Raw genomic sequence first — 54402 nt, 5'->3', positions numbered from 1 at the left:
GAGCCGCGCGCAGCCACCACCACCATGGCCGGGCGCACGACCCGGCCGAACAGGGCGTAGCCCGCCTGCATGGTCTGGATGACCTGGCCGGCGGCCACGGTGTCCGACGGCTGCTCCATCATGGCCTGATGCAGGTTGGGGTCGAACGCCTCGCCGGCCTCCGGGGCCACGCGGGTCAGGCCGTTGGTCTCGAAGGCCGACAGCAGCGACTTTTCGGTCATTTCCAGCCCGGTGACGAGACCACCCACGGCGGCGTCGGTGTTATCCCTGGGCGCCGCCTGCAGCGCGCGGGACAGATTGTCGGCCACGCCCAGCAGATCGCGGGCGAAGCGGGTGATGGCGTAGGCGCGCGCGTCATTCATCTCGCGCTCGGCGCGGCGCTTGACGTTGTCGGCCTCGGCCACCGCGCGCAGGGCGCGGTCCTTCCACTCGTCGCGTTCGGCGATCAGGGCGTCGATGGGCCCCAGATCGTCCTCCTGTTCGAACGCGTGGGCGGGATCGGCGTCCAGCCCCGCCTCGGCGTTCAGGTCGGCTTCGTCGCGCGCTTCGGCGTCGTTTCGGTCGTTATAGGTGTCGCTCACGTTTCCTGTCCGTCCAGCATCCGGCCCAGCACCCGGGCGGTATAGTCCACCAACGGTATGACACGGGCGTAGTTCAGTCTTGCGGGGCCGATCACGCCGATGGCGCCCAGAACCCGCTGTCGCCCCGACATATAGGGCGCCGCGATCACGGCGGAACCGGAAAGTGAAAACAGTCTCGTTTCGGCGCCGATGAAGATGCGCACGCCCTGGGCGTTGGTGACCCCGTCCAGCAGGCCGATCAACTGCTCCTTCTGCTCCAGGTCGTCGAACAGGACGCGCACCCGCTCCAGATCCTCCAGCGCCTCGCGGTCCTGCAGCAGATTGGCGCGGCCGCGCACGATCAGGGCGCGCTCGCGGTCCGGTCCGCCGGACCAGGCGGCCATGCCGTCCTCCACCAGCCGGGCGGCGGCCTCGTTCAGATCGCGCCGGGCGGCCTGAAGCTCGGCGCTCATCTCGCTGCGCGCCTCCTGCAGGGGGCGGCCCTTGAGGCGGGCGTTGAGGAAGTTGGAGGCTTCCTGAAGGGTCGAGGCCGTGACCCCGGCGGCCAGAGGCATCAGGCGATTCTCCACCGTGCCGTCCTCGGCCACCAGAACCGCCAGGGCCTGACCCTCGCCCAGGGCCACGAACTCCACGTGCCGCACGCCGGTCTCGCGCACCGGGCTGGCCACCACGCCCGCGCCGCCCGCAAGGCCGGACAACAGGGACGAGGCCGCGTCCAGCGCCTCCTCGAAGCCGCCCCGGCCCGCCGCGCCCTTGTGGACGGCCAGACGCGCGTCGATCTCTCGGCGCTCCTCCTGGCTGACGTCGCCGATCTCCAGCAGGCCGTCCACGAACAGGCGCAGGCCCGCGTGGGTGGGCGCCCGTCCGGCCGAGGTGTGGGGGGCGTGCAGCAGGCCCGCCAGGGTCAAATCCTGCATGGTGTTGCGTATGGAGGCCGGCGACAGGGACACCCCGCTCAGGGACAGGGTGCGCGAGCCCACCGGCTCGCCTGTCTCCAGATAGGTCTCGACGATGCGGCGGAAGATATCGCGCGCCCGGTCGTCCAGCACGGTCAGCGGGGCGGAGGGGGCGAACAGGCTCATGACCGTGCCTTCCCTGCAGGGGGCTGCGGACAAATGGATTTCATGGCTTCGGGGCGGGACAGGCTCACCCTTTCAGGATAAGCCTCCGGGCGATCACTTCCAATACGATTAAGCGAGACCCATGCGCCCGTCTGACCGCACGCCCGAACAGCTTCGTCCCGTCACCCTCGAGACCGGGGTCAACCGCTACGCAGAGGGCTCGTGCCTGGTCAGCTTCGGCCACACGAAGGTTCTGGTGACCGCCTCGGTGGAGGAAAGCCTGCCGCCGTGGCTGCGCGGCAAGGGGCAGGGCTGGGTCACGGCGGAGTACGGCATGCTGCCGCGCGCCACCCACACCCGGGGCCGGCGAGAGGCGGCGGCGGGCAAGCAATCGGGCCGGACGCAGGAAATCCAGCGCCTGATCGGCCGCTCCCTGCGGGCGGTGGTGGACATGAAGGCGCTGGGCGAGCGGCAGGTGCTGATCGACTGCGACGTGATCCAGGCCGACGGCGGCACCCGCACCGCCGCCATCACCGGCGCCTGGGTCGCCATGGCCTCGGCCCTGAATTATCTGAAGGACGAGGGCGTGCTGAAGACCGATCCCATTCTGGACCAGGTGGCGGCGGTGTCCTGCGGCGTGTTCAAGGATACGCCGGTGCTGGACCTTGATTATGAGGAGGATTCCAACGCCGAGGCGGATTCCAACTTCGTCCTGACCGGATCGGGCGACATCGTGGAAATCCAGGCCACGGGCGAGAAGCGCGGCTTCAGCCGGGCGGAGTTCGATCGCCTGTTCGTTCTGGCCGAAAGCGGCTGCGCCGAACTGTTCGCCCTGCAGCGGGCCGCGCTGGGGCGGTAAGGCTCAGGCGGCGAAGCGGGCGAAGGCGGCGACCACCTGTTCGTAGGCCGGGCGCTTGAACGGCACGATGAGGCCGCAGACTTCGTCCAGCCGGCCCCAACGCCAGCTCTCGAACTCGATGGGCGGATGGGCCTCAAGGTCGATCTCGGCCTCGTCGCCGGTGAAGCGCAGGGCGAACCACTTCTGTTTCTGGCCTTTCCAGCCCCGGGCGATCTTCGCGCCGGAGGCCTCGGGCGGGAAGTCGTAGGTGATCCAGTCGTCGGTGGCGGCCAGCAGGTCGGCGGAGCGGACCCCGGTCTCTTCGAGCAATTCGCGGCGGGCGGCGGCTTCCCAGTCGCTGCGCTCGACCTCGTCGGCGTCGACGCCGCCCTGCGGAAACTGCCAGCACCAGGGCTCGGGGGTCTTTGCGCGGCGGCCCAGCCAGACGCGGCCGTCCGGATGAAACAGCACCACCCCGACATTGGGCCGGTAGAGCGACAGGTCGGCCACTAGCGGCCGGGCCGGCGGGTCATGGCCGAGGCAGGGGCCAGTTGCAGCCCCCGGTCCGACAGGCCGTCAGCCCAGCGGGCGGCCGCCTCCACCGTCACCGGATAGGAGAAGCCGGTCCCAAGAGCATCGCCGTTCTCGCGGGCTGAAGCTTCAAGGGCGTTGAGTTGGGCCACGATGGCGGCGGGGCTCTGGACCTCGTCGATGATGCGGTCGGCGCTGGCGCGGGCGTAGGCGCCGGGGCGGCGGCGGGCGGAGCCGTCGTCCACGAAGGCCAGGCCCCGGCTGCGCATGACGCCCAGGAAGGCGGCCATGCCGCCGTCGGAGGCGACGAAGCGCTCACCCAGATAGTTGGTGACGCCGAAATAGCCGCTGGCCCGGCCCAGCAGCCAGTCGAGCCTTTGCCGGATGTCGTCGGGCCCGGCGTTGGCCAGCAGGGTGTAGGGGCCCGGATCGTTGTCAGGATAGCCCTGGGGCTCCATGGGAATCTCGATCAGCACCTCGTGGCCGTGGGCGCGGGCCAGGTCGATCCAGCCCTGAAGGCCCTCGGCGTAGGGCACGAAGGACAGGGTGACCTCGGCGGGCAGGCGCTCGATGGCGGCGCGGGTGGTGACGGCGTTCAGGCCCAGACCACCCACGATCAGGGCCACCCGCGGCTGGCCGTTGGGACGGAAGGGGCGGGCGTAGGCCTGGGCCGGGGTGCGGCCATCGGCGTTGATGACGGGCAGCGGTCCGTTAGGGCCGGGCTGGCTGAGCCCGGCGATTGGAGCGGCGGGCAGCGGGTCGGCAGGCGGGCGGCGCGGGGCGGTGATGGCCGCGCCCCCGGCGGCGGTGGCGCCGTCCGGCAGGGTGATCAGCGCCTCGCCGGTGATCGGCGCGCCCTCGTCATCCAGGGCGAAGCCCGGGGCGGTCAGATCCTGGTACAGGCCCAGTGTATCGAGTGTGAAGGCCTCCATGCCCGTGGGCGGGGCGGTCGCGACGGTCTCGGGACGGTCGAGGGAGGCGCGCGCGGAGGGCGTGCCCGCCGTCGGATCGCCCAGAACCGCGATGAACAGGGCTCCTGCCCCCACCATCAGGATCAGGGCGCCGATCACGGCCACGACCGGGCTACGCACAAAAGTCAGCGCGGCGGACCGGTTCAGGCCCGCACGGCGGCGGGGAGCCGTTCCGGCTGTAGCGGCCAGGGCGGACTGACGTTTTGCGAACATGCGCGGGCCTGCGGACTCGGCTTGGCGAACTCTGGAGCTCCATGGTCGCAGACCCCCGGTTAAGAAAGCCTAACGGGCCGTTCACCATGACGAGGAGATCAGTCCAGCTTCAACGCCTCGGCCAGCATGCGCGCTTCGGCCGCCCGGCTGGAGCCGGCGCGCCAGGCCACCACGATCTCGCGGCGGGGCGCGGGTCCGTCGCCGGGCGCCGACATGGGCCGGGTGACCACGCCCGACCCCTCGGTCAGGCCGGCGCGAACCGCCATGCCGGGCAGGAAGCTGACGCCCAGACCGGCGTCGATCATCTGCACCAGGGTGTGCAGTGAGCTGGCGGCGAAGACATCGGCGCCGCGCGGGGCGTCGATGTCGAAGGCGGCCAGGGCCTGATCTCGCAGACAGTGGCCGTCCTCCAGCAGGATCAGGTCGGACTGTTTCAGGTCGCTGGCCTGAAGGGTCTCGGCGCTGGCGACCGGGTGGCCGGCGGGGGCGGCGGCGAGAATCTCGTCAAAGCCGATGCGCGCGTGGTCGATGCCTCCCGCCTCATAAGGCAGGGCGATTACGGCGGCGTCCAGCTGGCCGGCCTTCAGCTGGGCCACCAGACGCGGGGTCAGATCCTCGCGCAGGAACAGGCGCAGGGCCGGGTGCCGGGCTTTCAACCGCGGAAGGGTGGCGGGCAGAAGGAACGGCGCGATCGTCGGGATCACCCCAAGCCGGAAGCGTCCGGAGAGCGGCTTGCCGGCGTTGCGGGCGGCCTCGACCAGATCCTCGGTGCGGGCCAGCACGTCCTCGGCGCGCTTGACGGCCTCCGCGCCCACGGCGGTGAGCTGGACCGCGCCCCGCGTGCGTTCGACCACAGGGGCTCCCAGCACCTTCTCCAGTTCCTGCACGCCGGCGGACAGGGCGGGCTGGCTGACATGCGCCGCCTCGGCCGCGCGGCTGAACGAGCCATGCTCGGCGAGAAGTTTCAGATACTGGAGCTGGCGCAGGGTGGGGAGCATCGCTGCGGCATAGGCCCTTTCTATGAGAAGAGCAAAAGTCATCGCGCCTGTTTATGTCGAAGGCGGGTCCGCTCTTATGCCGCCTATAGATAAATCTTATGGGGATGCGTCGTCATGACAGTTTGACTTTGTGCGCCGCACAGGTCACTTCGCAACTGCGGTCGTCACCTCCCCCGACGATCAATCGAAACAAAAGCAACGGAGAAACCTGATGCTCGGCGTCGGTGCAAAACTGCCTGAATTCAAACTGGTCGGCGTGAAGCCCGGCTTCAACAACCACGAAGAGAACGGCGTGTCGGCCTTCGAGCCGATCACCCAGGACAGCTTCGAGGGCAAGTGGAAGGTGATCTTCTTCTATCCCAAGGACTTCACCTTCGTGTGCCCGACCGAGATCGCGGAATTCGCCAAGCTGGCCCGCGATTTCGAGGACCGTGACACGGTGGTTCTGGGCGGCTCGACCGACAACGAGTTCGTCAAGCTGGCCTGGCGCCGCGACCACGCCGACCTGGACAAACTGCCGATCTGGTCCTTCGCGGACAACGGCGGCAAGTTCGCCCGCGACTTGGGCGTGCTGAACGAGGACGAGGGCGTGGCCCTGCGCGCCACCTTCGTGGTGGACCCGCACAACGTCGTGCAACACGTCTATGTCACCAACCTGAACGTGGGTCGCGCCCCGGCCGACACCCTGCGTGTGGTGGACGCCCTGCAGACCGACGAGCTGTGCGCCTGCAACCGCCCGGTCGGCGGCGAAACGCTCGCCGCGTAAAGACGGCGAACTGAGCGTGTGGAGGCGGCGGCGCGATGTCGCCGCCTTTACGCTGCTTGTTTTTTAAGGGCGCTACCGCTCGACGCGCGGCGTCTCGCTGCTTGAGCGCGTTCATGCGCTGCGGCTCAAGTAGCGAGCGCCCGCGGCGCGAGCGGTAGCCGCACAAACCATGGGGCTCAAGCAGCGAGCGGCCGCGCCGCGAGCGGTAGCCCCCAACGGAGAATTTCATGTCCATCGACGCCCTGCGCGACCTGATGCCGTCCTACGCCAAGGACATCTCGCTGAACCTCAGCTCACTGGCCAACGAGACCCTGCTGAACGACCAGCAGAAGTGGGGCACGTTCCTGGCCTGCGCCCATGCGGTGGGGTCGGCGCCGGTGGTCCGGGCGACCGAGGCGCTGGTGGCCGACAAGCTGACTCCCGAGGCCGCAGACGCGGCCCGCGCGGCCGCCGCGATCATGGGCATGAACAACATCTACTACCGCTCGCTGCACCTGATGAAAAACAGCGAGTATCAGACCCTGCCGGCGCGCCTGCGCATGAACATCATCGCCAACCCGGGCGTGGAGAAGCTCGACTTCGAGCTGTGGTCCGCGGCGGTGTCGGCCATCAACGGCTGCGGCGCCTGTCTGGACGCCCACGAGGGCGAGCTGAAGAAGCACGGCGTGGCCAACACCCAGGTCCAGGCCGCCCTGCGCATCGCCTCGCTGATGAACGCGGCCGGGCGGGTGGCCACCGCCGAGGCCGCGCGCGCCTGATCCGGTCCCTGGCGGAGACGGGTCGCCCGTCTCCGCCGCCGGCCGTCAGGCCGCGTCGAAGGTCAGGGGCGCGCCCCAGAACTGGCTGACGAGCGCCGACTGGGGGCCGGGAATGCCGGTGGTCAGGAAGGTGCGGCGGCCCGTGTTCCCGATGTCATAGTCCGGGTGGCGGGCGAAATACCGCTCCAGCGAGTCGGCCACGGCGGTGGGCTGGTGGATCAGCTCCACCCCTTCGGGCAGGGCGCCCTTGAACACCTCGGCCACGATTTCATAGTGGGTGCAGCCCAGCACGGCCTTGTCCGGATGGCGGCCGATGCGGCGGCGCAGGGCGTCCACGTGGTCGCGGACCACCACTTCCAGCTCCTCGGCCGGCGCGCCCAGCTCGATCAGGCCGGCCAGGCCGGGACAGGGCTCGGTGAAGACGGCGATGTCCTCGCGGCGCTTGTCGATCTCGATCTCGTAGACCCGGCTCATGGCCGTGGCGGCGGTGCAGAACACCCCGGTGACGGCGATGGCCTCGATCTTTTCTTCCCGGGGCTCGGCCTCGTAGCTCCAGGGCAGACCGGTGGCCGCCTCGATGGTGGGCACGATGATCCCCAGCACATTGATCGGGCGGCCCAGACGCTCACGCTCCTGGGGTATCCATGTCTGCTGAAGGCGGCGCAGGGCGATGGCCGAGGCGGTGTTGCAAGCCAGAATGACCACCGACGCCCCCGCATCGAAAAGGCGCCGGCATCCCTCGCGGGTCAGGTCGACGATCTCCTCGCCGCCGCGCCCCCCGTAGGGGGCGTGGGCCTGATCGGCCAGATAGATGAAATCGGCGCTCGCAAACCGGTTCACCAGTTCGCGGTGAACGGTCAGCCCGCCGACGCCTGAATCGAAAACACCAATGGCCATGGCCGGGCTTTAGCCGGATTTCCCCAGACCGAACAGGCTTGCGGCGGTGGCGACGGGCCTTCATTAGATCATGTTCAGGTGACGGTCAGGCGCAGGCTGATAATGTGCCGGTCACGAAAGGCCCTGAACGGCGCGCATGTCTTGCGCCGGGCGGCCTGAAATAACGGGAGTTCTCATGAACAGACGGCAGATGATCCTCACCAGCGCGGGCGTGCTCGCGGTCACGGCCTGCGCCACCACGCCTTACGCAGCCGCCGGTCCGGAAATCCGCACCGGCAACGTGCTGGCTGACCCGTGGCCGGGGCCGTACCAGGGCGTGCCGCCGTGGGATCAGGTGACACCGGACCTGCTGCGCGACGCCCTGAACAAGGGCATCGAACAGATGCGCGCCGAGGTGGCCGCCGTGGTCAATAACCCCGAGCCCGCAACCTTCGACAACACCATCCTGCCGATGGAGCGGGGCGGCCAGCATATCCAGCGCGCCTCCTCGATTTTCGGCGTGATGATCGGCAACATCGGCTCGTCCGATTATCAGGCCCTGAACCGCGAGATGTCGCCGATCCTGTCGGCCGCCAGCGACGAGATCACCTTCAACGAGGCGCTTTTCCAGCGCATCCGCACCGTTCATCAGAACGCCGCATCCGCCGGCCTGACGGCTGAGCAGGCCCGTGTGGTCGAACGCCGTCACGACGCCCTGGTGCGCAACGGCGCCGCCCTGGACGCCGCGGGCAAGGCTGAACTGGGTCGCATCAACCAGGCCCTGTCCACCGCCTTCACCGACTTCCAGCAGAAGGTGGTGGCCGACGAGCAGCTCTTTACACATATCACTGCAGAATCCAGCGTGGCGGGTCTGCCGGACTCCAACAAGTCTGCGGCGGCGGAGGCTGCGCGCACCCGCGACCTGCCCGGATGGGTCATCGTCAACACGCGCTCGGCGGTCGATCCTTTCCTGTCCTTCGGCGACGACCGGGCCATGCGCGAGCAGATCTGGCGCAAGTTCGTCAACCGGGGCGACAACGGCGACGCCAACGACACCAAGGCGACGATCGCGGAAATTCTGCGCCTGCGCGCCGAGCGCGCCCGCCTGCTGGGCTTCGAGACCCATGCCCACTGGCGCATGCAGGACACCATGGCGGGCACCCCCGAAGCGGCCATGGAACTGATGAACCGGGTCTGGCCGCCGGCCGTCGCCCGCGTCGGCGAGGAAGTGGCCGAGATGACCCGCATGGCCGGCCACGAGATCGAGCCGTGGGACTACCTGTACTACCTCGAGAAGGTCCGCAAGGAACGCTACGATCTGGATCAGAACGACCTGAAGCCGTACTTCGAGCTGAACGCCATGAAGCGCGGCATGTTCTACATGGCCGAGCGACTGTACGGCATGGTCTTCACCGCCCTGCCCGCCGGGACGGTGCCGGTATTCCATCCGGACGTGGAGGTGTTCGAGGTCACCGATCGCGACTCCGGTCGCCATATCGGCCTGTTCTATTCGGATGACTTCGCCCGGTCCGGCAAACGGTCCGGCGCCTGGATGACCACCTACCGCAGCCACTCGACCATCGACGGCGAGCGCAATGTGCTGGCCTCCAACAACAACAACTTCATCAAGGCGCCGGCGGGCGAGCCGCTGCTGATCTCGCTGGACGACACCGAGACCCTGTTCCACGAGTTCGGCCACGGCATCCACTATCTGTTGTCGACGGTGAACTATCCCAGCCTCGGCGGCACGCCCCGCGATTTCGTGGAGTATCCTTCCCAGGTGCACGAAAAATGGGTTCTGACCCGCCCGATCCTGGATCAGTTCGCCCGCCACCACGAGACCGGCGAGGCCATGCCCCAGTCGCTTCTGGACCGGATCGAGGAGTCCTCGACCTTCGCCCAAGGCTATCACACGGTCAGCTATCTCTCCTCGGCCCTGGTGGACATGGACCTGCACAACCGCGCCGAGCCGGTCACCGATCCGGCCGCCTTCGAGCGGGAAAGTCTGGCCCGCATCGGCATGCCGCGCCAGATCGTGATGCGGCACCGCCTGCCGCAGTTCAATCACCTGTTCACCTCGGACGCCTATTCGGCCGGGTACTATTCGTACCTCTGGTCGGAAGTGATGGACGCCGACACCTGGGCGGCGTTCGAGGAGACGGGGGACCCGTTCGATCCGGCAACGGCGCGCCGCTTCAAGGAAATCATCCTTGCGCCGGGCAACACCACCGACCGGGGCGAGGCGTACCGTCAGTTCCGGGGGCGGGATCCGGATGTGACGGCGCTGCTGCGCACCCGTGGTTTCCCCACGAACTAGACGTGCAGCACGCGTGAAATCAGGCCCGTCGGAGTGATCCGGCGGGCCTTTTTTCTTCGTACACGCCCTTCTGTCGGGCTCCAGACAGACAGCTTGGCAGGAACCACCTATGGGTGAGTTTAAGTGCGCAAGGGGCTGTGCAAGGGGCGTCAGTGAGTATCTACACATTCATGTTTATGGACGCGGCCGGCGTTTCAGCCATGCTGGACTTCAACGACTGCGCCGACGATCATGCCGCGCGCCGTCACGCCCTCGACTTGCTGGCTGCGGCCCCGCATCGCGGGGGCGTCGAGTTCTGGGCCGAGGGGGGCCAGCCGATGCAGGTCACCGCCGACGATCTCAAAGTCCCGGACTAGGCCGCCCGACATGCTGACGAACCAGACACTCACGGCCAACCGCCTGCTGGGAGCGCTAAGCGAGTCCGATCGCATGGCCATCTCCCCTTTCCTGACCCGCGAAGCCATGGTCAGCGGGTACCTGTTCTACGACCCCGGCGACACCATCCAGCACCTGTATTTCGTCGAGAGCGGCGTGATCTCGCTCATCACCCTGCTCCGCGAGGGCGATGCGGTGGAATGCGGCATGGTGGGGCGTGAGGGGGTGCTCGGCGCCGGACCGGCTCTCGCGGGCCTGCCGATCTATACGCGGGCCATCTGCCAGGTGTCCGGCTCGACCCTGAAGATCGCCGTGGATGACTTCCTCGGCATCGTGGACGCGCGCCCTGCGTTCGGGCGCGCCCTGATCCAGTATCTGGAAGGTCTGGCCAATCAGGCCCAGCAATCGGTGGCCTGCCGCGCCTGGCACCGGGCCGAGGCGCGGTTCTGCCGCTGGCTGGTGGCGGCCTGCGATCAGGCGGGCCGCGACGAGATCGACCTGACCCAGGAGTTCCTGGCCCAGATGCTGGCGGTCCAGCGCACCACTGTCAGCCAGATCGCCGGCGAGATGCAGGCTCTTGGCCTGATCCAGCAGAAGCGCGGCCGCGTCGCCATTCTCGACCGGCCGGGCGTCGAGGCGCGCGCCTGCGAATGCCTGGACGCCAGCCGCGCTCGCTGGAACGACGTCTGGCCGTTGCCGCGAAGCTAACTCAGCCGCTGTTCCGCAGGCCCGCTGCCACGCCGTTGATGGTCAGCAGGATGCCTTCGCGCACGCGGGGATCGTCGTCGCCGGCGCGGCGGCGGCGGATCAGCTCGATCTGCACGTGGTTCAGCGGCTCCACATAGGGCATGCGCAGGCTGATCAGGCGGTCCAGCTCGGGCTGGCCGCCCAGCAGGTCGTCATGGCCGGTGATGGCCAGCACGGCGTCGCGCGTGCGGTCATGCTCGGACTGGATGGCGCCGAAGACGCGCATGGCCAGGGCCTTGTCGGGCACCAGCGAGGCGTAGCGGCGGGCGATGGACATGTCGGCCTTGGCCAGCACCATCTCCAGGTTCTGGACCAGGGTTTTGAAGAAGGGCCAGTCCGCCGCCATGGCGCGCAGTTCCTCCATGTCCGCCGACTTCACCGCCGAGCCGAACCCGAACCAGCCGGGCAGCATGACCCTCGACTGGGACCAGCTGAACACCCAGGGAATGGCGCGCAGATCCTCGATGGCGGCGGAGGTTGAGCGGGAGGCCGGGCGCGAGCCGATCTTGAGGTCGGCGATCTCGGCGATGGGGGTCGCGGCGCGGAAATAGTCCACGAAGCCGGGCGCATCATAGACCACGGCCCGGTAGGCGGCCATGGAGGCGCGCGACAGGGTCTGCATGGTCTCGCCGTGGCGTCCGGTCAGGCTGTCGTCGGCGGGCGGCCGCAGGGAGTTCAGCAGCACGCCGCATGTCAGGGCGTCCAGATTGCGGGCCGCCACCTCGGGCTCGCCGTACTTGTTGGCGATGACCTCGCCCTGTTCGGTGATGCGGATGCGGCCGGCCACGGTGCCTTGGGGCTGGGCCAGCACGCCCGCGAAGGACGAGCCGCCGCCCCGGCCGACGGTGCCGCCCCGGCCATGGAACAGCTGCAGTTTGAGCCCCGCCGCCCGGGTCACGTCCAGCAGGGCGCGGGAGGCCTCGTGCAACTCCCAGGTGGAGGTCAGGTAGGAGCCGTCCTTGTTGGAGTCGGAATAGCCGATCATCACTTCCTGAACGCCCCGCGCCCGGGCGACGGCGCGGGCGGACGGCTCGGCCAGAAGGCGCTCCAGCGTCGGCTGGGAGGCGCGCAGATCCTCGATGGTCTCGAACAGGGGGGCGGCCTGGATGGGGCACTGTTCCGGCGCCTTGGGGCGGTACAGGCCGACCTCCTTGAGCAGCAGATAGACCTCCAGCATGTCCGAAGCCGAGGTGGTCTTGGACACGATGTGGGTGCGCACGGCGTCGGGGCCGTAGAGCCGCAGGGCCTCGCCCGCCGCGGCCAGGATGGCCCGCTCCTTGAGGGTTTCCTCGTCATAGTCCGCATAGGGAGAGAACAGCGGGCGGGAGGATGTCAGCTCGGCGGCCAGCAGGGCCAGCCGGCCCTCCTCGTCGAGCGCCAGATAGTCGCCCGTGACCCCGGCCACCTTGAGCAGGTCGGCCACCACACGCTCGTGCACGTCGGAGTTCTGGCGCAGGTCCACCGTGGCCATGTGGAAGCCGAACACGTCCACGGTGGTGATGAGGCGGTTGAGGGAGTCGTCGGCGAACACCGCGCCGTGGTTCTCGGTCAGGGAGGCGTGCAGCACCTGAAGATCGGCGCGGAAACCGGCGGGGCCCTCATAGGGCGGGGCCTCGAAGCGGGCGGGACGGGGGGCCGGAACCCGGGTCAGCAGCGGGAAGGTGGCCGACAGCCGGGCGTAGATGTGGCTGAGCGCCTTGCGATAAGGCTCGTCGGCGCGGTGGTCGGAGGTGTCGCCGGACCCCTCGGCCAGGGCCTTCATCTCGGGGCTGATGCGGGCCAGGGCGCCGGACAGGCTGAGCTCCGCGCCCAAGGCGTGCACCTGATCCATGTAGTGGGCGAGCACGGCGCGGGACTGGGTGCGGAAGGCGGCGCTGAGCACCTCGGCGTTGACGTTGGGATTGCCGTCCCGGTCGCCGCCGACCCAGCTGCCGATCTTCAGGAAGGGCTTGAGGTCGGGGGCCTCCAGCAGGTCGCGCCAGGCGTGCAGCCGCTCCGGGGCCACGTTCAGGAACACCCGTTCCAGGAAGGACACCACGGTGTTGATCTCGTCCTGCACCACCAGCCGGCTCTGGCGCACCAGACGGGTGGCCCACAGGATGACGATCTGGCGGCGCAGGCCCGCGTTGCGCTGTTCGATGTCGCAGGCGGCCCCGCCCTTGTCGCAGGCGTCCAGCAGATCGCTGACCCCGGCGATGCGGTCGATGACGCTCTTGCGGCGCACCTCCGACGGGTGGGCGGTCAGGACCGGCGAGATCAGGGCGTGTGACAGCAACTCGCGGATCTCGCCCATGCCCACGCCTTGATCGGACAGGCGCTTGAGAGCCCCGGCGGGGGTGTCGGGCCGGGCGGCGGCCTCGGCCTGATCCAGGGCGCGGCGCTTGCCGGCCCGGTCCTCGGCGATGTTGGCCAGCAGCGAGAAGGCCGCGAAGCCGTGGGCCAGACCCACCGCCTGATCCAGATCGATATCCTTGAGCAGGGCCTCCAGCGCCTCGGCGTCGCCGTCGTCGTCGCGGTGATAAGCGACGGAGGCTTGGCGCACCGCCTCGATGCGGTCGTAAAGCGCCTGCCCGCCCTCGCTCTTTATGACCTCGCCGAGCATCGCGCCCAGAAGGCGGATTTCGTCACGCAAGGTCTCGTCGGCGGCGGCGGTGGGCGTCATGGTGTGTCCTGAAAGCGCGGGAAGGCGCACAGTCTGACCCCAACGGGGGGCCGGTGGCGATAGAACCAGCGCGTTTTTTGCGCGACTGAAACGGTTTGTGCGCCGGATCGATCCGGATTCGACAAACGGCGGGAAATCGCGCATAAGCCGCCGCTTCCGGCGCAAGTGAACCTTCGCGTCTCCACCATCACGACCCCGATCCCGCGCTCAAGCAGCGAGGCTCCGCGAGCCGAGCGATAGCGCAAAAGGATGTGGACGAGGATGGCGAGAACCCTCTGCCGACGTGATCGTCGCCAGAGGCCGTTTCTCTATGGGGCCTGGTTCATCGCCAAACGAGGTTTGTGAATGTTCGAGGCTCTGAACGAGCGACTGACAGGCGTCTTCGACCGGATCACCGGTCGCGGCGCCCTGTCCGAAAAGGACATCGCCGAGGCCATGCGCGAGGTGCGCGTGGCCCTGCTCGAGGCCGACGTGGCCCTGCCCGTGGTCAAGGACTTCATCGCCTTCGCCTCGGAACGGGCCCAGGGCGAGGACGTGATCCGCTCGGTCAAGCCGGCCGACCAGGTCATCAAGATCGTCCACGACGGCCTGATCGAGATGCTGGGCGGCGAAGAGCCGGTTCCGCTGAACCTGAACGCCACACCGCCGGCCGTCATCCTGATGAGCGGCCTGCAGGGCTCGGGCAAGACCACGACGTCGGCCAAGCTGGCGCTGAAGCTGACCAAGACCGAGCGCAAGAAGGTCATGATGGCCTCGCTGGACACCCGGCGTCCGGCGGCCATGGAGCAGCTGGAGACCCTCGGCAAGCAGATCGACGTGGCCACCCTGCCCATCGTCAAGGGCGAGAGCGCGGTCCAGATCACCCGGCGCGCCCTTCAGGCGGCCAAGCTGCAGGGCTTCGATGTCCTGATCCTGGACACGGCCGGACGCACCACCCTGGACGAGGCCATGATGGCCGAGGCGGCCGAGGTCGCCGCCATCTCGAAGCCCGTCGAGACCATTCTGGTGGCCGACAGCCTGACCGGCCAGGACGCGGTGCGCACGGCCCGGGCCTTCCACGAGCGCCTGCCCCTGACCGGCCTGATCCTGACCCGCGCGGACGGCGACGGCCGCGGCGGCGCCATGCTGTCCATGCGGGCGGTCACCGGCCTGCCGATCAAATATCTGGGCGCCGGCGAGAAGGTCGACGCGCTGGAGGTGTTCGACGCCCGCCGCGTGGCCGGACGCATCCTCGGCCAGGGCGACATCGTGGCCCTGGTGGAGAAGGCCTCCGAGGAGCTGGACCAGGTCAAGGCCGAGAAGATGGCCAAAAAGCTGGCCAAGGGTCAGTTCGATCTGGACGATCTGGCGGGCCAGCTGGCGCAGATGAAGCGCATGGGCGGACTGCAGGGCATCATGGGCATGCTGCCCGGCGCCGCCAAGATGAAGGCCCAGATGGCCAATGCGAACATCGACGACAAGGTGATCTCGCGTCAGGAAGCCATCATCAGCTCCATGACCAAGGCCGAGCGCAAGAAGCCGGACGTGCTGAACGCCAGCCGCAAGCGCCGCATCGCCGCGGGCGCCGGGGTCGAGGTGCAGGAGATCAACCGTCTGCTGAAACAGCACCGCCAGATGGCCGACGCGGTCAAGGCGCTGTCCAAGGGCGGCGGCAAGAACCTGCAGAAGATGGCCGCCATGATGGGCATGGGCGGTATGGGGGGCGGCGGCCCCGACATGGCCCGGCTGCAGGCCATGGGCGGCGGCAAGCTGCCGCCTCCCGACCCCGAGAAACTGAAATCGATGCTGCCGGGCCTGGGTGCGCCCGGCGGCCCCGACCTACCCCCCGGCGGGCTTCCCGGCCTTCCCGGATTCCCTCCGAAGAAATAACGACCTTTAACGAAAGAGACTGAAAATGCTGAAGATTCGCCTGAGCCGCGGTGGCGCCAAGAAGCGCCCCTACTACCACATCGTGGTGGCCGACTCCCACTCGCCGCGCGACGGCAAATTCATCGAGCGCGTGGGCAGCTACAACCCCATGCTGCCCAAGGACCACGCCGAGCCCCGCGTGAAGCTGAAGGCCGACCGCATCTCGGAGTGGCTCAAGAAGGGCGCCCAGCCCACCGACCGCGTGGCCCGCTTCCTGAGCCAGGACGAGGCCCTCGCCGGTCAGGTCACCTGGACCCAGGGCAACAACCCGAACCGCGCCAAGCCCGGCAAGAAGGCGCAGGAGCGCGCCGCCGAGCGCGCCCAGCGTGAAACCGACCGCGCCGAGGCCGAAGCCGCCGCCAAGGAAGAGGCCAAGGCCGCTGCTGAAGCCGCCGCCGCCGCGCCGAAGGAAGAAGAAGCCCCGGCCGCTGAAGAGCCCGCCGCCGAGGCCCCCGCTGCTGAAGAGGCCGCCCCGGCTGAAGCCGCGGCTGAAGAGGCTCCGGCCGCCGAGGAGGCCCCCGCCGCCGAAGAGGCGACCGAGGAAAAAACCGAGGCTTAATCTGCCGCCCTTCCCGGCGCAGGTCGGGATCCGGAAAAGTCAGGAGCAGCGTTTCCCACCGAGGCGCTGCTCCTTTCCGTTTCCGGCGGGCGCCTTACGATCTGGATCCCGGCCTTCGCCGGGATGAGCGGAGTTCTGGATGATGTCCGACGCAAAACTCATCCTCGTGGGCCAGGTGGCCGGAGGCTTCGGGGTGCGGGGCGAGGTGCGGGTGACCGCCTTCACCGCCGATCCGCTGGCGCTGAAGGCCTATGGCCCGCTGCTGCGCGCCGACGGAGGGGTCGGCCTGACCCTGACCACGGCCCGCGCCGCCAAGGGCGCGGTGATCGGCCGGGCGAAGGAGATCGAGACCAAGGAGCAGGCCGACGCCCTGCGCGGCCTGAAGCTGTTCGTGCCCCGCGAGCGCTTTCCCGCGCCGGACGAGGACGAGGTCTATGTCACCGACCTGATCGGGCTGGAGGCGCGGGACCCGGACGGGCGCGTGCTGGGGCGGATCAAGGCGGTGCAGAATTTCGGCGCCTCGGACATGCTGGAGATCACGCCGGCCGAGGGCGGCCAGACCTGGTACCTGCCCTTCACCCTCGAGGCGACGCCCGAACTGCACATCGCCGACGGCTGGATTCTGGCGGTGCGCCCGGCCGAGGTGGGCGAGCGCGAGCCGGACTGATCAGTCGGCGTCCGCGAGGAAAGCGAGGATCGCGTCGCGCGCCGTCGGTTCCTCGAGCATGGGGGCGTGGCCGACGCCGGGGACTTCCACGAAGTCCATGTGCGGGGCGGCCTCGCGCATGCGGGCGGCGATGTCGGGGCTGAGCAGGTCCGACGTGGCGCCGCGCACCAGCAGGAGCTTGCGGCCCTGCCCCAGATTGCGGAAGGCGGGCCACAGGTCGGGGACCAGGGCCTCCTTGCCCGCCGCACGCATGGGAACGGTGATGTCGGGATCGTAGTCCAGCACCGGAACGCCGTCCGGGCCCTCGCGGAAGACGCGGCGGGCGAAGGCCATCCAGTCGTCGGGGCCGTAGTGCGGCAGGGCCGCGCCGTTGGTGCGCCGGGCGTAGTCGGCGGCGTCGTCCCAGTTGCGGATTTCCACTTTCTGACCCGTGTAGGACGCGATGCGGGCCAGGCCCTCGGGCGCCACCTCCGGGCCGATGTCGTTGAGGATGGCGGCGGCGACCCGGTCCGGGACCGCGGCGGTCAGGACCATGGTGATCAGGCCGCCCATGGAGGTGCCGAGAAACACCGCCTGCCCGATGCCCGCCTGATCCATCAGGGCGAGGACGTCCCTGGCGTAGACCGGCGGCTGATAGGTCATGGGGTCGGCGGCGCGGTCCGAGCGCCCCCGCCCGCGCACATCCAGCGCCAGCACCCGGCGGCCGGTGGCGGCGATCAGGGGGGCGATGGTTCCGAAATCGGCGCTGTTGCGGGTCAGGCCGTGGATGGCGATCACCGGCAGGCGCGCAGGCCCCTCGGCGCCTGCATAGTCGCGGGCGTAGAGGCTCAGCTCATCGGAGGTCCAGCGGCGGTCGGCATAGATCATGGGGCGCTCCCTGTTGGGGCGCTGACCCTAATTCATCGACAGCGGAATTAAAGACCCGAACCGGCAGGGCGCCGGACAGGACGCCCACCTCCTGGGCGCGGGACCGGGGCATGACCAGCACCCCTCCGGGGGTGGAGACCACCACCACGTCGGTCATGCCGATGACAGCCACCGGCGGCCCGCCGCTCCAGACCAGACAGCCGGAGGACTCCACCGCCGTGGCCGCCCCCTTGAGGTGATTGTCAGCGAGGTCGCGGCCGGATGCGGACCACAGGGCGTTCCAGCAGCCCACATCGCGCCAGCCCACGTCGCAGGCGATCATGGCCAGAGCGTCGCTGTGCTCGATCACCGCCCGGTCCAGCGACATGGATGGTCCGGGCGCGGCGGCCAGGGTCATGCGCGAGCCCCGCCGCCGGGCGCCGGACCATGCCGCCTCGGCGCGGGCGGCGACTCTGGGGGCATGGAGAGCGATCTGGTCCTGAAAGACGGCCGGGCGCCCCAGAAACAATCCCATGTTCCAGCCCCAGTCCCCCTGGGCGATCATGGCCTCGGCCGTCTCCCGCTCGGGCTTCTCAATGAAGCGGTCGATGCGGCGAAGCCCGCCGGGCCGCGCCGGGCCGGCGCGCATGTAACCATAGCCGGTTTCGGGCGCTTCGGGCCGGGCCGAAAACAGGACGATGTGGTCGCCCGCGCTTGTGGCGGCGGCCAGGACGACGGCGCGGAAGTCCTGTGTTCTCTCGATGCGGTGGTCGGCGGGAGCGACGAGGACGGCCGCGTCCGGCGCGATTTCCATGGCGGCCCGGACGGCGCAGGCCGTGGCCATGGCCGTGCCGCCGGGTTCTGCCTCCGTCAGGATCATGGCGGGCCGGACGCCGATGGCGCGCAGCTGCCCCCGCACCAGATCCTCATGGGCCGCAGCGCAGACGATGATCGGCGCCAGGAACGGTGCGGCGGGCGAGGGCGCGAGGCGGCGCACCGTGGCCTGCAACAGGGTTTCGTCCCCCGCGATGGCGTGGAAAGGTTTGGGCCGCTCGGCGGTGGACAGGGGCCACAGGCGCGAGCCCGACCCGCCGCACAGGATCACCGGCAGGACGCTGTGGTCCATCCTTCAGCCCTCCCCAAAAGCTCCCGATGGGCACCCTAGAGAAAAAGGTTAACGCGTAGCAAGCGGCAACCGGAGTTGAGCGGCCGGGCGTGGCGCGGGCGGCTCTGGCTTGTTAGGAGGCGCCCAGACGTTTTCAGCCGAGGCCAGACCATGCCCCAGTCCGCTCCCCAGACCCTCAAGGCCGGCGTCGCCGGCGCCGGCGTCATGGGCCGCAATCACGCCCGCGTCCTGGCCGAGGTCCAGGGTGTGGACCTGACCACCATCTTTGATCCGGACGCCGTCACAGGTCAGGGGGTGGCGGATCTGTACGGCGCGGCCGCCGTGACCACCGCCGAGGCCTTCGTGGACGCCGGACTGGATTGCGCCGTGGTGGCGACGCCCAACCGCTTCCACGCCGACCTTGGCGTGGCCCTGCTGGAAAAGGGCGTTCACGTGCTGGTGGAAAAGCCCATCGCGCCGACGGTCGAGGACGCGCAGCGGATGATTGACGCGGCCAAGGCGAACGGCCGCGTGTTGATGGTCGGCCATGTGGAGCGCTTCAATCCGGCGGTGGAGACGGTGCGCCGGGCCATCGCCGACGAGGACGTCATCTCCATCCAGGTCACGCGGGTCGGGCCGTTCCCGCCGCGCATGGGCGAGGTGGGCGTTGTCATCGATCTGGCGGTGCACGACATCGACATCATCCGCCACCTGACCGGTTCGGAGATCACCGAGGTCCAGCCCCAGCTGGCCCGCACCCGCGCCGAGCGCGAGGACACCGCCCTGCTGCAGTTCCGGCTGGAGAACGGGGTCATCGCCCACATCACCACCAACTGGCTGACCCCCTACAAGACCCGCACCCTGCAGGTGGCGACCCGGGGCAAGTTCGTGGTGGCGGACCTGATCACCCGTCAGGTGACCGAGTATTTCGGCCAGCAGGCCGACGGCTCCTACTCCACCCGCATGCTGAACAGCTGGCCCGCCGAGCCGCTGAAGCTGGAGCTGGAGGCGTTCGTGCACGCCATTCGCACGGGGGAGCCACCCGCCGTCACCGGTCAGGACGGGCTGAAGAATCTGGAAGTGGCGCTGCGGTGTCTGGGGGAATAGCGGCGTTATGCCGCCGCGACACGTTGGGGCGTGTGATCGATCATAGCGACCATGCAAGCGCCGCGCGGATCTGTCTGGATGGTTGCAGGGGTATTCGCCATCGTCGGCTGTTATGTCGGCGGAGTGATCGTAGTCGCGTTCGCCCTGTTCGGGTCCAGGCAACCGGTTGGTCTTGATGACCTCCTGCTCCTGCCCCTCGCGGCACTGGCGGGTTATCCCTTCGGGATCGTTCCGGCCTTGCTGACCGGCGCCGTGAGCGGCGCCATTTCCAGATGGATGCGCTCCAAAATCCTGTGGGTGATGACAGCGACGATCACGGGCTTTGCCATCTCCATCCTCACCTTCCCTGAACCGAGCGAGAACTGGCGCTTCATCGGTCCCATCGGGGCGGTGGCGGCCTTTGTCTCGGCTCTTGTCGCTCTGAATGTGCGTCCGCGCTGGTCGAACTAGGATCCTCGGTCCAATGCGCCGGTCACATCCGTCTGGGCGAAGTCGTCACCGATGTAGAGAAGCGGGCAATCGTAAAGCTGAGCCACGGCGTAGCTGAAACAGTCGCCGTAATTCAGGTGCGCCGTGTGGAAGCCCTTGCCCCAGCGGATGTAGGAAGCGGCGGCGAGCTCGGCGAATTCCGGTGTGACGTCCTCAATCTCAAGTTCGAGCAGGGCGAGCAGCGCACGGAGTTCTTCAGACACGCCCTTTCGGGCCGCCACGATGAGTGACTCGGTCAGGGTGGCCGCCGACATGACGAGCGGGCCGCTCAGAAGGACCGTCTCGCAGCCCGCCGCCTGTTTTTCGCCTGCGACCACTGCGATCAGAGCTGAGCTGTCGACGGCGATCACCCGGGCAGACCGTCGTCACCATAGAGAAAATCCTGGCTGCGCGCGGCGTCGAAATCAGGTGGCAGCTTCGCCTGCGCGGCTTTCTGAAGCTTGCGGATCAACTGAACCTTCTCCTCGCGGCTGAGCCTTGGACGGCGGCGCACGAGTTCAACCACCTCGTGTCCGTTGCGCGTCACCACGACTTCCTCGCCCGCCTCCGCGCGACGAACGAGTTCGGCCAGGCGGCCCTTGGCTTCGGACAGGGGGACGTGGGGCATGGCAAGAATATGGACCATCCGGTGGTCCAATTCAATTCACCCCACCATCTGCATGCCCAGCCATTCGGCGATGAGGGCGGGCTTGTCGCCGCCTTCGATCTCGACGGTGACCTCGTGTTTCAGCAGCCAGCGGCCGCCCCCCTTGTCGTCGGCGGCGAGCAGTCTGAACCGGGCGCGGATGCGCGACCCGGACGGCACGGGGGCGAGGAAGCGGACCTTGTCGAATCCATAGTTGACGCCCATCACCACGCCTTCCAGCGGGGCCACGCCGTCGAAGGACATGCGCGACAGCAGCGACAGGGTCAGGAAGCCGTGGGCGATGGTGCCGCCGAAGGGCGTGGCCTTCGCCCCCTCGGGGTCCACATGGATGAACTGGCGATCCTCGGTGATGTCGGCGAAGGCGTCGATGCGGGCTTGATCCACCGTGATCCAGTCCGAGACGCCCACCTCGGTTCCGATCAGGCCGGACAGGGCGGACGGGGCGATGGGCGTCATGGCGTGTCTCCGGGAAAACGGTTCTCGATGATGGCGGCGAACAGCGCGGGGTCAACATTGCCGCCGGTGAGCATGACCACGGTGGTGCGGTCTGCGGCCGGAATCTTGCCCGCCAGCAGGGCGGCCAGGGACACGGCGCCGCCGGGCTCCACCACCAGTTTCAGCCAGCGGAAGGCGAAACGCATGGCCTCGGCCACCTCGGCGTCGGTGACGGTCAGGGAATCCTGCACCCGGCGCTGATTGATGGGGAAGGTCAGTTCGCCCGGCATGGGCGCCATCAGGGCGTCGCAGATGGAAGGGGTCGCCGCCCCATGGGTGGCGCGGGCGCCCTGGGCCAGGGAGCGGCCGTGGTCATCGAAGCCGGCGGGCTCCACCACCACGGCGCGGGTGTCGGGACTGCGGGCCTCCAGCACAAGGTTGATTCCGGCCATGAGGCCGCCGCCCGAAACACCGCACAACAGTTGATTCACCGGTCCCGCGCCCATGGCGTCCGCCTGGTCCAGAATTTCCAACGCCGTGGTCCCCTGCCCCTCGATGACGAAGGGGTCGTCGAAGGGCGGCACCAGCACGCAGCCCCGCTCGCGGGCGATCTCCGCGCCGATCTCTTCGCGGCTTTCGGTCCAGCGGTCGTACAGGCGCACCTCGCCGCCGAAGGCGCGTACGCCCTGCACCTTCACGGCGGGGGAATCGGACGGCATGACGATCAGGGCGCGGGTTCCCACCGCACGGGCGGCCGCCGCGACCCCCTGCGCGTGGTTGCCCGAGGAATAGGCCACCACCCCGCGCGCCTTCTCGTCCTCGGTCAGGCGGCTGATGCGGTTACAGGCGCCGCGGAACTTGAAGCTGCCGGCGACCTGCAGGGTCTCGGCCTTCAGCAGCACCCGTCCGCCCACCCGGTCGTTCAGGGCGGGATGCTCGATCAGGGGCGTGCGCACGGCGGCGGGAGCGATCTGGCGGGCGGCGTCCAGAACGCCTTCGAAGGAGGGAGCGGAATCGGCCATGAACCTCACTTAGCGTAACGCGCGGATCATCGCTAAGGTGGCGTCCATGAGCGGATTGATCCTCGTCATCGACCAGGGCACCACCTCCACCCGCGCCATCGCCTTCGAGGGGGCGGTGGAGGACGCGGTGCGCCCCGTGGCCGTCAGCCAGATCGAGCTGGCGCAACATTTTCCGCACTCCGGCTGGGTCGAGCACGACGCCGCCGAGATCTGGCGCGCCACGCTGCAGACCTGCCGCGAGGTGATCCGCAAGGCGGGCGGCGCGGCGCGGTTTTCGGCCATCGGCATCACCAACCAGCGCGAGACCGCCGTGCTGTGGGACCGCAAAACCGGCGAGCCGCTGCACCGGGCCGTGGTCTGGCAGGACCGGCGCACCGCCGACGTGGCCGCGGGCCTGCGCGAGGCGGGTCATGAGGCCATGGTCCAGGCGGCCACGGGGCTGGTGCTGGACCCCTATTTCTCGGCCACCAAATTCGCCTGGCTGCTGGATGCGGTTCCCGGCGCCCGCGACCGGGCCGAGGCGGGCGAACTGTGTCTGGGCACCATCGACGCCTGGCTGATCTGGAACCTGACTGGCGGGCGCAGCTTCGTCACCGATGCGTCCAACGCCTCACGCACCCTGCTGATGGACCTGAAGACGGTGCAGTGGCGCGAGGATCTGTGCGACCTGTTCCGGGTTCCGGCCTTCGCCCTGCCGGAGATCCGCGGCTGCGCCGAGGTGCTGGGCGAGAGCGAACCCAGCCTGTTCGGCCAGGCCTTGCCCATCGCCGGATGCGCCGGGGACCAGCAGGCGGCGCTGGTGGGCCACGGGGCGCTGGAGGCGGGCGAGGCCAAGATCACCTACGGCACCGGGGCCTTTCTGGTGGTCAACACGGGCGACACGCCGGTGGCCTCCACCAATCGCCTGTTGACGACCCTGGGCTACCGGGTCGGCGGCCGCACCGCCTATGCGCTGGAAGGCGCGATCTTCTCGGCCGGATCCACCATCCAGTGGCTGCGGGACCAGATGGGCCTGATCGGCGCCTCGCGGGATTCCGAAGGGGTGGCGCAGTCCCTGAGCGACAACGGCGGGGTCTATCTGGTGCCCGGCTTCACCGGTCTGGGCGCGCCGTGGTGGAACGCCGAGGCGCGCGGGGCCATCACCGGCCTGTCGCGGGGGACCGGCCCGGCCCATGTGGTGCGGGCGGGGTTGGAGTCCCTGGCCTACCAGACCCGCGATCTGCTGGATGCGCTCGCCGCCGACGGCTCGCCGCGCCCGGCGGTGCTGAAGGTTGACGGCGGGGTCACAGCCAACGCCTTCGCCATGCAGTTCGTGGCCGACATCTGCGAGGTGACGGTGGAGCGTCCCGCCTTTCAGGAGATGACCGCCCTGGGCGCCGCGCGGCTGGCGGCGCTGGGCTGCGGCCTGACCACCGACCTGCCCCGCGCCTCGGGCGAGGCGCCCGCCTGCTGGACGCCCCGCATGAAGCCGGAAGACCGCGACCGCCTGCTGACCGGCTGGAACAAGGCGGTCCGCGCCGCCATCGCCGCCGCCTGATCTCAAGAAAAAGAAGATGAGTATGGAAACGCCCGACCCCCAGGCCGCCTTCGCCGGCACCCGCCCCGTCGATCCCCGCCACGCCTTCGACACCGCCGCGCTGGAGCGCTGGATGGCGGAGCATGTGGCGGACTACGCCGGGCCGCTGAGCGTCAACCAGTTCAAGGGCGGACAGTCGAACCCCACCTATGAGCTGGTCACGCCGGGCCGGACCTATGTGCTGCGCCGCAAGCCGCCGGGCAATCTGTTGCCCTCGGCCCATGCGGTGGACCGGGAATTCCGGGTCATCTCGGCCCTGGCCAAGCAAGGTTTTCCCGTCGCCCGGCCTTACGCCCTGTGCGAGGACGCCGGCGTCATCGGCTCCATGTTCTATGTGATGGACAAGGTGGAGGGCCGCGTCCTGTGGGACCTGAAACTGCCGGGCATGGAGCCCGATCAGCGGCGGGCGATCTATGAGGCCCAGACGGATACGCTGGCCCGGCTGCACGCCATTGATCCGGAGGCGGCGGGTCTGGGCGACTACGGCCGGCCCGGCAACTATTTCGCCCGGCAGGTGGGGCGGTGGTCCAAGCAGTATGCGGCCTCCGAAACCGAGACCATTCCCGCCATGGACCGGCTGATGGCCTTCCTGCCCGACAGTTTGCCGCCGGAGAGCCCCGCGCGGATCGTCCATGGCGACTGGCGGCTGGACAACATGATCCTGGCCCCGGACCAGCCCGAGGTTCTGGCGGTGCTGGACTGGGAGCTGTCGACCTTGGGCGATCCCATGGCGGACCTGTCCTACTATCTGATCGGCTGGGTCATTCCGGCCAGCCAGCGCAACGGCGTGGGCGGGGCGGACCTGAAAGCGCTGGGCATTCCGACGGTGGAGGAGACGGTGGACCGCTACGCCGCCGCCACGGGCATGCGGCCCGACAATCTGGACTGGCTGATGGCCTACAACCTGTTCCGTCTGGCCGCCATCTGTCAGGGCATCGCCGGGCGGGTGCGCGACGGCACCGCCTCCAGCCCCCAGGCGGTGGCCACCGCCGCACAGGTTCACCCCCTGTCGGAGGCCGCCTGGGGCTTCGCACAGAAGGCCGGCGCCTGAGTCTTTCTCGCGCGTTGTCTTGATTATCGCCCCAATTCCGCGTTAGCCCGCGCTTCCTTGAGCGCCGCCCCGGCTGCGCCGCACGCAGCACTGGAAATTCTCGCTCCGCATGAGAGATCTGAAACAGACCGGCTTTACCGACCGCATCGCGGCCCAGCAGGCCCGCAAGAAAGCGCTTCTGGAAGGCTTCAAGCCCAAGCCCGCCCAGCCGGACCCCGAGTTCGACAAGCTGGCCGCCAAGCGCGCCGCCGAGAAAGAAGCCATTCGCGCCCAGCATGAGGCGGAGAAGGCCGAGAAGAAGCGTCTGGCCGCCGAGAAGGAAGCCGCCCGCCAGGCCGAGGCGCAGGAGGCCCAGGAGGCCGTCGACGCCGAACGCCGCGGCGCCCGCAAGGAACGCAAGGCCCTGACCAAGGCCGAGCAGAAGGCGGCGCGCGACGCCCGCTACGCCCGCCGCAAGGCCGGCCGCTAAGCCTTTCACGCCCTGAAGACATCTGGTCAGGCCGCATCCGCCACATTATCTGTGGCGGATGACCGCGCTCACATCCCGCACCGTCGCCCGCCTGCATCCCGCCCAGCGGGATGACATCGGCGACCTGATCACCCGTCGCCCGTTGCCGGGACCGGACCTGCCGCAGGTGGATCCGTTCCTGTTCCTGAACCATCACGGCCCCCAGACCTATGCGCCGGGCAACCGGGGCCTGCCGTTCGGGCCGCACCCGCACCGGGGCTTCGAGACCGTCACCTTCATTCTGGATGGCGAACTGTCCCACGCGGACAGCGGCGGCGGTGAAAGCATCATCGGTCCGGGCGGCGTGCAGTGGATGACGGCCGGCTCCGGCCTGATCCACGCCGAGTTGTCGCCCGCCAGCTTCAAGCGCGACGGCGGGCCCATGGAAATCCTGCAGCTGTGGGTGAACCTGCCGTCACGGCTGAAGATGACGGCGCCCAACTATGTGGGGCTTCAGGCCCACGACATTCCCAAGGTGGAACTGGACGACGGCCGCGTGACCGTCGAGGCGGTTTCGGGCCGATGGGTCGGGACCGAGGCGCCGATCCAGTCGCTGATCGACGTCCAGATGGCGGTGGTGCGGCTGAAGCCAGGCGGGATCTTCGAGGCGCCGATCGCCCGGGAGCGGAACGTCTTCCTCTATGGGGTCCGTGGTGATGTGACTGTGGGGGGCTCTCCGGTCGCTGCCTGGAACCTCGCCGCGCTGAACGATGACGGCGACGGGGTGCGCATCGAGGCCTCAAGCGACGCGGTGGTCCTGCTGGGCCATGCGGCGCCCATCGGCGAGCCCGTCTTCGCCCACGGGCCGTTCGTGATGAACACCCGCGAAGAGATCATTCAGGCTGTTCAGGACTATCAGGCCGGGCGCTTCGGCCCGCCGCCGCCGGTCTGAGGCGCCCGCGTTCCTCACGGATCAGTCGGGGGTACGCGCCAGCCAGTCGTCGATCTGGGTCACGGCCTCGCGGGTGCGGCGATGGCGTTCGGCCGTCACGGCCGGTTCGACGGGCGGGGACGCATATTCCACATAGGGCGTCGGCGACTGACGGCGCGCCTCAAGTTCGCGCAGGGTGAGGCGCGTCTCCGTATCCAGGCGGCGGGCCGTGTCTGCGCGGGCGTCGGCCTGAAGGCGCAAACTCTCCATCCGGGCCTGATGCCGCTCGACCTGATAGCGGTGGGGATCGACCCCGTAGGGCGCAATCTGGGCGTGAGCCGCGCCGGAGGCGGTCAGGCCGGTCAGGATCAGTCCGGTCAGAATGCGCATGATCACAAGATGCGGCGTATCCGCCCGTTCTCCAAGCGTGGCCGCAACCCATGGCCGTCTACGTTGTTGGTCAGGCTCATGCGAGCAACCACAGGAGGACCGCATCATGGCAGAGACTCTCAATGGCAAGACCATCGCCATCCTGGCCACCGACGGCTTTGAACAGGTCGAGCTGACCGAACCCATGAAGGCGCTCAAGGACGCGGGCGCGACGGTGGAGATCGTCTCGCCCAAGCAGGGCGAGATTCAAGGGTTCAACCATTTCGACAAGGGCGACACGTTCAAGGTGGACCGTGCGGTCAGCGCGGCGGACGCTTCGGCCTACGCCGGGCTGTTGCTGCCGGGCGGCGCCCACAACCCTGATACCCTGCGTGTGGATGAGGACGCCCTGAAATTCGTGCGCGCCTTCTTCGACGCCGGGAAGCCGGTGGCGGCCATCTGTCACGCGCCGTGGATCCTGATCGACGCCGGCGTGGTCGAGGGCCGCAAGCTGACCAGCTACAAGACCATTCGCACGGACCTGCGCAACGCCGGCGCCGAGGTGGTGGATGAGGAGGTCGTGGTGGATGAGGGTCTGGTCACCAGCCGCGACCCCGACGATCTGCCCGCCTTCTGCGCCAAGATGATCGAGGAGTTCGCCGAGGGCCGCCACGAAGGACAGGCCGAGGCGGCCAGGGACGCGGATCGACCCGTCGCCCACTGACGGACCTGCGGCTCACGGGCCGAGACCACTTGAAGATATAAGGATATCTTTATATGGCTGGCGCTTCCTCGAACACCGGAGCCTCGCCCGTGAGCCGCACCTCCTTCGTCTTTACTTCGGAAAGCGTGTCCGAAGGCCACCCCGACAAGGTGTCGGATCGCATCTCCGACACCATTGTCGATCTGTTCATGGCTCGGGATCCCGAGGCGCGCGTGGCGTGCGAGACCCTGACCACCACCAACCGCGTGGTGCTGGCCGGCGAAATCCGGGGCAAGGGCATCTGGGAGAACGGAGCCTGGGCGCCGGGCATCGAGGCCGAGATCGAGGACGCCGTGCGCGCGGCCGTCAAGGACATCGGTTATGAGCAGGACGGCTTCCACTGGAAGCACCTGACGTTCGAAAACCACCTGCACGGCCAGTCCGCCGACATCGCCGTGGGCGTTGATGCGGCAGAGGGCAAGGACGAGGGCGCGGGCGACCAGGGCATCATGTTCGGCTACGCCTCGAACGAGACGCCCGAGTTGATGCCCGCCACCCTGGCCTACAGCCACCGCATCCTGAAGCGCCTGGCCGAACTGCGCCATGGCGGCGAAAAGCGTCTCGAGCCCGACGCCAAGAGCCAGGTCAGCCTGTTCTACGAAAACGGCGTCCCGGTGCGCGCCACCGCCATCGTCGTCTCGACCCAGCACGCGAAGGGCATGACCCAGGCTGACGTGGCCGCCCTGGTCAAGCCGGTGGTGGCCGAGGTGCTGCCCGAGGGCTTCATCACCGACGAGACCGTCTGGCACATCAATCCCACCGGCGTGTTCGAGATCGGCGGCCCGGACGGCGACGCCGGCCTGACCGGCCGCAAGATCATCGTCGACACCTACGGCGGCGCCTCGCCCCACGGCGGCGGCGCCTTCTCGGGCAAGGACTGCACCAAGGTGGACCGTTCGGCCGCCTACGCCGCCCGCTATCTGGCCAAGAACGTGGTGGCGGCCGGACTGGCCGACCGCTGCACCATCCAGCTCAGCTACGCCATCGGCGTGGCCAAGCCCCAGTCGGTCCACGTGGACCTGCACGGCACCGGCAAGATTTCCGAGGACGTGCTGGAGCGCGAACTGCCCGCCATGATCGGCGGCGCCACGCCCCGCGCCATCCGCGAGCATCTGGGCCTGAATAAGCCCATCTACGCCCGCACGGCCGCCTACGGCCACTTCGGTCGCGAGCCGGACGCCGACGGCGGCTTCAGCTGGGAAAAGACCGATCTGGTCGAAAAGCTGAAGGCTCTGGCCTAAAGCGCCGCGAAGGTGTCGCAGGCGGCGGGGTCGCCCGAGTCATAGCCCCGCCGCAGCCACTCCATGCGCTGGGCCGAGGTGCCGTGGGTGAAGCTCTCCGGCGACCGCTGTCCGCCGCCCAGGCGGTCGTCGCCGATGGCCGAGGCCGCGTTCATGCCCTCCTCAAGACTACCCGCCGTCAGGGCCACCTCTCCGCCCGAGACGGCGGCTGCGTTGGCGGCCCAGACGCCCGCATAGCAGTCGGCCTGAAGCTCCAGCGCCACGGAATAGCGATTGGCCTCGCCTTCCGACCGGGCCCGGCTCTGGGCCTGTCGCACCTGATCCGAGGCGCCGGTCAGGGTCTGGACGTGGTGGCCGATCTCGTGGGCGATCACATAGGCCTTGGCGAAGTCTCCGCCGGCGCCCAGCTGTTCGCTCATCACCTGCCAGAAGCCCAGGTCCAGATAGACCGTCCGGTCCGCCGGGCAATAGAACGGCCCCATGGCCGCCTGGCCATAGCCGCACCCATCGGTTGAGGTGCCCTGTTCGTACAGAACGAAGCCGGGCGCCTGATAGCCCTGCATCTGCGTGGCCCAGACATCGTTGACGTTGGTGCCGATGACGTCGACGAACAGCCCCGCCTCGTCCTCGGGCGTGCCGACCTCGCCGCGTTCGGCCTGGCCCAGTCCGCCCAGCTGGCCGGCCACCTGGGTCGTCACCTGTGGATCGATACCGAACACCAGATAGACGATGATACCCAGCACGGCCGCGCCGATGCCGCCGCCCGCGACCCCAGCGCCCATGCCCCGCCGGTCCTCGATGCCGCCGCCCCGCCGTCCGCCTCTCCAGCGCATGCGCCGCCTCCCGCCCTGTTTCTGTGGTTCAAGCTACGCCGGAACGCGGGACGAGGGGAAGGGATGCGTCACCCCTCCTCGTCGGCCTGGAAGGGAAAGCGCCGCGGCCAGAAGTCGGCTAGTTCGGGCAGGGCGTCCACGCGGCGGACCACCTGACTCATCTTCGGCGCCTCGGAATGGAAGCGCCGCCGCCCGGGCGTCCAGCGGCTGGCCACGGTGACATAGAGGTCCAGCACCGTGTGCTGGTCGCCCAGGATGAAGTCGCCGGGGTTCACCTGCGCGTCCATCACGGCCCAGCAGGCGGCGATGCGCTCGGCGGTGCGCTCCCGCACGGCCGCCTGCGCCGCCGCGTCGTCGCCCACCAGGCGCGAGGGCTCGTCGCGCACCCAGAACATGGAATAGATCGAGGCGGGGATGAAGCTCATCCAGCGAAGAAATTGGGCCCGGCGCGGATCACCCGGCGGGGGCGCCAGCCGCGCCCCGGGATGGCTGTCGGCCAGCCAGATCAGGATGGCGGCGCTTTCCGTGATGGTCTCGCCGTCCGGCGTGATCAGGGCCGGGATCTGGCGCATGGGATTGACCGGGGCGACCCGATCCCGTTGCGCCTCGCCCTCCCAGGTGGGCGCCTCAATCACCTCGTGATCGATGCCCAGCAGCGTCAGGGCCGCCTCCACGGGGACAGAACCCGAGCCGGCGGCGCCGTAGATCGTGAAACTCATCCCCAGGTTCCTCCCCATCAAATCCGCATCGACACACCAGATATAGGGGCTGCGGAAAAAGTGATCGCAACATAGCCTTGTTTTGTCTTGGCGCCGGGCGGCTGCACCATCATGGTGAAAGTCGCTCCGTCGCCCGAGTCGCATTCGAGAATACCATGAACGCCATCACCCCGATCCGTTCCGACCTGCCCGGTCTGCTGACCGCCTCGGCCGCCTACAAGCCGTTCCGCTATCCGTGGGCCTTCGACATGTGGAAGAAGCAGCAGCAGGTCCACTGGATGCCCGAAGAGGTGCCGCTGGGCGAGGACTGCAAGGACTGGGCGACCAAGCTGGACGACGGCGAGCGCAACCTGCTGACCCAGATCTTCCGCTTTTTCACCCAGGCGGACATCGAGGTGCAGGACAACTACATGGAGCGCTACGGCCGGGTCTTCAAACCGACCGAAGTGAAGATGATGCTGGCCTCCTTCGCCAATATGGAGACCATCCACATCGCGGCCTACGCCCTGCTGCTCGAGACCATCGGCATGCCCGAGAGCGAGTTCGGCGCCTTCATGGAATACGAGGCCATGAAGGACAAGCACGACTACATGGGCCAGTTCGGGGTCGAGTCCAACGGCGACATCGCGCGCACCCTGGCCATGTTCGGCGGCTTCTCCGAAGGGCTGCAGCTGTTCGCCAGCTTCGCCATGCTGATGAATTTCCCGCGCTTCAACAAGATGAAGGGCATGGGCCAGATCGTCAGCTGGTCGGTGCGCGACGAGAGCCTTCACTGCGAGGGCATCATCAAGCTGTACCACGCCTTCAACCATGAGACCGGCGCGGTGACCAGGGCCGTGGCCGACGACATCGTCGACTGCTGCAAGACCGTGGTGGACATGGAGGACAAGTTCATCGACCTGGCCTTCGAAACCGGGCCGGTGCAGGGCATGACCCCGGACGACATCAAGAAATACATCCGCTTCATCGCCGACTGGCGCCTGCGCCAGCTCAAGCTGCCCGAGGTCTACGGCGCGACCGAGAATCCGCTGCCGTGGCTGCAGTCCATGCTGTCGGGTGTCGAGCACGCCAATTTCTTCGAGGCGCGCGCCACGGAGTACTCCAAGGCCGCCACCAAGGGCGCCTGGCACGGCGCCGAGGGCGTCTGGGACTCCTTCGACGCCCTCATGAGGAAGCGCACGGAAGGCGCGGAAGTCTAGACTCGTCTAGGCCCGCTCCAGCCGGGCGACGAAGAAGCCGTCCAGGCCGCCGTGCTCGCTCCACATGGACGGCAGGATGCGTAGCCAGCCCTCGTTCGCCAAAGCCTCGACCGGGGCGCCCACGGCCGCCGGGTCGGCGGCGGCCATACGGAAGTCGGGGTGGCGGCGCAGGAAGGCGATGATCTGGCTTTCGCCCTCCTCGCGCTCCAGCGAACAGACGCAATAGACCAGCCGTCCGCCGGGCTTCACCCGCGCGGCGGCGGCGTCCAGCAGGCGGTGCTGCACGTCCGCCAGATCAGCCACATCGGCGGGCCGGGTGCGGCGCAGGGCCTCGGGATTGCGGCGATAGGTGCCGGTGGCCGTGCACGGCGCGTCCAGCAGCACAGCGTCGAAGGTTCGCCCGTCCTCCCACTCTTCGGCCGGAATAGCGAACGCCTCGGCGGTCAGGCCGGTGCGCTCCAGGTTCTGGGTCAGGCGTCGCAGGCGCGACTCCGACCGGTCCAGCGCCGTGACCCCGGCTCCCGCTGCGGCCAGTTGCAGGGTCTTGCCCCCGGGCGCCGCGCACATGTCCAGCGCGGTCTCGCCCGGCTTCACGTCCAGCAGGCGGGCCGGGACGGCGGCGGCGGCGTCCTGGATCCACCAGCTTCCGTCGGCGAAGCCCGGCCATTCGGAGATGTCGCCGCGCCGGGTGGTGCGCACCGAGCCGCCGGGCAGAACCACGCCCTCCAGCGCCTCGGCCAGAGCCGGGGCGTCTGCGTCGGGCTTCAGGCTCAGGTCCGTGGCCGGTTCAGCCCGTCCGGCCTCGGCCAGGGCGACCAAGGCGTCAACGCCATAGGCCGCCCGCCAGCGCGCGGCGATCCAGTCCGGCAGATTGGCTTCGGCGGCGGTCTTGTCCGGCCCGTCCCGGCCGATGCCGCGCAGCACTGCATTGACCAGACCCTTGTAGGGGCGGGTCTTGACGTCCCGCTCGGCCAGCTTCACCGCGCTCGACACCGCCGCGAAGTCCGGGGTGTTCAGCACCATGGTCTGGGCCAGGGCCACGCGCAGGATGGTGCGCACGGCCAGCGGCGGGCCCTTCTTCAGGCGGCGGTCCAGAATGGCGTCGATCTCGCCCAGACGGCGCAGCGCCGCCATGGCCACGGCCCGGGCGAAGGCGCGGTCCTGGGGCGACAGGCCCTTGAGCTCGCGGAAGTTCAGCGCCTCGTCCATGCCGCCGCGCCGCTCCAGCGCCGCGTTCAGCAGCACCCCGGCGGCGATGCGGGCCTCGATGCCGGCCTCGTTGGTATCGTTCAAACCGTCACCTGCGTGCCCATCTCGACCACGCGGCCGGCGGGAATATGGAAGAAGTCCGTGGGATTTGCGGCGTTGCGCATCAGGAACACATAAAGCTTGTCCTGCCAGTGCGGCATGTTCTTGCCCGGCGCCGGGGCTACGGAGCGGCGGCCCAGGAAGAAGCTGGTGGACATGATATCGAACTTCAGCCCCTGTTTCCGGCACAGGCCCAGGGCCTTGGGCACATTCGGGCTTTCCATGAATCCGTAGTTGATCGTCAGGCGCTTGAAGTCATCGTTGATGAGCTCGATCTCGATCCGCTTTTCCTGAGCCACGCGCGGCCGGTCAAGCGTACGCACGGTCAGGATGATGTTCTTCTCGTGCAGCACCTTGTTGTGCTTGAGGTTGTGCATCAGGGCCACCGGCGCCACGTCCGGGTCCGAGGTCAGGAAGATGGCCGTGCCGGGCGTCCTGTGCGGCGGGCGGGCGCCCAGCATCTCGATCAGGTCGGCCATGGGCAGGCTGTCCTTGCGCGCCTTGTCGGTCAGCAGCCGGGTGCCCCGCGTCCAGGTCCACATGACCATCACGATGGCCCCGCCGATGGCCAGGGGGGCCCAGGCTCCCTCGGGAATCTTCATCAGGTTCGAGCCGAAGAAGGCGATATCGATGATCATGAACGGGGTCAGGGCCAGGATGCTGACCAGCAGGCTGCGCTTCCACATGTAGCGCACGATGAAGAAGGCCAGCAGGCTGTCCACGAACATGGCCCCGGTGACCGCCACCCCGTAGGCGCCCGCCAGTTGGGAGGAGGTGGGGAACATGGCCAGCAGCAGGAGCACGCCGGCCAGCATCATCATGTTCACGGACGGCACGAAGATCTGACCCGCCTGGGTCTCTGACGTGCGGCGGATGTTCATGCGCGGCAGCAGCCCAAGCTGGACCGCCTGCTGGGTAATGGAGAAGGCGCCGGTGATCACCGCCTGGCTGGCGATGATGGTGGCGAGGGTCGCCATGATCAGGATCGGCCAGTAGGCCGCCTGGGGCACCATCATCCAGAACAGGTTCTCGACGGCGGCGGGCTGGGACAGGGCCAGGGCGCCCTGACCCAGATAGTTCAGCATCAGGCAGGGCAGGACGAACACCAGCCAGCCGGCGCGGATGGGCGCCTTTCCGAAGTGGCCCATGTCCGTATAGAGCGCCTCGGCGCCGGTGACGGCCAGAAACACGCTGCCCAGGATGATGAACCCGAGGAAGCCGTTGTCGATCAGGAACAGAATGCCGTAGTGCGGCGAAATCCCGCGCAGGATCGAGACATCATCGAAGATGTGCATGATCCCCAGACCCGCCAGGATCAGGAACCAGACGGCGGTGATGGGGCCGAAGGCCCTGGCCAGTCCGGCAGTGCCGCGGGACTGCACCATGAACAGGGCGATCAGGATCCCGGCGGTTATGGGCAGAACGAAAGGCGTCAGCAGGCGGCCCACGCCGGGCGCCTCGCGCAGGCCCTCCACCGCCGAGAGCACGGACACCGCCGGGGTCAGGACGCCGTCGGCGTAGAACAGGGCTGCGCCGCAAAGGCCCAGGAAGAAGATCAGCGTTGATCGTCGCCCCAGAGACCGCTGGGCCAGCGACATCAGGGACAGGGTTCCGCCCTCGCCCTTGTTGTCCGCCCGCATCAGAAAGATGACGTACTTCACCGTCACCACCAGAATCAGCGCCCAGAAAATCAGGGACAGCACGCCCAGAACCGCCATCTCCGGCGCGCCCGAGGTGCGGGCCAGGGATTCGCGCATGGCGTAGAGCGGACTGGTGCCGATGTCGCCGAACACCACGCCGATGGCGCCCACGGTGAGGGCGAGCATCGGACCCCGGCCATGGCCGGTCCCGTGGGTCGAATGTTCGGAAGCGCCATCTGGCGTAGGCGAAGCGGCGGTCGAGGCGCCGTTTTCGCCGGGAGCAGTCCCAGCCATTCCTGATCCTCCGGCGTCGCGGCGGCGACAGCCATCAAAGCGGCGGGGCTTTACGCCCTTTCCATGAGGGGTTCAATCGCGCTCCCCCATTATTTGTTGCATTGCACAACCGCTCCTGTTTGTGAAACGCGGCTTTGCGTCCTATCTCACAGGGTTGGAGCCATCATGTCAGACAGCCAGAGATTTCCCGTCGCCGCCCATACCCTGGCCTATCTGGCCCACAAGGGGGCGTTCGATGCGACCGCCGCAGCGCCCTCGTCGGTGCTGGCGGCCTCGATTCCCACCAATCCGGTGGTTATCCGGCGCGTCACGGCCATGTTGTCGCGGGCCGGACTGATCGCCACGCGTCCGGGAGCCAACGGGGGGGCCTGGCTGACGCGCGGCCCCGAAACCATTACCCTGGACGAGGTGCTCAAGGCCGTGAACGGCTGCGCCCATCTGGGGTCGCCGCCCGCCGGCGCCAAGGGCTGTCCCGTCGGTCAGCACATTCCGCGTCAGGTGGCCAAGGCCCTGACGGCCGCCGAGGACGCGGCGGCCCACGCCCTGTCGCGCATCACAATCGCAGACCTTCTGGCTGACAACCCCGCCTCCCTGTCGGCCATCCGGCTGCCCGCCGCGTGAGCGCGCCGACGCCGCGTCCCCTGATGCTGATCACCGGCGCCTCTGCGGGGCTGGGCGAGGCCTTCGCCCGCCAGTACGCCGCCCACGGATGGGATCTGGCCCTCACCGCCCGCCGGGAGGACCGTCTTGAGACCTTGGCTGCGGAACTTCGCGCCCGCCATGGCTGTCAGGTGATCACGGTCGCGCTCGATCTGGCCGAGGTCGGCGCCGCCGACAGGCTGGTGAATGCGGTGGAGGCCGGGGGGCGTCATGTGGACGGTCTGATCAACAATGCGGGCTACAGCCTGACGGGCGGGTTCCTTGCGTTGTCGCCGCAACAGCATGCGGGGATGCTGGCGGTCATGGCCAGCGTCCCTGTCGCCCTGTCGCGCCGCGTCGCGCCGGGCATGGCGCAGCGAGGGTTCGGCCGCATCCTCAACATCGCGTCCCTGGCCGGCTTCCTGCCCGCCACCGGCGGCGACACCCTTTACGGCCCGCTCAAGAGCTTCCTGATCAAGGCGTCACAGGGCCTGCATCTGGAGCTGAAGGGGACCGGCGTGCACGTCACCGTCCTGTGCCCCGGCTACACCCTGACCGAGTTCCACGACGCCAACGGGTCGCGCGAGGCGGTCAGCACCGCCTATCCCCGCTGGATGTGGATGGAAGCCGATCCCGTCATTCGCGCCGGTTACGAGGCCTGCGAGGCCAATCGGCCCGTGTCGATCCCCGGCGCGTTCAACCGCTTCATGTCCGTCGCGTCCCGGGTCACCCCTACCGGCTGGGCCCTGAAGATGGCGGATCGCCATGCGAGGCGGCTGGGACGACTGGAGTCGCGAAAGCGAGGCGCCGCCGCGTCCTGACCCTCAGGCCCGCCCGCCTGTTGTGGACAGCATCGCGGCGTCGACGCCGATCCCGGCCAGGGCGCGGCTCCACTTCGTCCCATGGTCCTCATCGAACAGCAGTTCCGGGCTCGGCTCCGCGGTCAGCCAGACATTCCCGGTCAGTTCGCTCTCCAGCTGGCCCTCGCCCCATCCGGCGTAGCCCAGAACAAGAACTGACCGGTCGGGGCGCCGGGCGGGATCCGTCAGGGCCGCAAGGGCCTCTCGCGTGGCGGTGATCGCCAGTCCCTCGCTCACGGGCAGGGAGGCGTCCGGCGCGTTCCAGTCGTCCGTGTGCAACACGAAGCCTCGCTCTCGGTCCACCGGTCCGCCCAGCAGCACCGGCTGCTCGGGGGCGCGGTCGGCCTCGGGCATCTCCAGCTTGTCGAGCACTGCGCGCAGGTCCACGCCGGGTGCCGGCCGGTCCAGCCGCAGGCCCATGGCGTGATCGGCCTGGTGGGCGCAGATGAGGATCACCGCATGCTCGAAGCGCGGATCCCCTATGCCCGGCATGGCGACCAGAAGCTTGCCCGCAAGGGACTGGAATTCCGACATGGCGCCATCATCGGCGGCGCGTCGCTCCGATGCAAGGGAGGTCAGGGCTCCAGCTCGATGTCCCAGTAGAGGTAGTCCAGCCAGCTCTGGTGCAGATAGTTGGGCGGGAAGCGGCGACCCAGGTCCTGCAGTTGCCAGCTGTTGGGGCGGAACGGATTGCGGCGGATCGGCATGTCCGCCTGACGGGGCGTACGGCCGCCTTTCCTGAGATTGCACGGCGCGCAGGCGGCGACGATGTTCTCCCAGCTGGTGGTTCCGCCCTGGGAGCGGGGCAGCACGTGGTCGAAGGTCAGATCGGCGCCGGAACCGCAGTACTGGCAGACAAAACCGTCGCGCAGGAAAACATTGAAGCGGGTGAAGGCGGGCTGGCGGTCCTGGTCGATATAGCTTTTCAGCGAGACGACGCTGGGCAGCCGGAATTCCAGCGAGGGACTACGCACCACCTTGTCGTAGGTGGAGACCACATCCACCCGTTCCTGGAACACCGCCTTGACCACCTCCTGCCAGGGCCACACGGACAGGGGGTAGTAGGACAAGGGGCGGAAGTCGGCGTTCAGCACCAGGGCCGGAAAGCCTGACGGCGGGCGGGACAGGACCTGCATCAGGCCCCTCCCGCGCGAATCACGGAGAGGTTCGAGGCGACGGGACTGAAGACACGCCCTCCTTCACGCTCGGAACCTCTCGACCCTAGCCCTGATTCGATGACGCCGCCATGACCTGCCGATCACAGTCGGGGGAAGGCGCGACGGATCAGAGGGCTTCGATCTCGGCCTCGGTCAGCGCGCGCGAAACACGAACGCGGCACCGGTCAGGACGGCCTCCCAAAGATCTGACGATCAGGTCCGCCTGGTCGCCGACGCACAGGCTTGAGCCGCCCAGGGTGTCAACGCCGACCTGCTGGGCCCAGTCGACGTCCGCGCAATATCCCACGGTCGTCAGTTCATAGGCGGCCCGGCCAGCGTGGACGATGATCGACTCTCGTCCCTGGCTGCTGAACGAATGGATCTGGCTGGCGAAAATGCACTGTCGGGCCTGTCCCTCAGGCGTGTCCATGGCCGGCGTCGGCGCGCAGGCCGATACGGCAAGGCCCAGAACGCCGGCAGTGAGAATTGCGATACGCATGATGGTGTCCATTAATCCCGGTTATCCCCACTTCTGCCAGCATAAACGCGCTGCGTCGCCGCCGGACTTCACGAACCCGTGAGGGCCGCGCGTATGCCCGCGATCTTGGCGTCGGTTTCGGCCAGTTCCGCGTCCGGGTCGCTGTCGGCGACGATGCCCGCTCCCGCCAGGGTCCGAAAGCGCCACCGGCCGCCGTCACGACGCAGGGCGACGGTCCGGATCAGGACCGAGGCGTCCAGGACGCCGTCGAACCCGGCCAGGAACAGACTGCCGCACCATGGGCCGCGCCCGGTTTCGTGTCCGGCGATGACCCGCATGGCCTGATGCTTGGGCGCTCCGGTGATGGAGCCGGGCGGGAAGGTGGCCGCCATCACCCCGGCGGGTCCCGTGCCTGGGGTCAGCCGCCCCTGCACCGTGGACACCAGATGATGGACATTGGCGAAGGTCTCGAGGCGGAACAGGTCCGGCGCCGTGACGCTGCCGGGCGTGCAGATCCGCGACAGGTCGTTGCGCATGAGGTCCACGATCATCAGGTTCTCGGCCCGATCCTTGGGGCTGGCGAGCAGTTCCGCGCTCAGCGCCACGTCCTCTTCCGGAGTCGATCCACGCGGCCGTGTGCCCTTGATGGGTCGGGCCGTGATCCGGTCCTGTCGCACGCTGAGGAACGATTCCGGCGAGTTGGACGCCAGCACATGGTCGCCCATGTCCCAGAAGGCGGCGTAGGGCGCCGGGCTGGCGGCGGCGAGGCGGACGAACAGGTCGAACGGCTCCGCCCCGGCGATCAGAAGCCCGGCCCAGGCGCGGGCGATGTTGGCCTGAAAGATCTCGCCCATCGCGATGCGCCGGACCACATCGGCCACCGCCCTCGTGTAATCCCTGGCCGGGCGTTCGGGGGTGAAGGCGTCGGCCAGGGGGCCCTCGAGGGGCCGCGGCTCCCGGGCTGACGCCAGCCACGCCGAGGCGCGGTCCGCCGCAGCCTGCGCCATGGCGTCATCCGGGCCCCGTCCGATGACGAGCACCCGTCGCCGCTGATGATCAAACGCCAGAAGCGCCTCGTAATGCGCCAAGGTCAGGGCGGGCCAGTCCTGATCGTCGGGCCCCAGGGCGCCCGGCGGCGCGGCAAGATCGTAGGTCGCCAGCCCCGCCACCCCTCCGGTAAATGGCGGCAGGTCCGATCCTGCGCCGATCCGGGCATCTGAAAGCATGGCCAGACGCGCGAAGGGGGCCGGCTCCCCCTGAAGCACTCGCTCCACCCGGGTCGGTCCGGCGGCCACATAGGACCAGCGCCCGTTCGGCCCTCCGTCGGACAGCAGGACAAGCCGCCCGGCGACGCCGCCCAGCCCCGCCGCCACGTGCAGCGGATCAACCCAGTCCTGCTCTCTCAGGGCCAGCGACAGACCCTCCATGGTTCAGGCCGACAGCCGTTCGCCGATGCGGTCGCGCAAGGCCGCGTCCACGCCCAGGGCCTGCTCCAGATAGGCGTCGATGGAGCCGTGCGCCTCCACCATCGCCTTGACGGCCGCGTCCAGATAGCCGGGCTCAACGCCCAGGAAGGCGACCACGGCGGCGTGAGAGGCCGGACGTCCGGTCCAGGTCTCCAGCTGTTTCGCCACAGCCGGGGCGCGACCCTCCAGATCCACGGCGTGGTTGGTCAGCAGATAGTCCTCCATCATCTCGTCGTGTGCGACGCCGAGCAGATGGTGCGTCAGGGCGGCCAGCAGGCCGGTCCGGTCCTTGCCCGCCGCGCAGTGGATCAGCACCGGCCCGTCGCTTTCGCCCAGGGCGTGGAAATAGCGGCGGAAGAGGTCCAGGTGGGCGTCCTCGAACGGCAGGCGGCGATAGGTCTGCGTCATGAAGGCCCGGCCGCCTTCCTCGGTCAGGGGCGAGGTCTTGAGGAAGGTGATGTGGGGCGCCTCGCCGTCGTCGGCCTTGTCCCACGCGATCACCTGACCCGAGAAGCCGGGCGGCCGTTTCGACGGTTGCGCGCGGCGTTCCGAGACCCTGCGCAGATCAACCACCGTGGCGACGCCGAGGGCCTCCAGACGTGCCACATCCCCGTCCGACGCCCGGGCATGGTGGCCGGAACGGAACAGTACGCCGCCGCGCAGGCGTCGCCCGGCGGCGGTGGCGTAGTCGCCGTAGTCGCGAAAATTCTCGACAGCGTCGAAGCGGTGGAGGCGGGAGGCGGTCATGCCCCTGTCTATAGGCGCCCTATCGCTGCTCCACCAGCCGGGCCATGGCGTCGAGATACTCGACGAAGGCCTTGCGTCCGGGGTCGGTCAGCCGGGCGCGGGTCAGGGGCCGTCGACCCTGGAAGCTCTTGATCACCTCCACGAAGCCGGCGTCCTCCAGCTTTCTCAGGTGCACCGACAGATTGCCGTCGGTGACCTGAAGGCGTGTCTTCAGCTCGTTGAAGTCGGCCATGTCCGCACCGGACAGATAGGCCATGATCCCCAGGCGCACCCGTCCGTGAATGACCTCGTCGATGTCGGCGATCTGGAAATCATCCGCCATGGGTCAGACCACATCCGAGGGTTCCTGGCGCATCAGGGCCAGTCCGGGGATCAGGGCGACGACCATCATCAGGCCCGCGAACACCAGGTAACCCCACGTACTGTCCGCGAACACGCCCAGCAGAACGGCTCCGCCATAGGCGACCAGAGCCACGCCCGTCATCCATCGGGCGCCGGACATGGCGCCGGCCACCATCCAGGCCGACCCGTAAGCCGCGAACACCACGATGGGCATGGCGCGCATGAGCGTCCAGTCGCCCGAGGTGAATCCGACGGCCATGAAGGCCACCCACATGGCGAAGATGCCGAAACCCACCGCCGACCACGCCGCGCCCACCGCCTTGTTGCCGGGAGAATAAAAGCCGGGCTTCGTCTGCTGGCGCCGGATCAGAAGCGTCAGGGCCACGGCGAAAACGCCGCCGGCGCCGAGCCACAACCAGAGCTGGGCCATGGGATCGACCACCAGCACGTCGGTCACGATGGCCCACTGACCCAGACTGGCCAGGCCGAAGATCAGGCCTGCGGCCACCATCACCGGGCCGGCGAGCAAGGGCGCATGACGACCGTCATGGGCCAGGCCGCGCATATAGGCGATGTCGTCATGGATGGACTTGCTGTGTTGATCGGTCATGAAGCTTCTCCCCTTGGATGGGCTGACCTTACCACCAAGCTTTAAAATGTAAAGTGCTTTCTTGTGGTATCGCCCGGCCCCCGGGTGCAAGCCCCCGTCATGGCCATGAGCTTCACCCACATCGCCTACGAAGCGCTGGATGTCTGCAATGCCGTGTCCTGGGATGCGGTCCGGGAGGCCATCTCTGGTGCGGGACTCAACCCCGGCGCGCTGGCGCTGGATCTGGGCGCCGGCAACGCCACCGTCGCCATCGGTCTGGCGCGCGACCTCGGGCTCAAGGTGCGGGCGGTGGAGCGCGACCCCGTCATGGCCGACCTGGCCGGCCGGCGCATCGCCGCCGCCGGTCAGGGGGAGCGGATTGAACTGCTGGTCCAGGATTCCAGCCAGGTTCTGGGTCGCCCCCCGTTGCCGGAACTCATCACGGTTCTGGGCGCCACAGACGTGGCGGCGCCGGGCCTGCGCGATCCCGTCGCGGTGTTCGCGCGGCTCAGGGACGCCGTGGCCCCCGGCGGTTTCCTTCTCTGGGGCGAGCCGTTCTGGAAGGCCGAGCCCAGCGCGCCCCTGCGTCAGATCATCGAGATGACCAACACCTACCAGACCGACGCGGGCTGGAAGGCGGCGGCCGAACAGGCCGGGTGGCGCGTCATTCATGTGCGCCACAGCACCGACGAGGAATGGCGCGTCTATATCGACACCATGGACGCGTCTGTGCGCGCCTGGGCCGCCGCGAACCCCCAGGCGCCTGAGGCTTCGCGCCTGATGGCCCGCGCCGACCTTCAAAAGGCGATGTTCGAGACTGAAGGTTCGCGCGTCTTCGGCTTCGGGTTGTATTTGCTAGGGTGCTAACGCCTGGCCCGCGGGGCCTCGCTGCCTGAGCGCATATTTGTGCGCTACCGCTCGCGTCGCGGACGCTCACTATTTGCACGCGGGTGCGCCTCGCGCCGGGACAGCGCACCCGACGCCCTAAAGCCGCGAGCGACCGCGTCGCGAGCATAGGGCCCGCACAATGGCGAGCCGCCGCGCGGCGAGCGATAGGGCCCCTTTATCTGAACGGAGGCTCGTCGAAGGCGCGCAGCTTGCGGGAGTGCAGGCCGACGCCTTCCTGGCGCAGCAGGGCCACCGCCTCGATGCCGATCTGCAGATGCTCGGAGATGGAGCCCTCATAGAACCGGTTGGCCTGGCCCGGCAGCTTGATCTCACCGTGAAGGGGCTTGTCGGACACACACAGCAGGGTCCCGTACGGCACGCGGAAACGGTAGCCCTGGGCCGCGATGGTGGCGCTCTCCATGTCGATGGCCACGGCCCGGCTCTGGTTGAAACGCAGGGCCGAGCGGGAATAGCGCAGCTCCCAATTGCGATCGTCAGTGGTGACCACGGTGCCGGTGCGCAGGCGCCGTTTCACCTGCTCGCCCGGCATACCGGAGACCGACTTGGTGGCGTCGTACAGGGCGCGCTGGACCTCGGCGATGGAGGGGATGGGGATGTCCGGCGGCAGCACCGCGTCCAGCACATGGTCGTCGCGCAGATAGGCGTGGGCCAGCACATAGTCGCCGATGGACTGGCTGGCCCGCAGGCCCCCGCAGTGGCCGATCATCAGCCAGGCGTGGGGCCGGGTCACGGCCAGATGGTCGGTGATGGTCTTGGCGTTGGACGGCCCCACCCCGATGTTGACCAGGGTCACGCCGCGCCAGCCGGGCGCGGTCAGGTGCCAGGCCGGCATCTGGTGACGACGCCAGGCGCCGTCCGACAAGGCCGCGTCGGCGTCCGGATCATCCCGGGTCACCACCACGCCCCCCGCGCAGGACAGGGTCTCGTAGGGGCTGTCCGGGTCGGCCAGCTGGGCGCAGGCCCAGCGCACGAACTCGTCCACATAGCGGTGGTAATTGGTGAACAGGATAAAGGACTGGACGTCATCCACCGGCGTGCCTGTGTAGTGCTTCAGCCGGGCCAGGGAGAAGTCGGTCCTGAGCCCGTCGAAGTGGGACAGGGGAAAGGCGCCCGAGGCCGGGTCGAACAGGCCGTCGGCGATCTCGTCGCCGATATGGGCCAGTTCGGTGGTGGGGAAATACAGGGCGATGGCCGAGGTCATGGTGCGGTCCAGCGTCACCCCCGAACCGTCCATCACATAGGGGAAGGGAATCTCCTGGCGGGACGCTGTCACCTCGAAGGTGGCGCCGTAATCGGCTTCAAGCAGTTCAAGCTGTTCGCGGATATAGGAGCGGAACAGGTCCGGCCGGGTGATGGTGGCGGCATAGTCGCCGGGCCGCGACAGGCGGGCGAAGGCGCGGGGCTCCAGATCGCCCGGCCGCTCGCCGCGCCAGCTGACCTTCAGCTCGGGATAGGCGAACAGGCCCCCGGCGCGGGCGTCGGGGTCAGGCAGGGCGCCGGTGTCGAGGAACTGTTTGACGGCCTCACGCAGGGCGCCGACGGAGCTGGAATAAAGGTCTTGCAGGCGGTCCAGCACCGCCTCGATGGTCAGGGTCTCGGTCATGACCCAGTCTAGCGGGCAAGCGTGACGATGGCGAGACGTCCGGGGTGTATGCGCAGGCTGAGGGTCAGGACAGGGCCTCCGTCAGGAACCCGGCCATGTCGTCCAGCACCGGGGCCTTGCGCCGGAACAGGGGCGAGAAGGTCGCGATCAGGTCGGCGTGGTTGAGACCCTCATACAGGCGCAGGGTCGAGGGCGCGCCCAGCTCGGACAGGCGTGCGTGCAGGATTTCGGAATCCTCGGCGTGGACCGTGTCGTCGTCGGTCCCGTGGCCCAGCCAGACGGGCGGGGCGTCGGCGCGGGCGAATGTGACCGGCTGGGTCAGGGTGGGATCCGGCGCCCGGCCGAAGGCGTTGCGGCTGGCGGCCACATCGAACGGCAGGAAGTCATACGGACCCGCGAGACCCGCCGCCGCCCTGATCAGATCCGGACGGTCGATCCCCGTCATGTAGCGGCGGTCCAGGGCGATCATCATGGCCAGGTGCGCGCCGGCCGAATGGCCGCCGACCGCCAGCCGCGCGGGGTCGCCTCCGTACCCGGCCGCCACGTCCGCCGCGGCCGCCGTGGCCAGGGCCGCGTCTTCGATGAAAGCGGGGAAGTGAACATCCGGCGACAGGCGATAGTCGGGCAGCGCCACCAGAAAGCCTCGCGCCGCCAGGGCCTGCGCCGCCCAGCCGTAGAGCTCTCTCGATCCGGAATCCCAGCCGCCCCCGTAGAAGAAGACCACCACCGGCACGTCCGTTCGGTCCGCAGGGGCATAAAGGTCGAAGCGTTGGCGGTCTTCGGATCCGTAGGCCAGACCCTGCGCCACGCGACGGGCGTTACCGTCGCGCGGGCCCAGGGCGTTCAGGGCGCCCAGCGGCGAGCATCCAGCCATGAGGCCGGCCAGGGCGGGCATGAGCAATCCGCGTCGGGTCATGGGTTTCCGTGTCAAAGCTTCCGGTCAGATACGCACGGCGCCCCGGGCAGGTTGCGAGCGGGGACGCTGATGTGCGGCCGAAGGATTCCCCTAACGGGCTTCGCTGATCAGGGCGCCGCAGTTGGCGTCCTCGGCCAGTCCCGGCTCGATCAGACCCAACACCCCGGCGATCGGCGCCACCAGCGCGCCTATGGCGGCGATCAGGCCGACCTGGCCAGCGATGGCGGCCTCGTCCACGCCCACCGAGGGCGCCCGGATCGGGCCCGAGATGGTGATGGGAGACCACACCCTGAGCAGGCGAGGACGTTTGCTCTCGCCGTCGATGCGAAGGTCCAGACGCTCGTTGCGCAGATCAAGCGTTCCCTGGCCCTGGGCCAGCACCACATCGGTGTCGATGACAAAGGTGGAGGCTGTCCCGATCCCGTCGCGCACATCGAAACTGGCGACCGCGCAGCGGACGGGCGTGGTCCGCTCGTCGTCCGACAGCAACAGGCGCAAGCCCCGGCCCACATTGATGCCCAGCAGTTCGGCGAAGGCCTCGCGCATCTGGCCTTGCGGGACCACCACGGTGATGGTCCCGCGCGATCGGGCGGCGAAGTCGGCGATGGAAGCCCCCGGGCCCTGCAGCCGAACCCGGCCCAGGGCGCGGCCTGTCACGGTCGGCTGACCATCCCGCGCGGGAATGACGGCCTCCAGTGGATAGCCGGCCAGCCGAAGGTCGACTGTGGACCGGGGGACATCACCGGTGGCGTCGATGCGGGCCGTCCCGTTCAGTTCGCCCTGCGCAAAGGTGAAGGTGATGGGGTCAAGCCCGAGAATTCCGCTCTCAAGGGCGGCCCCCAGGCTGACGCCCGTGACGGCCAGTTCGTTGCGCTTCACCTCATCAGCGCGAAAATCCAGTCGGCCGTCCATGGTGCGCAGCCGCTCGGTGCGCAGGGGGGCGTCGGGCAGCAGGCGCGCCTGGGCGCGCATGGCGCCGGCCCGGGCCCTCTGTTCGGGCGAGGCCGTTTCGGTCGGGTCCGGCGGCGCGCCCAGTACGGCGAACAGGTCGTCCAGATCCAGAGAGCGACTGCGCAGGTCCGCCTCCACCCGCAGGCGGTCGTCGACCCGGTCCACGCTGACATCGCCCGACAGATCGCTGTCCCCCACCTGTCCGGTCACATTGTTGAAGGTCCACAGACTGCCGTCGCGGGCCAGGTCGCCCTCAAGGGTGTAGGGCGGCGTATTGGGCGTCACCACGCCGGTGATCAGGTACAGGTTCGCCAGATCGGGGCCGGACAGGCTGAGATCGGCGGTGAAATGGCTGAGGTCGAAGGGACGGGTGATCTGGCCCCGGGCGCTCAGTTCGCTGCCGGCGCCGGTCAGCTCGGCGCGGAACCGCCAGGGCCGGTCCCGGCGCAACTGGACAAAAGGTTCGCCCAGCACCCGCAGGGTCAGGGGCTGGCCGTTCAGGGCGCCATCGCCCTGGAGGCGGAAACCGGATCGCTCGTCGTCGTCGGCCACGCCCTCGGCCACTTCCCGGGCGTCGATGGCCGCGTCCAGCGTCAGCCCGCGTCCCTGTTCATCCACCCGCACCCGTCCGTCGCGGATCAGAAGACGCTCGATCAGGGGCAGGCGTGTGGGTTCGTCCGGGCCCGTGTCGTCCAGCACCCAGCTGCGGCGTCCATCCTCATCCACGATGAGCACGATCTCCGGCTCGATCACCACCGCGCGGGTCAGCTCCAGTCGGCCGGCGAGCAGTCGGGTCAGCCGCGCGGAGCCTTCGAAGCGGGCCACCTTCACCGTGTTGTCCTCGTCGGCCCACTCCGGTCCGCCGATGCGCAGACCTTCGACCGCCACGGACGGCGTCCAGCTGAACAGGGTCACGTCCAGGTCGCCGTCGATGCTGATGTCGCGATCGTATTGCGCCGAGGCCCATCGGCCGACGGGGCCCCGCAGATAATTCCAGTCGAACAGGGCCAGACCTAGAACCACGGCCAGAACCAGAACGCCCGCCACGGCGCCTGACGCCATCTCGGCACGGCCCGGCCGGCGCCACGCCCGCCAGACAGGGTCATGGGCGCCGACCCAGGCGCGGCCTGCCTGGAAGCGCGAACGGCCGTCCGCCCACAGACGTCCGCTACGCTCGACGGCGTCAGCCCTCAGGCGGGTCCAGTCAGGACGTTTCACGGCGTGTTCCCGGGCATGACCACAGGAAACGCCTCATTGTCGAATTGGTGTCTGGAAAAGCGGTCAGGCCGCCAGTTCGGCCTGATCCTCGCGCAGCATTTCGGCGACGCGCAGCAGGAAGTCCCGGCGACGCTCAAGCGCCTCCACGTCATCCGGGCCGATGCGGCCGTGGCGCACGTGGGTGCGCTCTGACTCCGAGACCAGGCGCTCGGCCACGGCGGCCTGGTGGCCGGGCGTCTTGCGACGGTCCATGAGCTCGGCGTGAGACTTCAGTTCGCGGACACGGCGCGTCAGCGCCTCCTCCACGTCCTGTCCTCCGTCGGCGCGGGCGGCCATGGCGGCGAAATCGCGAACGTAGAGTTGAACGAAGCCTTCTTCGACCATCGTTTGTCCTTTCCAGTCTGACGCCGGCCCAGGGGAAGAAACGCCGGTCGCGCGGCCGCCCTTTGCAGGGTTCAGGCGCGCAGGCGGCGAAAAGGGCCGGGGATGCGGGCGGCCGATAACGGACCGCATGGGTGTCACCCTCTTAGCACACCCTTGTGGAAAAAGCCATTTTGTTGATCAGAGCGTGAATTCGCGTTCAGGACGCATCCGCCTTCGCGACTGACGGCCTCCTGTGGCCATGAAGACCTTCGCCGCCCTTTTCATGCTGATCGTCGCCAGTTGCGCAGGCGCGGTCCCGGTTATGGCCGGTGTTGAGTACGCTTCGGTTCCGGCGGCTTCCGGCCTCGCGCCTCCAGGCCTATAAGAAAATCGAGAACGGGGGCTTTCATGCGTGGACATCATATTATCGGTCTGGCCCTGGCCCTGGCCCTGTCGGCGTGCGCGTCAGATGCGGACCTGGGCAGGGACGGTCTGCCCCGGCTGGAGCGGCCGTCCGAAGTGCTGTTCTGGAGCCAGACGGAGCGGGAGGCGGGATTCCGCGCCATGGAGCGGATCACCCCCCACCGGGCCGTGGCGGCGGGCGCCGCCGTCCGCGCCCTGCCGCCGGGCGCGCCCCTGGATCTGGACGTGGACGCGTTCATGGAAGCCGAGCGTGTGGCGGGCCTGCTGGTGCTTCAGGACGGACGGATCCGGCTGGAGCGGTATGGGCTGGATTTCGGTCCGGAGGGCCGCTGGACGTCGTTCTCGGTGGCCAAGTCCCTGACCTCGACCCTTGTGGGCGCCGCCATCGCCCAGGGTCATATCGAGAGCCTCGAGACTCCCATCACCCGCTATCTGCCGGAACTGGCGGGCGGGGCTTACGACGGGGTCACGGTGCGTCAGTTGCTGACCATGACTTCGGGCGCCGACTGGAACGAGGACTATACCGACGCGGATTCCGATGTGGCCCGGTTCTTCGAGCCGCGCGAGACCGGCGGGATGGATCCGACCCTGCACTACATGCGCGGGCTGGCGCGGGCCGCCGACCCGGGGACGCGCTGGCATTACAGCACAGGCGAAACCAATCTCGTCGGCCTTTTGATCAGCCGGGCCACAGGGCTGCCCCTGGCGGACTATCTGTCGCAAACCATCTGGCGGCCCTACGGCATGGAGCGGGACGCGGCCTGGATGGTGGATGAGGCCGGGCAGGAGCCGGGCGGCTGCTGTCTGGTGGCCTCCCTGCGGGACTGGGGCCGCGTCGGCCAGCTTGTGCTGGAGAACGGCGTTGTGAACGGGCGCTCCATCGTTCCCGCCGGATGGTTCGCCGAGGCGACGAGAAAACAGGCCGAAATCGACGATCCGGGCCGGGGTTACGGCTTTCAGTGGTGGACAAGGGATGATGGACGTTTCGAGGCCTACGGCATCTTCGGCCAGACCATCCACATCGACCCGGAGCGACGGATGGTGGTGGTGATCCTGTCCGCCTGGCCCACCGCCACCGGGCGCGAGCGGTCCCGGGCGCGCGAAGCGATCCTGGCCCGGATTGCGGCGGCCGCGGATCAGTGACGGGCTTGCGGATACGCGCCATCGGAGCTAGCGCCGGGCCATGAACCCACTGGTCCTGATCCCCGCCCGCATGGCCGCCACGCGCCTGCCCGACAAGCCGCTCGCCGATATCGGCGGCAAGCCCATGATCGTGCGGGCCTGGGAGGCCGCCGCCGCTTCGGGTCTGCCGGTGGCGGTGGCCGCCGGCGATGTGGCGATCGTCCACGCGGTCGAGGCCGCAGGCGGCCGAGCCGTGCTGACCGACCCGGACCTGCCGTCGGGCTCTGACCGCATCCGTGCGGCGCTGCACGCGATCGACCCGGACGGGGCCCACGACGTGGTCATCAACCTGCAGGGCGACATGCCCTTCGCCGATCCAGCCCTCAGCCGCCTTTGCGCCGATCTGATGGCGCGCGAGCCGTCTTGCGACATCGCCACCCTGGTCGCGCCCGAGGCGGGACCTGAGGACCGGAGCAACCCGGACGTGGTCAAGGCGGTGCTGGCGCTGGATGACGGCGGGCGCAGCGGCCGGGCGCTCTATTTCACCCGCTCGACCCTGTACGGCGACGGGCCCGTGTGGCGTCACATCGGCGTTTACGGCTATCGACGCGGCGCGCTGGACGCGTTCTGCGCCGCCCCGCCCTCGCCGCTGGAGCGCCGGGAGAAGCTGGAGCAGCTGCGGGCGCTGGAGATGGGGCTGAGCATCTGGGCCGCCGTGATCGACGAAGCGCCCCTGTCGGTGGACAATCCGGCGGACCTGGAGATGGCGCGAACGCTGGCCTGAACCGTCCCCGATGGGCTATGGCCGGTCCAACGAAAAGACGCATCAGGAAGCTCTTATGGATGACAAGGCTGTGCTGACCCGCGCCCGCGAGGTCATGGCGCTGAATATAGAGGCGCTCGGCGCCCTGAACGACAGCCTGGGCGACACACTGGTCGAGGCGTGCCGGGTGATCCTGGGCCGGCCCGGCTATCTGGTGGTCACGGGCATGGGCAAGTCGGGCCATATCGGCGGCAAGATCGCGGCCACCCTCGCGTCCACCGGCACCAACGCCTTCTTCGTGCACCCCGCCGAGATGAGCCATGGCGATCTGGGCATGCTGCGGGACGACTGCACCCTGCTGGCGATCTCCTCATCGGGCGAAAGCCGCGAGTTGCGTGATCCGCTGCTGTTCTGCCAGCGCCATCATATTCCGGTCATCGGGGTCACCCAGCGCGAGGGCAGCTTCCTGCACCGCATGTCCACCGTTCCGCTGCTGATGCCCAAGGTGGCTGAGGCGTGCCCCAACAACCTGGCGCCCACCACATCGACCCTGATGACCCTGGCGCTGGGCGACGCCCTGGCCATGGTGCTCATGGACCAGCGCGGTTTCACCGCCGAGGACTTCGGCCTCAGGCACCCCGGCGGGTCGCTCGGCATGCGGCTGCAGCGGGTCAGCGAGTGGATGGGCGACAAGCGCGAACCGCCAGCGACCCTGCCCGAGGGCGCCGGGTTTGCTGAGGTGGTCTCCGCCATCACCAGGGGCCGGCAGGGATGTGTCGCCATCGTGGACGCAGAGGGACGCCTGACCGGCATGCTCACCGACGGCGACGTGCGCCGCGCCTTCCTGCGCGACATCACCGGTCTGAAGGCCGCCGATATCATGAGCCGCGACCCCATAACCGTGACGCCCGACGCGCGAATGAGTGAGGTCATCGACCTTCTGGCCGCGAACAAGATTTCCAACATGTTCGTGGTGACGGACGGCCGTCCGGTCGCGGTGGCCCATATCGCGGAGCTGATCCAGGCGGGGTACGTCAGCTGAACCAGCCCTTCGACTTCGACGCGGTGGTGGTGGGGGCCGGCGCCGTGGGGCTTGCCTGCGGGCGGGCGCTGGCGAAGCGGGACCTGTCGGTGCTGGTGCTGGAGCGCGAGGCCGATATCGGCCAGGGAATCTCGTCGCGCAATTCCGAGGTGGTCCATGGCGGGCTCTACTATCCCTCCGGCTCGCTGAAGGCGCGGTTCTGTGTTCAGGGCCGCCGGGCCCTGTGGGCCTATCTGGACAGCCGCAAGATCGACCACCGCAAATGCGGCAAGCTGGTGGTGGCCACGGCGCCGGACGAGGTGGAACGACTGGACGCCATTCTGGACCAGGCCCGCGCCAACGAGGTGGAGGGCATGGCGCGTCTCAGCGCCGAACAGGTCCGGGGGCTGGAGCCGGAACTGGCCTGTCACGGCGCCCTGCTGTCGCCAGAGAGCGGCGTGTTTGACAGCCACGGTTACATGCTGGCCCTGAAGGGAGAGATCGAGGACGCAAGCGGATCGGTGGTGGCCGCCACGCCGTTCGAGGCCGCCGAGCCCCTGCCGTACGGCGGCTTTCGGGTGCGCGCGGGCGGGGAGGCGGGGGCCGAACTGACCACGCGCCTGCTGGTGCTGTCGGCGGGGCTGGGGGCCCAGGATGCGGCGGCGCGGGTGCAGGGTTATCCTGCGAGCGCCATCCCCGCCCGGCATCTGGGCAAGGGGGTCTACTTCCGCCTGGCGGGCAAGGCGCCGTTCGACCGGCTGGTCTATCCGCCGCCTATCCCCGGCGCTCTCGGTACGCACTACCGCAAGGATCTGGGCGGTCAGGCGGTGTTCGGGCCCGATCTGGCCTTTGTCGAGACCGAGGACTACGCCGTCGATCCCGCCCGCGCCGAGGCGTTCGAGGCGACCATCCGGCGCTTCTGGCCCGGCCTGCCCGAAAATGCCCTGTCCCCCGACTACGCCGGAATCCGGCCCAAGCTGCACGGGCCGGGCGAGCCCCAGGGTGATTTCCGGCTGGACGGCGCCGAGGCGCACGGTCTGGACGGCCTCATGGCTCTGTTCGGAATCGAGAGCCCGGGCCTGACCAGCTCCCTCGCCATCGGCGAGGCCGTGGCGGAGGTGCTGGAGAGCTGAGGCTCACCTTGTCAGCCGCGATCCGAACACCATCCGCATCTGGCCGTAATCCATGGTCACCGTGCGGAACATGCCCAGCACATCGGCCCCCATCAGCAGGGCGGGGGTCTCGGTAAGGCGCCATATGCGGAAAGCGTGCAGGTCTGCGAACAGAACCGGCAGATCACGGACCTGGGACCTGCCCAGCCGGAGCGCGCGCAGATAAGCCAGTCGTCCGGTCGTGGTCTGGCCTGTTACGCCGATGATGGGCGTCTCCCAGATGTGGTCCCGAAGGGTCGGTCGTCGTACGGCCAGGGAGTTGAACAGCGCCATGTTGCCAATGGAGTGCTGGGCGCCGCTGTCGATGAAGGCCGCGACGTCGACGCCATCCGCCGCCACGTCCGTCACGGTCAACTGACCGTATTCGCGATGACCGCGCAGCTCGTTGGCCCGGTTTATCCGGCTCACGTCCACGTCCATGCGCTGGACATAGGCGGTGCGGGGCGAACGCAGTAGTGAGACCCGCTCTGCAGCCATGTCGAAAACCAGACGGTAGTCGCCCAGAACATCCACGCCCAGCAGGCCGTCGATTCCCAGTCGAGCGCGGGGAAAGACCGGCGCGATCAGGTTCGGGATCCGGCTGGAGGCGAAGTCCAGCCGGGGCACGATCACGGTGCGGGCCCGCTCGGCGTCCACGACGCCATGAACAACCACCTCTGGTCCGGGCTCGAGGGCCAGGCTGTCGGCCAGCTCAAGCGCCAGGGTGGTGCGGGTGGCGCCTGTGTCGATCACGAAGTGGAACGGTCCCTCACCGGCGATGTGCACCGGGACGGCCATGCGGGTGACCAGATTGGACAGGGTCTGAAGCGCGGTCGGATCGATTGGCGGCGGCCCCGGCGGACCATCGCTGTTTTCGGACTGGGCCCGTGCGAAAGCGGGCGTGGCCGCCAAGGCCGCCGCAGCCAGACACCTCAATGCGGACCGTTTCGTAAGGCGCATGCGCCACTCCCGCCCCTTTCAAGGGAACGCAGAAGTTAGGCTCGCGGATGGGCCCGTGCATAGGCCCCCAGAAGGTGATCGGCGTTCACTGCGGCGTATTTCTGGGTGGTGGACAGGGAGGCGTGGCCCAGCAGTTCCTGAATCGAGCGCAGATCGGCCCCGGCGCCCAGCAGGTGGGTGGCGAAGCTGTGGCGCAGGGCGTGGGGCGTGGCCGATACGGGCAGGCCCAGCCTTCCGCGCAGGCGCTGAACCGTGGCCTGCACATGCCGGGGGCTCAGGGGCCCGCCCCGCCGGGCGCGGAACAGGGGCTCGTCCGGCGGTAGGGGAAAGGGAACAGCGGCCACATAGGCGTTCACCGCCTCGCGCACGGCGGGCAGCACCGGCACCAGCCGGGTTTTGCCGCCCTTGCCGGTGATGCGCAGGGTTTCGGGCAAAGGGGCGTCGGCGCGGGTCAGGCTCAGCCCCTCCGAGATGCGCAGGCCGCAGCCGTACAGCAGGGTCAGCACCGCCCGGTCCCGGGCCGCCTCCCAGGGGTGCAGGTCGGCATCCATATCCGGCTCTGCCATCAGGCCCCGCGCCTGATCCTCGCTGACCGGGCGGGGCAGGGACGGCCTGGTGCGCGGCCCCTTCACCAGGGCGATCTGGGGGGCCGGGACGCCGCAGCGCCGGTCAAGGAAATCATGCAGGCTGCGGATGCCGGCCAGGGTCTGGTTCAGGGACCGTGCGCCGAGCGGTCTGTCGCCGGAGCGCCGCTCCGCCAGATGGGCGCGTACCTCCGCCGCCGTCACCGTCCCCAGATCGGCGACGCCCAGCGCTTCGCCCCGGTGCCGGCCCAGAAAGCCGATGTAATGACGGCCGATGTGGCCATAGGCCTCCAGCGTGCGGGGCGACAGCCGCCGCTCGTGGGCCAGATGCTCCAGCCACGCGCTCAGGGCCTGATCGGCGGTCAGTTGAGGATGGGCCATCGCTCGGCCATGCGCTCCACCACCCGGGTCAGGAAGGACACCAGTTCGCAGCCCATGGCGGGGGTGAAGCCCTCGGGCTCCGGTGATCCGAAAGCGCACAGGGCAGGCCGGGACGGCGACCACGGGGCCATGCGGATCAGGGCGACGCTGCGCACCTCTTCCTCGGCCCCGCCGAACAGGTCGAGGCCCTCGAAATTCGGGCCGAGCCAGGCCAGGCCGTCGGCGCCCACCAGACCCTCCACGGCGCCGGCTTCCAGCGCGCGCCATCCGAACGGGACGCCGCCGGGTTTCTCCAGCGCGATCGCCGCGCCCGCCAGGCCGAAGCGGGCCTGGGCCGCGGCGTCCAGCCGCCTGGCCAGGTCGGAATGGTTGCGCGACTCCATCAGGTCCAGCACCGACACATGGGTCTGGGTCTGGGCGGCGAAATTGGCGCGGGCCACCGCCTCGATCTGACGCCGCGCGCCGGATTCCTTCTCGATCAGGGTTTCCAGCCGCGTCAGGGCGGCGCGGCCGAATTCCACCACGTTCGGACCCGTGCTCTTCAGGCCCAACTCTTCCAGCAGGGCCCGGTCATGGGTCAGAAGGTCGGCGTTGGCCTGCACCCACGCGCGCACCTCGGGCCAGTGCAGGCCCGGTGCGGCGTCCGTCTCGATGGATTCCTGTGCGCCGCTCACGACGATCTCCGGCTCGAATGAAGCCGAAGCGGGGATTACAGGATGGATTGTCCCGTCTTGCCCCAGTCGGCCAGGAATTGATCAAGACCCTTGTCGGTTAAGGGATGCTTGACCAGGGCCTTCAAAACGTCCGGCGGCAGGGTCGCGGCGTCGGCGCCGGCCACGGCCGCGGCCGAGACGTGGGCCGGATTGCGCAGGGAGGCGGCGAGGATTTCGGTCTCGAAACCGTGCACGT

General features: G+C 68.8%; 58 protein-coding genes (2 of these 58 cut by a window edge). 25 read left to right on the top strand and 33 right to left on the bottom strand.

Annotated features, from left to right (window positions below):
- Window positions 1-581, bottom strand: partial view of a nucleotide exchange factor GrpE gene (gene grpE / locus ACK4FB_RS06405; RefSeq protein ID WP_409749354.1) — the 5' portion only. It extends 49 nt beyond the left edge of the window; the window shows 581 of its 630 coding nt (coding positions 1-581); the start codon lies at window positions 579-581; its stop codon lies off the left edge, out of view.
- Window positions 578-1663, bottom strand: a complete 1086-nt coding sequence (gene hrcA, locus ACK4FB_RS06400; RefSeq protein ID WP_409749351.1) for a heat-inducible transcriptional repressor HrcA — start codon at window positions 1661-1663, stop codon at window positions 578-580. Before hrcA ends, grpE begins: the two co-directional genes overlap by 4 nt.
- 121 nt (window positions 1664-1784) lie before the next feature.
- Between hrcA and rph the strand changes: the two genes are divergently transcribed.
- Entirely contained in the window at window positions 1785-2501 is a 717-nt protein-coding gene (gene rph, locus ACK4FB_RS06395) for a ribonuclease PH (protein WP_409749348.1), read from the top strand.
- 3 nt (window positions 2502-2504) lie between these two features.
- On the opposite strand, the gene ACK4FB_RS06390 is transcribed toward rph, so the two are convergent.
- The 3 genes from ACK4FB_RS06390 to ACK4FB_RS06380 all read right to left on the bottom strand — a co-directional run bounded on the left by ACK4FB_RS06390 (window position 2505) and on the right by ACK4FB_RS06380 (window position 5193).
- Window positions 2505-2990 (bottom strand): RNA pyrophosphohydrolase, encoded by a 486-nt coding sequence (locus tag ACK4FB_RS06390; protein ID WP_409749345.1) that lies wholly within the window; start codon window positions 2988-2990, stop codon window positions 2505-2507.
- On the bottom strand, window positions 2990-4195 hold the full coding sequence (locus tag ACK4FB_RS06385) for a divergent polysaccharide deacetylase family protein (RefSeq protein WP_409749342.1): 1206 nt from the start codon (window positions 4193-4195) through the stop codon (window positions 2990-2992). Before ACK4FB_RS06385 ends, ACK4FB_RS06390 begins: the two co-directional genes overlap by 1 nt.
- A gap of 98 nt (window positions 4196-4293) precedes the next feature.
- A complete protein-coding gene (locus ACK4FB_RS06380; protein ID WP_409749339.1) occupies window positions 4294-5193 on the bottom strand; it encodes a hydrogen peroxide-inducible genes activator in 900 nt (299 codons plus the stop codon).
- A gap of 211 nt (window positions 5194-5404) precedes the next feature.
- Between ACK4FB_RS06380 and ACK4FB_RS06375 the strand changes: the two genes are divergently transcribed.
- Together ACK4FB_RS06375 and ACK4FB_RS06370 are read left to right on the top strand one after the other, a co-directional pair.
- A complete protein-coding gene (locus tag ACK4FB_RS06375) occupies window positions 5405-5959 on the top strand; it encodes a peroxiredoxin (protein WP_292106024.1) in 555 nt (184 codons plus the stop codon).
- Window positions 5960-6186: 227 nt separating this feature from the next.
- Entirely contained in the window at window positions 6187-6717 is a 531-nt protein-coding gene (locus tag ACK4FB_RS06370; RefSeq protein ID WP_409749336.1) for a carboxymuconolactone decarboxylase family protein, read from the top strand.
- 45 nt (window positions 6718-6762) lie between these two features.
- Here ACK4FB_RS06370 and ACK4FB_RS06365 read toward each other — a convergent pair whose 3' ends face one another.
- Window positions 6763-7614 carry a glutamate racemase gene (locus ACK4FB_RS06365; RefSeq protein ID WP_409749333.1) on the bottom strand — a complete coding sequence of 284 codons (852 nt, stop codon included), beginning with the start codon at window positions 7612-7614 and terminating at the stop codon, window positions 6763-6765.
- 175 nt (window positions 7615-7789) lie between these two features.
- Here ACK4FB_RS06365 and ACK4FB_RS06360 point away from each other — a divergent pair, with 175 nt between their 5' ends.
- From ACK4FB_RS06360 to ACK4FB_RS06350, 3 genes are all read left to right on the top strand, one after another.
- Entirely contained in the window at window positions 7790-9910 is a 2121-nt protein-coding gene (locus tag ACK4FB_RS06360; RefSeq protein WP_409749330.1) for a M3 family metallopeptidase, read from the top strand.
- A gap of 152 nt (window positions 9911-10062) precedes the next feature.
- The gene (locus ACK4FB_RS06355; protein ID WP_409749327.1) at window positions 10063-10266 is read left to right on the top strand and encodes a hypothetical protein; all 204 of its coding nucleotides are present in this window, start codon (window positions 10063-10065) and stop codon (window positions 10264-10266) included.
- A 73-nt stretch (window positions 10267-10339) separates the two neighbouring features.
- On the top strand, window positions 10340-10993 hold the full coding sequence (locus ACK4FB_RS06350; RefSeq protein WP_409749324.1) for a Crp/Fnr family transcriptional regulator: 654 nt from the start codon (window positions 10340-10342) through the stop codon (window positions 10991-10993).
- 1 nt (window position 10994) lies between these two features.
- On the opposite strand, the gene ppc is transcribed toward ACK4FB_RS06350, so the two are convergent.
- Window positions 10995-13694: a phosphoenolpyruvate carboxylase gene (ppc, locus tag ACK4FB_RS06345; protein ID WP_409749321.1), complete on the bottom strand. Its 2700-nt coding sequence runs from the start codon at window positions 13692-13694 to the stop codon at window positions 10995-10997.
- Window positions 13695-14039: 345 nt separating this feature from the next.
- On the opposite strand from ppc, the gene ffh reads away from it, so the two are divergent.
- The 3 genes from ffh (at window position 14040) to rimM (ending at window position 16828) form a co-directional block, all read left to right on the top strand.
- On the top strand, window positions 14040-15563 hold the full coding sequence (gene ffh, locus ACK4FB_RS06340) for a signal recognition particle protein (protein WP_409749318.1): 1524 nt from the start codon (window positions 14040-14042) through the stop codon (window positions 15561-15563).
- Window positions 15564-15588: 25 nt separating this feature from the next.
- Window positions 15589-16161, top strand: coding sequence for a 30S ribosomal protein S16 (gene rpsP, locus ACK4FB_RS06335; protein WP_021697921.1), 573 nt, complete (start codon window positions 15589-15591; stop codon window positions 16159-16161).
- A gap of 139 nt (window positions 16162-16300) precedes the next feature.
- The gene (gene rimM / locus ACK4FB_RS06330) at window positions 16301-16828 is read left to right on the top strand and encodes a ribosome maturation factor RimM (RefSeq protein WP_409749315.1); all 528 of its coding nucleotides are present in this window, start codon (window positions 16301-16303) and stop codon (window positions 16826-16828) included.
- Here rimM and ACK4FB_RS06325 read toward each other — a convergent pair whose 3' ends face one another.
- Entirely contained in the window at window positions 16829-17695 is an 867-nt protein-coding gene (locus ACK4FB_RS06325; protein ID WP_409749312.1) for an alpha/beta fold hydrolase, read from the bottom strand.
- Window positions 17661-18800, bottom strand: a complete 1140-nt coding sequence (locus ACK4FB_RS06320) for a mannose-1-phosphate guanylyltransferase (RefSeq protein ID WP_409749309.1) — start codon at window positions 18798-18800, stop codon at window positions 17661-17663. The genes ACK4FB_RS06325 and ACK4FB_RS06320 overlap by 35 nt, the downstream gene beginning before the upstream one ends.
- Before the next feature lie 150 nt (window positions 18801-18950).
- Here ACK4FB_RS06320 and ACK4FB_RS06315 point away from each other — a divergent pair, with 150 nt between their 5' ends.
- Both ACK4FB_RS06315 and ACK4FB_RS06310 read left to right on the top strand, forming a co-directional pair.
- Entirely contained in the window at window positions 18951-19886 is a 936-nt protein-coding gene (locus tag ACK4FB_RS06315) for a Gfo/Idh/MocA family oxidoreductase (RefSeq protein ID WP_409749306.1), read from the top strand.
- Window positions 19887-19937: 51 nt separating this feature from the next.
- Window positions 19938-20336: a hypothetical protein gene (locus ACK4FB_RS06310; RefSeq protein WP_409749303.1), complete on the top strand. Its 399-nt coding sequence runs from the start codon at window positions 19938-19940 to the stop codon at window positions 20334-20336.
- Here ACK4FB_RS06310 and ACK4FB_RS06305 read toward each other — a convergent pair.
- Genes ACK4FB_RS06305 through ACK4FB_RS06290 form a run of 4 tightly spaced genes read right to left on the bottom strand, consistent with a single transcriptional unit; the run spans window position 20333 to window position 22478 of the window.
- Entirely contained in the window at window positions 20333-20725 is a 393-nt protein-coding gene (locus ACK4FB_RS06305) for a type II toxin-antitoxin system VapC family toxin (protein ID WP_409749301.1), read from the bottom strand. The two genes, ACK4FB_RS06310 and ACK4FB_RS06305, sit on opposite strands and share 4 nt — an antisense overlap.
- Window positions 20722-21000 (bottom strand): type II toxin-antitoxin system Phd/YefM family antitoxin, encoded by a 279-nt coding sequence (locus ACK4FB_RS06300; RefSeq protein WP_409749298.1) that lies wholly within the window; start codon window positions 20998-21000, stop codon window positions 20722-20724. The genes ACK4FB_RS06305 and ACK4FB_RS06300 overlap by 4 nt, the downstream gene beginning before the upstream one ends.
- Window positions 21001-21018: 18 nt before the next feature.
- Complete coding sequence (locus ACK4FB_RS06295) at window positions 21019-21477, bottom strand: MaoC family dehydratase (protein WP_409749295.1); 459 nt, start codon at window positions 21475-21477, stop codon at window positions 21019-21021.
- A complete protein-coding gene (locus ACK4FB_RS06290) occupies window positions 21474-22478 on the bottom strand; it encodes a threonine/serine dehydratase (protein WP_409749292.1) in 1005 nt (334 codons plus the stop codon). Before ACK4FB_RS06290 ends, ACK4FB_RS06295 begins: the two co-directional genes overlap by 4 nt.
- A 46-nt stretch (window positions 22479-22524) precedes the next feature.
- On the opposite strand from ACK4FB_RS06290, the gene glpK reads away from it, so the two are divergent.
- From glpK to ACK4FB_RS06270, 4 genes are all read left to right on the top strand, one after another.
- On the top strand, window positions 22525-24015 hold the full coding sequence (glpK, locus tag ACK4FB_RS06285; RefSeq protein WP_409749289.1) for a glycerol kinase GlpK: 1491 nt from the start codon (window positions 22525-22527) through the stop codon (window positions 24013-24015).
- A gap of 16 nt (window positions 24016-24031) precedes the next feature.
- A complete protein-coding gene (locus tag ACK4FB_RS06280) occupies window positions 24032-25105 on the top strand; it encodes a phosphotransferase family protein (protein ID WP_409749286.1) in 1074 nt (357 codons plus the stop codon).
- A 109-nt stretch (window positions 25106-25214) separates the two neighbouring features.
- Window positions 25215-25574, top strand: coding sequence for a DUF6481 family protein (locus ACK4FB_RS06275; RefSeq protein ID WP_409749283.1), 360 nt, complete (start codon window positions 25215-25217; stop codon window positions 25572-25574).
- A gap of 58 nt (window positions 25575-25632) precedes the next feature.
- Window positions 25633-26505 carry a pirin family protein gene (locus tag ACK4FB_RS06270; RefSeq protein WP_409749281.1) on the top strand — a complete coding sequence of 291 codons (873 nt, stop codon included), beginning with the start codon at window positions 25633-25635 and terminating at the stop codon, window positions 26503-26505.
- Window positions 26506-26526: 21 nt separating this feature from the next.
- On the opposite strand, the gene ACK4FB_RS06265 is transcribed toward ACK4FB_RS06270, so the two are convergent.
- Window positions 26527-26874, bottom strand: a complete 348-nt coding sequence (locus tag ACK4FB_RS06265) for a hypothetical protein (RefSeq protein ID WP_409749278.1) — start codon at window positions 26872-26874, stop codon at window positions 26527-26529.
- A 106-nt stretch (window positions 26875-26980) separates the two neighbouring features.
- Here ACK4FB_RS06265 and ACK4FB_RS06260 point away from each other — a divergent pair, with 106 nt between their 5' ends.
- Both ACK4FB_RS06260 and metK read left to right on the top strand, forming a co-directional pair.
- Window positions 26981-27577, top strand: coding sequence for a type 1 glutamine amidotransferase domain-containing protein (locus ACK4FB_RS06260; protein ID WP_409749276.1), 597 nt, complete (start codon window positions 26981-26983; stop codon window positions 27575-27577).
- Window positions 27578-27666: 89 nt separating this feature from the next.
- Window positions 27667-28857, top strand: coding sequence for a methionine adenosyltransferase (gene metK / locus ACK4FB_RS06255; RefSeq protein ID WP_409749273.1), 1191 nt, complete (start codon window positions 27667-27669; stop codon window positions 28855-28857).
- On the opposite strand, the gene ACK4FB_RS06250 is transcribed toward metK, so the two are convergent.
- Both ACK4FB_RS06250 and ACK4FB_RS06245 read right to left on the bottom strand, forming a co-directional pair.
- Window positions 28854-29690, bottom strand: a complete 837-nt coding sequence (locus tag ACK4FB_RS06250) for a neutral zinc metallopeptidase (RefSeq protein ID WP_409749270.1) — start codon at window positions 29688-29690, stop codon at window positions 28854-28856. The genes metK and ACK4FB_RS06250 overlap by 4 nt on opposite strands.
- A 68-nt stretch (window positions 29691-29758) precedes the next feature.
- A complete protein-coding gene (locus tag ACK4FB_RS06245; RefSeq protein ID WP_409749267.1) occupies window positions 29759-30409 on the bottom strand; it encodes a glutathione S-transferase family protein in 651 nt (216 codons plus the stop codon).
- Between the two features lie 155 nt (window positions 30410-30564).
- Here ACK4FB_RS06245 and ACK4FB_RS06240 point away from each other — a divergent pair, with 155 nt between their 5' ends.
- Entirely contained in the window at window positions 30565-31608 is a 1044-nt protein-coding gene (locus ACK4FB_RS06240; protein ID WP_409749264.1) for a ribonucleotide-diphosphate reductase subunit beta, read from the top strand.
- A gap of 6 nt (window positions 31609-31614) precedes the next feature.
- On the opposite strand, the gene ACK4FB_RS06235 is transcribed toward ACK4FB_RS06240, so the two are convergent.
- The gene (locus tag ACK4FB_RS06235) at window positions 31615-32901 is read right to left on the bottom strand and encodes an RsmB/NOP family class I SAM-dependent RNA methyltransferase (protein WP_409749261.1); all 1287 of its coding nucleotides are present in this window, start codon (window positions 32899-32901) and stop codon (window positions 31615-31617) included.
- A complete protein-coding gene (locus ACK4FB_RS06230; RefSeq protein WP_409749258.1) occupies window positions 32898-34850 on the bottom strand; it encodes a potassium transporter Kup in 1953 nt (650 codons plus the stop codon). The genes ACK4FB_RS06235 and ACK4FB_RS06230 overlap by 4 nt, the downstream gene beginning before the upstream one ends.
- Window positions 34851-35015: 165 nt before the next feature.
- On the opposite strand from ACK4FB_RS06230, the gene ACK4FB_RS06225 reads away from it, so the two are divergent.
- A complete protein-coding gene (locus ACK4FB_RS06225; RefSeq protein ID WP_409749255.1) occupies window positions 35016-35471 on the top strand; it encodes an Rrf2 family transcriptional regulator in 456 nt (151 codons plus the stop codon).
- Window positions 35468-36310 carry an SDR family NAD(P)-dependent oxidoreductase gene (locus ACK4FB_RS06220; protein ID WP_409749252.1) on the top strand — a complete coding sequence of 281 codons (843 nt, stop codon included), beginning with the start codon at window positions 35468-35470 and terminating at the stop codon, window positions 36308-36310. Before ACK4FB_RS06225 ends, ACK4FB_RS06220 begins: the two co-directional genes overlap by 4 nt.
- 3 nt (window positions 36311-36313) lie before the next feature.
- Here ACK4FB_RS06220 and ACK4FB_RS06215 read toward each other — a convergent pair whose 3' ends face one another.
- The 7 genes from ACK4FB_RS06215 to ACK4FB_RS06185 form a co-directional block, all read right to left on the bottom strand.
- Entirely contained in the window at window positions 36314-36883 is a 570-nt protein-coding gene (locus tag ACK4FB_RS06215) for a YqgE/AlgH family protein (protein ID WP_409749249.1), read from the bottom strand.
- 41 nt (window positions 36884-36924) lie between these two features.
- Window positions 36925-37485 carry an HNH endonuclease gene (locus ACK4FB_RS06210; RefSeq protein ID WP_409749246.1) on the bottom strand — a complete coding sequence of 187 codons (561 nt, stop codon included), beginning with the start codon at window positions 37483-37485 and terminating at the stop codon, window positions 36925-36927.
- Between the two features lie 148 nt (window positions 37486-37633).
- The gene (locus tag ACK4FB_RS06205; RefSeq protein WP_409749243.1) at window positions 37634-38005 is read right to left on the bottom strand and encodes a DUF6491 family protein; all 372 of its coding nucleotides are present in this window, start codon (window positions 38003-38005) and stop codon (window positions 37634-37636) included.
- Window positions 38006-38073: 68 nt separating this feature from the next.
- Entirely contained in the window at window positions 38074-39411 is a 1338-nt protein-coding gene (locus ACK4FB_RS06200) for an anthranilate synthase component I family protein (protein WP_409749240.1), read from the bottom strand.
- Between the two features lie 3 nt (window positions 39412-39414).
- Entirely contained in the window at window positions 39415-40197 is a 783-nt protein-coding gene (locus ACK4FB_RS06195) for a tyrosine-protein phosphatase (protein ID WP_409749237.1), read from the bottom strand.
- 19 nt (window positions 40198-40216) lie between these two features.
- The gene (locus tag ACK4FB_RS06190) at window positions 40217-40519 is read right to left on the bottom strand and encodes a winged helix-turn-helix domain-containing protein (protein WP_409689368.1); all 303 of its coding nucleotides are present in this window, start codon (window positions 40517-40519) and stop codon (window positions 40217-40219) included.
- Window positions 40520-40522: 3 nt separating this feature from the next.
- Window positions 40523-41149 (bottom strand): hypothetical protein, encoded by a 627-nt coding sequence (locus ACK4FB_RS06185; protein ID WP_409749235.1) that lies wholly within the window; start codon window positions 41147-41149, stop codon window positions 40523-40525.
- An 84-nt stretch (window positions 41150-41233) separates the two neighbouring features.
- Here ACK4FB_RS06185 and ACK4FB_RS06180 point away from each other — a divergent pair, with 84 nt between their 5' ends.
- Window positions 41234-41995 (top strand): SAM-dependent methyltransferase, encoded by a 762-nt coding sequence (locus tag ACK4FB_RS06180; protein WP_409749232.1) that lies wholly within the window; start codon window positions 41234-41236, stop codon window positions 41993-41995.
- Window positions 41996-42191: 196 nt separating this feature from the next.
- Here the strand turns inward: ACK4FB_RS06180 and ACK4FB_RS06175 are convergent, their stop codons facing one another.
- The 4 genes from ACK4FB_RS06175 to ACK4FB_RS06160 form a co-directional block, all read right to left on the bottom strand.
- Window positions 42192-43640, bottom strand: a complete 1449-nt coding sequence (locus ACK4FB_RS06175) for an AMP nucleosidase (RefSeq protein ID WP_409749229.1) — start codon at window positions 43638-43640, stop codon at window positions 42192-42194.
- Window positions 43641-43704: 64 nt separating this feature from the next.
- The gene (locus ACK4FB_RS06170) at window positions 43705-44556 is read right to left on the bottom strand and encodes an alpha/beta hydrolase (RefSeq protein ID WP_409749226.1); all 852 of its coding nucleotides are present in this window, start codon (window positions 44554-44556) and stop codon (window positions 43705-43707) included.
- Between the two features lie 90 nt (window positions 44557-44646).
- Entirely contained in the window at window positions 44647-46725 is a 2079-nt protein-coding gene (locus ACK4FB_RS06165) for an AsmA family protein (RefSeq protein ID WP_409749223.1), read from the bottom strand.
- A 63-nt stretch (window positions 46726-46788) separates the two neighbouring features.
- On the bottom strand, window positions 46789-47109 hold the full coding sequence (locus tag ACK4FB_RS06160) for a hypothetical protein (protein ID WP_409689379.1): 321 nt from the start codon (window positions 47107-47109) through the stop codon (window positions 46789-46791).
- Window positions 47110-47496: 387 nt separating this feature from the next.
- Between ACK4FB_RS06160 and ACK4FB_RS06155 the strand changes: the two genes are divergently transcribed.
- Genes ACK4FB_RS06155 through ACK4FB_RS06140 form a run of 4 tightly spaced genes read left to right on the top strand, consistent with a single transcriptional unit; the run spans window position 47497 to window position 51550 of the window.
- Window positions 47497-48654, top strand: a complete 1158-nt coding sequence (locus tag ACK4FB_RS06155; RefSeq protein ID WP_409749220.1) for a serine hydrolase domain-containing protein — start codon at window positions 47497-47499, stop codon at window positions 48652-48654.
- Between the two features lie 40 nt (window positions 48655-48694).
- A complete protein-coding gene (locus tag ACK4FB_RS06150) occupies window positions 48695-49417 on the top strand; it encodes a 3-deoxy-manno-octulosonate cytidylyltransferase (RefSeq protein WP_409749217.1) in 723 nt (240 codons plus the stop codon).
- A 55-nt stretch (window positions 49418-49472) separates the two neighbouring features.
- Complete coding sequence (locus ACK4FB_RS06145; RefSeq protein ID WP_409749214.1) at window positions 49473-50438, top strand: SIS domain-containing protein; 966 nt, start codon at window positions 49473-49475, stop codon at window positions 50436-50438.
- Window positions 50435-51550 carry an NAD(P)/FAD-dependent oxidoreductase gene (locus ACK4FB_RS06140; RefSeq protein ID WP_409749531.1) on the top strand — a complete coding sequence of 372 codons (1116 nt, stop codon included), beginning with the start codon at window positions 50435-50437 and terminating at the stop codon, window positions 51548-51550. The genes ACK4FB_RS06145 and ACK4FB_RS06140 overlap by 4 nt, the downstream gene beginning before the upstream one ends.
- A 3-nt stretch (window positions 51551-51553) precedes the next feature.
- On the opposite strand, the gene ACK4FB_RS06135 is transcribed toward ACK4FB_RS06140, so the two are convergent.
- The 4 genes in view from ACK4FB_RS06135 to fsa are tightly spaced (at most 35 nt apart) and all read right to left on the bottom strand, a layout consistent with a single transcriptional unit that may run on beyond the window.
- Entirely contained in the window at window positions 51554-52528 is a 975-nt protein-coding gene (locus ACK4FB_RS06135) for an aspartyl protease family protein (RefSeq protein WP_409749211.1), read from the bottom strand.
- 35 nt (window positions 52529-52563) lie between these two features.
- Window positions 52564-53493, bottom strand: a complete 930-nt coding sequence (locus ACK4FB_RS06130) for a tyrosine recombinase XerC (RefSeq protein ID WP_409749208.1) — start codon at window positions 53491-53493, stop codon at window positions 52564-52566.
- Window positions 53475-54167, bottom strand: a complete 693-nt coding sequence (locus ACK4FB_RS06125) for a DUF484 family protein (RefSeq protein WP_409749205.1) — start codon at window positions 54165-54167, stop codon at window positions 53475-53477. The genes ACK4FB_RS06130 and ACK4FB_RS06125 overlap by 19 nt, the downstream gene beginning before the upstream one ends.
- A gap of 35 nt (window positions 54168-54202) precedes the next feature.
- Window positions 54203-54402 carry the final stretch of a fructose-6-phosphate aldolase gene (gene fsa, locus ACK4FB_RS06120; RefSeq protein WP_409749202.1) on the bottom strand. The gene runs 454 nt beyond the window's last position, so 200 of the gene's 654 nt are visible here — the last part of the coding sequence; its start codon lies beyond the right edge, outside the window — the gene reads right to left on this strand; its stop codon occupies window positions 54203-54205.

It is taken from the genome of Brevundimonas sp., assembly GCF_046299535.1.
Lineage (GTDB): Bacteria > Pseudomonadota > Alphaproteobacteria > Caulobacterales > Caulobacteraceae > Brevundimonas.
This window is presented reverse-complemented; position numbering and strand designations above follow the sequence as displayed.

Coding starts and splice junctions, on each gene's coding strand:
- ACK4FB_RS06365 (WP_409749333.1), bottom strand. CDS start 7,614: ATGGCCATTGGTGTTTTCGATTCAGGCGTCGGCGGGCTGACCGTTCAC.
- ACK4FB_RS06320 (WP_409749309.1), bottom strand. CDS start 18,800: ATGGACCACAGCGTCCTGCCGGTGATCCTGTGCGGCGGGTCGGGCTCG.
- glpK (WP_409749289.1), top strand. CDS start 22,525: ATGAGCGGATTGATCCTCGTCATCGACCAGGGCACCACCTCCACCCGC.
- ACK4FB_RS06350 (WP_409749324.1), top strand. CDS start 10,340: ATGGCCATCTCCCCTTTCCTGACCCGCGAAGCCATGGTCAGCGGGTAC.
- ACK4FB_RS06260 (WP_409749276.1), top strand. CDS start 26,981: ATGGCAGAGACTCTCAATGGCAAGACCATCGCCATCCTGGCCACCGAC.
- ACK4FB_RS06160 (WP_409689379.1), bottom strand. CDS start 47,109: ATGGTCGAAGAAGGCTTCGTTCAACTCTACGTTCGCGATTTCGCCGCC.
- ACK4FB_RS06240 (WP_409749264.1), top strand. CDS start 30,565: ATGAACGCCATCACCCCGATCCGTTCCGACCTGCCCGGTCTGCTGACC.
- ACK4FB_RS06185 (WP_409749235.1), bottom strand. CDS start 41,149: ATGACCGATCAACACAGCAAGTCCATCCATGACGACATCGCCTATATG.
- ACK4FB_RS06370 (WP_409749336.1), top strand. CDS start 6,187: ATGTCCATCGACGCCCTGCGCGACCTGATGCCGTCCTACGCCAAGGAC.
- ACK4FB_RS06270 (WP_409749281.1), top strand. CDS start 25,633: ATGACCGCGCTCACATCCCGCACCGTCGCCCGCCTGCATCCCGCCCAG.
- ACK4FB_RS06225 (WP_409749255.1), top strand. CDS start 35,016: ATGTCAGACAGCCAGAGATTTCCCGTCGCCGCCCATACCCTGGCCTAT.
- ppc (WP_409749321.1), bottom strand. CDS start 13,694: ATGACGCCCACCGCCGCCGCCGACGAGACCTTGCGTGACGAAATCCGC.
- ACK4FB_RS06175 (WP_409749229.1), bottom strand. CDS start 43,640: ATGACCGAGACCCTGACCATCGAGGCGGTGCTGGACCGCCTGCAAGAC.
- ACK4FB_RS06195 (WP_409749237.1), bottom strand. CDS start 40,197: ATGACCGCCTCCCGCCTCCACCGCTTCGACGCTGTCGAGAATTTTCGC.
- ACK4FB_RS06210 (WP_409749246.1), bottom strand. CDS start 37,485: ATGCAGGTCCTGTCCCGCCCGCCGTCAGGCTTTCCGGCCCTGGTGCTG.
- ACK4FB_RS06265 (WP_409749278.1), bottom strand. CDS start 26,874: ATGCGCATTCTGACCGGACTGATCCTGACCGGCCTGACCGCCTCCGGC.
- ACK4FB_RS06135 (WP_409749211.1), bottom strand. CDS start 52,528: ATGCGCCTTACGAAACGGTCCGCATTGAGGTGTCTGGCTGCGGCGGCC.
- ACK4FB_RS06380 (WP_409749339.1), bottom strand. CDS start 5,193: ATGCTCCCCACCCTGCGCCAGCTCCAGTATCTGAAACTTCTCGCCGAG.
- ACK4FB_RS06230 (WP_409749258.1), bottom strand. CDS start 34,850: ATGGCTGGGACTGCTCCCGGCGAAAACGGCGCCTCGACCGCCGCTTCG.
- ACK4FB_RS06155 (WP_409749220.1), top strand. CDS start 47,497: ATGCGTGGACATCATATTATCGGTCTGGCCCTGGCCCTGGCCCTGTCG.
- ACK4FB_RS06280 (WP_409749286.1), top strand. CDS start 24,032: ATGAGTATGGAAACGCCCGACCCCCAGGCCGCCTTCGCCGGCACCCGC.
- ACK4FB_RS06245 (WP_409749267.1), bottom strand. CDS start 30,409: ATGAGTTTCACGATCTACGGCGCCGCCGGCTCGGGTTCTGTCCCCGTG.
- ACK4FB_RS06290 (WP_409749292.1), bottom strand. CDS start 22,478: ATGGCCGATTCCGCTCCCTCCTTCGAAGGCGTTCTGGACGCCGCCCGC.
- ACK4FB_RS06275 (WP_409749283.1), top strand. CDS start 25,215: ATGAGAGATCTGAAACAGACCGGCTTTACCGACCGCATCGCGGCCCAG.
- ACK4FB_RS06170 (WP_409749226.1), bottom strand. CDS start 44,556: ATGACCCGACGCGGATTGCTCATGCCCGCCCTGGCCGGCCTCATGGCT.
- ACK4FB_RS06300 (WP_409749298.1), bottom strand. CDS start 21,000: ATGGTCCATATTCTTGCCATGCCCCACGTCCCCCTGTCCGAAGCCAAG.
- ACK4FB_RS06215 (WP_409749249.1), bottom strand. CDS start 36,883: ATGTCGGAATTCCAGTCCCTTGCGGGCAAGCTTCTGGTCGCCATGCCG.
- ACK4FB_RS06200 (WP_409749240.1), bottom strand. CDS start 39,411: ATGGAGGGTCTGTCGCTGGCCCTGAGAGAGCAGGACTGGGTTGATCCG.
- ACK4FB_RS06190 (WP_409689368.1), bottom strand. CDS start 40,519: ATGGCGGATGATTTCCAGATCGCCGACATCGACGAGGTCATTCACGGA.
- ACK4FB_RS06310 (WP_409749303.1), top strand. CDS start 19,938: ATGCAAGCGCCGCGCGGATCTGTCTGGATGGTTGCAGGGGTATTCGCC.
- ACK4FB_RS06315 (WP_409749306.1), top strand. CDS start 18,951: ATGCCCCAGTCCGCTCCCCAGACCCTCAAGGCCGGCGTCGCCGGCGCC.
- ACK4FB_RS06130 (WP_409749208.1), bottom strand. CDS start 53,493: ATGGCCCATCCTCAACTGACCGCCGATCAGGCCCTGAGCGCGTGGCTG.
- ACK4FB_RS06145 (WP_409749214.1), top strand. CDS start 49,473: ATGGATGACAAGGCTGTGCTGACCCGCGCCCGCGAGGTCATGGCGCTG.
- ACK4FB_RS06205 (WP_409749243.1), bottom strand. CDS start 38,005: ATGCGTATCGCAATTCTCACTGCCGGCGTTCTGGGCCTTGCCGTATCG.
- ACK4FB_RS06375 (WP_292106024.1), top strand. CDS start 5,405: ATGCTCGGCGTCGGTGCAAAACTGCCTGAATTCAAACTGGTCGGCGTG.
- ACK4FB_RS06325 (WP_409749312.1), bottom strand. CDS start 17,695: ATGATCTATGCCGACCGCCGCTGGACCTCCGATGAGCTGAGCCTCTAC.
- ACK4FB_RS06385 (WP_409749342.1), bottom strand. CDS start 4,195: ATGTTCGCAAAACGTCAGTCCGCCCTGGCCGCTACAGCCGGAACGGCT.
- rimM (WP_409749315.1), top strand. CDS start 16,301: ATGATGTCCGACGCAAAACTCATCCTCGTGGGCCAGGTGGCCGGAGGC.
- ACK4FB_RS06295 (WP_409749295.1), bottom strand. CDS start 21,477: ATGACGCCCATCGCCCCGTCCGCCCTGTCCGGCCTGATCGGAACCGAG.
- ACK4FB_RS06360 (WP_409749330.1), top strand. CDS start 7,790: ATGAACAGACGGCAGATGATCCTCACCAGCGCGGGCGTGCTCGCGGTC.
- rph (WP_409749348.1), top strand. CDS start 1,785: ATGCGCCCGTCTGACCGCACGCCCGAACAGCTTCGTCCCGTCACCCTC.
- ACK4FB_RS06250 (WP_409749270.1), bottom strand. CDS start 29,690: ATGCGCTGGAGAGGCGGACGGCGGGGCGGCGGCATCGAGGACCGGCGG.
- ACK4FB_RS06150 (WP_409749217.1), top strand. CDS start 48,695: ATGAACCCACTGGTCCTGATCCCCGCCCGCATGGCCGCCACGCGCCTG.
- ffh (WP_409749318.1), top strand. CDS start 14,040: ATGTTCGAGGCTCTGAACGAGCGACTGACAGGCGTCTTCGACCGGATC.
- rpsP (WP_021697921.1), top strand. CDS start 15,589: ATGCTGAAGATTCGCCTGAGCCGCGGTGGCGCCAAGAAGCGCCCCTAC.
- hrcA (WP_409749351.1), bottom strand. CDS start 1,663: ATGAGCCTGTTCGCCCCCTCCGCCCCGCTGACCGTGCTGGACGACCGG.